Below are 55,349 nucleotides of genomic sequence, written 5' to 3'. Positions count from 1 at the left end.
CCTAATCACCTAATCACCTAATCACCTAATCACCTAATCACCTAATCACCTAATCACCTAATCACCTAATCACCTAATCACCTAATCACCTAATCCTACCAATCTGGTTTGTCTGAACGTTTGCGCTCTGTGGCTTTGCGCTTTTTCTGTTGAACGTATTGGGTCTCGTTGTTCTTCATTGCCTCAAGAATCATCTGAGCTTTTTCCAGAGGGATGTTCATTTCCTTGAGCTTTTCTTTGAGCTTTTCCAGAGGGTCTTCTTTTTGCTCTCCCTCTTTCTGCTCCTGATTTTCTTTACCCTCTTCTTGCTGTTGTTTCTGATCTTGGTTTTGCTGTTGCTCTTGTTGCTCCTGCTTTTCCTGATCTTGCTTTTCTTGGTTCTCGTTCTTCTGATCTTGCTTTTGTTGATCCTTCTGCTCTTGATCTTTCTTTTCCTGATCTTGTTTTTGATCTTCCTTTTGCTCCTGATCTTTTTGTTCTTGTTCCTGCTCTTGCTGCTGGCGGATCAACTTCTTAAGAAGCTCGTAGTTATATCTGGCCTGATCGTTTTTGGGGTTTTTAAGCAGTGCCTGCTTGAAATTACTTAGTGCTGATTGAGTAAAAGATTCTTTTTCATCTGGTGATTGCTCTCCCATCTTATAGGAAATGATCCCTAATTGATTGTGCGCCATGGATGCCAAAGACTTGTCAGCACCATCTTTCACTCTTTTGTAATTTGAATCAGCAATGTCGAAAAACCTGATGTCATCGCTAATAGCATTTAGAGCTGCGGTGTCTTCGACCATTGTTTCTCCTGAGCTAATTTCGCTCAGTAAACCCATGTTTTCGCCCCCATAAGACATGATGTAAGCCGCATTGGCGAGATTGAGCCTTGCCTTATCATCTTCGACTTCCATTGAGTCTAACAGCATTTGGTAGGATGATATGGCCTCTTGGAAATTTCCATCGGCATAAGCTGTGCTGGCTTCCTTTTTTAGCTTATTAGATTTAGCAATTTTGGTTACAGGGTCTGTAACACTAGTAAAAAGAAGAACTATGCTTAATAAATACTTCATATCCTTAATGTCTTTCTTCTAATCATGGCATCAAGTACCATGAGGGCAATTGCTCCCAGTAGGAAATAATAAAATTTGTTGGCCGAAGCATCAATCACGCGAGCGTCTCTGAGTTCGCCTTCTACTTCGTTAATGGCACGAATCAATCGATTAACATCGTTTTGATCTTCATTAATTTCGAAGTATTTGCCACCAGTGTCTGCTGCCAGTTTTCTCAACGACTTTGAATTCAGTTTTGTTACTACTTCCGCACCTTGTCTATCTCTCTTAAAGCCATTGCCTTGTCTGATTTTAGAACCAGTCTCTGTGCCAACGCCCAAGGCAAATAACTGAATACCGGACTTAACGACTTTTTCAACTGCGTCTTGGGTTTCGTCACCGAAGTCTTCGCCATCGCTGATCATCAATATGATTTGAGCTTTTTGTTGTGTGACTGAGGCTTCAGTGTCCTCGAGTTTTTCTAATGCGATATTGATCGGAGAGCCAAAGTCTGTTCCCGCATTCGGCACCAGGCCGGTGTTTAGTGTATTAACAAACAAGTTTAAAGCACTTTGATCATAGGTGAGGGGACATTGAACAAATGCCTCAGAGGAGAAAATGATTAAACCGATTCGGTCTGAGTTGAATGCCTCAATGATTTTCTTTAGCTCATACTTGACCTTCTCCAACCTTGTGGGTTGAACGTCAAAGGCATTCATTGATTGCGACAAGTCAACTGCTACGTAAATGTCTTTGCCCTCTGATTTAACTTCTTTGGTGGTCTCTCCAAAGGAAGGGCCGAGTAGTGCAATGATCAACAGTGATAATGCCAATGATCTTAGAAGGATCTTGAAAAGAAGTGGTCGAAAAGTGGTGTTCATACGCTTCGCCAAGCGAATAAGGCGAAATATATAGACGAGATATGCGACTATAAAGAGGCCAACAAAAATCCCCTCAATCATTCCAATACTCTTAAACCAAGTCATGCTTTAAATCTTCGAACGAGCAAATATAATCAAGCTCTGAACTTTATAAATACCATTCATAAATAGCTTACGGTATCTGGTAGTTAAAGATTGTTAATTAATGTGAAGGGCGGCTACACTTTAAAACCAGTTATTCTTTATTTTTATCTAAGTAACTTATTATTTGATGCTGGCCAATTGAAGACGACTTCTCAAAATACGGATGATCTGGTATTGGGTGTTGCGAACGCAACAAACGCACTCATTGCCGAAAGTCTCGATTTGGGTATCAATCTGGCAATCAAAGAATTATCACAGCCTTTAGGAGTCGATGCAGGCTTTGTTACTGTTAACCATCATGACGATCAAGGAGGTTTTCTAACTTCTATGAAGTATGCCTGGACGCCACATGCAAGAGCCGAGCGTTATGCGAGGAATCAAAATGTAAAGGGGGAGTTGCTGGGTGAGATTTTGTCGTCCTTAATAAAGGGTCATCACTATGAATTAGTTTACTCTCAGGCGAACGATGACTTGAAAACCCATATGGGATTTGATGGGAGCAAGTCCGTGATCATGTTTCCCATTAATGTCGAAGGTGACTTTTGGGGAATACTTGGTCTGGTGGACTTTCACCAGGAACGAGGTTGGTCCGATCCGGAAAAATCTTTACTCCATTCATTCGCAAATTCTATTGGTAATGCGGTATGCCGAAATAAGCTGGAAGAAAGCTTGGAGGCTTTAGTTGCCGAAAGAACGCTGGAGCTTCAGAATAGCAGAATGCGCTTTCAATTGGCTATTGAAGGCTCTCAAGATGGTATTTGGGATTGGCAGCCTAATCAAAATAAAGCCTATTGGTCGCCTCGCATGTTTGAGCAATTGGGTTATGGCCCAGATGAAATCCCTGTTCCCAAGGATAACTTCTTCGATATGCTGCATCCTGATGACGCTACAGAAGCACGTGAAAGATTTGAGCGACATATGCACGATCGAGTGCCTTACGAAGTCGAGTTCAGATTGAAAACAAAGAGCGGAGAATATCGATGGTTCAAGTCAACTGGACAGGCACTCTGGGCCGATGATGGAAGTGTGGTTAGGATAGTAGGAAGTCATGAAGACATTCATGATAAAAAGATGGCCGAACTCGATGTAAAGGAGAGTCACCGAAGAATGAATAACCTGGTGAACAACCTGCCAGGAATGGTCTATCGTTGTCTGAACGATCAAGAATGGACCATGCAATATTTGAATGGTGCCTGCGAAGCGATAACCGGCTATACTTCAGATGAATTCTACGGAGATCCGGGTGATGTCACCTTCGGAGAGCTTATTCATGTAGATGACAGAATTGATATGTGGGATCAGGTCCAAAGAGCACTAAAGGCGAATGAATCCTTCCGCGTGATCTACCGAATCATTGACAAGCGAGGCAAAGAAAAGTGGCTTTGGGAGCAAGGAAATGGTGTTTATGACGAAAACGGTGAGTTGAGCGCTTTGGAAGGTTGCATATTTGATATTAGCCCGGTGGTAAGAAACCAAGAGCTGCAACATCAAGCCATTTATAAGGCCGAGGACAATGAAAGAAGAAGGATAGCGGCAGACATTCATGATGGGCTTCAGCAGACACTTAGCGTGAGTGCATTAAACCTACAGTATCTCGAGGATGAGATTTCGGGGTTGACTGAAAGTAGTCAGGAAAGATATGCTAAGAGCAAGGAGTTCTTGGAGCAGGGTATTGCTGAAACCCGAAGTATTGCGCATCGACTGATGCCGAAATCAATTGGTGAATTAGGCCTTGTTCGTGCATTGCAGGATTTGATCGCGCAGGTAGAGTCATCCTCAGCAATAGAATGTAAATATTATAGCAATCTCAAAGGTAGGCTATCCACTGATATGGAGTTGGGCTTATATAGGACCGCTCAGGAGGCTTTAAACAATGTGATTAAGTCGTCCCATGCCACACATGTCAATGTTCAGTTAGTCAAAGTAAAGAATGATATTCAGTTGATGATTGAAGACGATGGGGTGGGCTTCGATAAGAACAAATTGGACCTGTATGAAACAGGATATGGCCTTACAGGCATGAAAAATAGAATTGCGGCTTTGTCAGGAAGTTTAACGATTGACTCAAGGCCCGACCACGGAACCAGCGTAATCGCATTAGTTCCCTTAAAAGAATGACGATGGACACACGAATTAGTATTTTTATCGTAGATGACCATCCCATGATTGTTGATGGGCTAAAGGGGTACTTTGAGAATTCTGATGATTATGAAATCAAAGGCTCTGCTTCAAATGGGCTTGAGGCATTGGAAAGGCTATTGTCCATGGAGGTCGATGTAATTCTAACCGATATTCAAATGCCTCACATGGATGGGATGGAGCTGGTTAAGAAGATAAAGCTTGATAGGCCAGAGCAGAAGATGATTGTACTCACCATGTTCAATGAAGCGCAGTACATTAAGAAAATGTTGCAATTAGGCGTTGTAGGCTATGTTTTGAAGAATGCCAGTAAAGCTGAGCTGATTCAGGCCATAAACTTCGTCCAAGAAGGAGGACAGTACTATTCGCCAGAAGTCACACAGGTGATTATGAATAAGCTACGTGGAAACCAACCCGCAATGAGCATGGTTACTGAGCTTACAGAAAGAGAAAAAGAGATTCTTTATTTAATCTTAAAGCAAAGATCTAATCAAGAGATTGGTGAAGAATTGTTTATCAGTACCAGGACGGTCGAAGCGCACAAACGCAACCTATTAGAGAAGACAGGTAGTAAAAACATCGCAGGTTTGGTGATTTATGCTATCGACAACCAGCTTTTCGAAGATTTCTAAGGGAATCACCTATTCTTTTATTTACGTATTCACCCGATTTCAGGAGAGATTGGTCTTCATACTTTTGTGGCGTAATCGAAGAAGGGTATGGAAGAGCAGTTGGAAGAACAGAATGTTGATGGGAGGATTGAGCCCAAACCAGTCTTGGTTACTAAGCTATCAAAGGAACTCCTTTTCACCTTAGGCAACCTGGAAAAACAAGCTAGAGAATTGCGTGACGAACCATTTGTGATGAAACGCCATAAGCCCATGCTGGACGATATGGTGGAAGAAGCACATAGGATGGACGGTTTGCTGCAAGCATTAAGAAGAGCATTGAGATCATATAAACCGGACATGGATTAGTTTTGGTTGATTGTGTGTGTAATTGATCGGTTTTAAGAATGTGATTGAGACTAAGCGAATGTTTAGAAAGTGCTCGATGAGGCCACTCGCAAGGGTGGCCTTTTTTATTTTTTAATTAAAGAGTGCTCTATATGGGGGAGCCTTTCGGCATGAAGGCATAAAAAAAGCCTCTCCAAAAATGGAGAGGCTACTGGTGTGATCCGTACTTTCGGAACCTTGAATCAATTTGTAAATGAGGTTAGCGTATTCCATAATGCCGTTAGTGTCTTAGTTATGCAGAAGTATCTAATTCACCCACTAAGTCAATTTTATCAAAAAAGTAGTTTAATGATAAATGACTTAAGCCAAAATTTTGCAGACTTCTCCAGGCAGATATATATGTTAGAGTTAAGTTGGTGTTAGAAACCGGTATTTGAATTTCATCTCTTTTAGTTTCCATGTTGTAGTCATAAAGAGCCAAACGTTCATTGTCTGATTTCAAATTATTATGAAATAGCAAAAGATAGGCCTCTATGTATACCCACTCGCTTGCTGTTATCTTAGCACTGTTATTCTTTATCAAGGATTGAATGCCTTCTGTTAATTGATCAACTGACATATTTTCTTGCCTAAGTTGAGTGTAGAAGCTTTCATGAAGAATCTTTAGATAAACCAAAAAAATGAGAGTTCTTGGGATAGTAAAAACATTATCTGTGAAGCCTCCCAATGCAATTCTGGTCAGAGCAAATATCTTCTCTTGATCCCTTAGTTTGACGTCACTATTCGAAAATAAGATCTGACAAGTCTGGAGGAATTGGTCCTTTTCCATGGGTAGATTTCTATGTTTTTTTCTTCCATCGGAAAGGAAGAAGCCATCAAAATCATAGTAGTCGTAGAGATATCGATGGTAAAGTCTTGAAGGGGGAGCAGGTAAGTTATATTCGAGATGTATAAACCTTTTTAAATAGTCTTCTGCATCTATTTTCTCACTCCCATAGGCTCCTCTCACTGCATGAGCGAGTTGGGTTTTGTCGATCGAAAGAATAAAGACTATGTTTTTAACACCAAAGAAGTGCTTTATCTGTTCCAGAATTGAGACAGCATAATTAGGTCTACATCGATCTAGTTCGTCTATGAAAAAAATGAGGGGCTTTCCCCCATTAGTTGAGTCTATAAACTTTGTTAGTTCCTCCCTGAATTCAATTAACGATTTTTTCTTATTGACATACTCATTGACGCTCTTGTCAAAATCGGAGAAGGCATTCTCAGAGATCTTTTCAATGCTCTTAATCAATGTTTCACTGTCTACAAATTTGTCAATTGCTGCTTTGATGAGAATGGGTGCCACATTTTTTGATAGCATTGCCGCTTTATTGAGCATTGATTTGAAAACGACTTCGTTTGTTTTTTGAGTCAGTTCTTGAAGTTCACCCATTAAAGCCGTGAGGGGGCTATCTTCAAAATCATTTTCCCAGGCGTTAAAGTATACAGTTTTGAACTCGTTGAGCTCTAGGTGTTTTTTCCACATTTTTATGAATGTGGTTTTGCCAGTCCCCCAAGAATTGTTTATTGCTAAAACAAAGCCCTGTGGGTAGGCCTTAATTATGTTTGTTAACGCCTTGGCGTGTTCTTCTCTTTCTAATTTACAGTTTATAAATGGGGTCTTATCTGGGATTTCGAGGTGCTTGTGGCTTATGTTCATGATGTGTGTTGTTTACCTTGTTAGTGTTTGGAAGCTGGGCTTCTAATTCCTCATTTATGTGATCAACTGTGATTTTTGAGAGTTTGGAATGGAAATCAATGAGTAATTCAGCTTGGGTCTGTGAATACAGCCTGCTAGATTTGTTTTTATTAAGAATTTCTAAGGTTTCTCTGATACTCATGGGCCGCTCAGGACTCGAATCTCATAATGTATTGATAATCAATATATAAAAATCAGATTCGTAAGCCTAACGAATAAAGGGTGGAAAAGACGAATCTTTTTGTCCTATTGTAATTCTCTGATTGTTAGACTTTTGAAATAAAAAAAAGACACCTCGGTAAGGAGGTGTCTTTCTGGGTGATCCGCTCAGGACTCGAACCTGAAACCTACTGCTTAGAAGGCAGTTGCTCTATCCAGTTGAGCTAGCAGACCAACGGGCTTTTTCAAAAGCGAGTGCAAATATAGTGAAATAGCTTTTTCATAGTCAATGAGATTTGAAAAATCTTTGATGTTTTTATGCCTTTATTTTCAACAGAGATTCATTACTTTCAGAACATCAATCTGCCTATGAAAACAGACTTCACCAGAGACAACCTTAGAAATGCATCCTATTGGGTGATAATCATCGCTGGAGTCTTTTTTGGCCTTATTTACTTTAGGGCATTTTTGGAGCCAATCGTTTTGGCACTTGTCGTTTGGTACCTAATTAGAACGGCTCGTAAGTATGTAGGCAAAATCAAAATAAGAGGAAAAGCACTGCCAGGCATTATTCAAAGGATACTGGCGTTCATTTTAACACTATCCTTACTCTACGGTCTATACCAGATTGTCTCAGTAAATGTAAAGCTGATTACCGCCAATGCGGATAGCTATGATGACAACCTTCAGGTCTTTATTGATCAAATAAAGGACTTCACAGAGTCGAATAGCGATTATATACCAGAGGTCAATGTTCAAGAGACTATTGATAAGATTGATTATCAGTCTGTCATTTCGAGTGTTTTTAACTCTGTAAGTGTGGTATTAGGAAACTTTGCACTCGTAATCGTTTATGTGATCTTCTTTTTGATTGAAGAGAACTACTTCGGACAAAAACTGGATAACCTCTTTAAAAAAGAGGCGAATCGGCAAAATGTAATGGGGATTCTGGGTCGGGTCGTTAAGGCGGTTAATAAATACTTTACTGTCAAAACTCAGGTCAGTCTCATCACAGCGGTAGTCTGTTATTTCATATTGCTGGCCTATGGGGTAGACTTTCCGGTGCTCTGGGCCTTTATCATCTTTATCTTGAACTATATACCCTATATCGGTTCTCTTGTGGCCAGTTTACTGCCGGCCATCTTTGCCATCTTCCAGTTCGCCTCCTTTTGGCCTTTCCTCTGGGTTTTCCTCACAGTAGAGGTTGTTCAGATTTTCGTAGGCAATTATGTGGAACCAAAGCTCATGGGAAGAACGTTGAACCTGAGTCCGCTTGTGGTAATAATTGCACTCTCTTTCTGGGGGTCTATTTGGGGAATATTGGGTATGATATTATCGGTGCCAATTATCTCTGTAGCAGTAATCATTTGTGCTCAATTTCCGTCCACTCGTGCCATCGCAATTATGATGACTGAGAACGGTTATATTGAGGAAGATGATCACAAAGAATAATCATGAATTATAGGAGGCTCGAACGAGCAAATTTGGACGTATCCGAGATCAGCTTTGGATGCATGTCACTTGGTGTAAATCATGCAGAAAATGAAACATTGATTCACACTGCTTTTGACGCTGGTGTCAACTACTTTGATACTGCTGATATCTACAAGAATGGCTTTAATGAAGAGACGGTAGGAAGGGCACTAAAGCCCATTCGGAAAGAAGTTGTTTTGGCTAGCAAAGTCGGCAATGTACCAAATGATGAGGAGCGGAATTGGGAATGGAATCCTTCAAAAAGTTACATACTTAGTGCTGTTGAAAAGAGTCTGAAAAGGTTGGGTACAGACTATATCGACATTTACCAATTGCATGGTGGAATGATCGAAGACAACTGGGAAGAAACCATCGAAGCGTTCGAACTATTGAAGGAGAGGGGACTGATCCGCCACTATGGAATTTCCTCTATTAGACCAAATGTAATTCGAAGGTTCGCACAACATTCTCAGGTTGTAAGCAATATGATTCAATATAGCTTACTAGATAGAAGGCCAGAGGAGGAGGCGCTAGAGGTTTTATCCAAAGCCGAGATTGGAGTGATGGTGAGAGGAGGTCTTGCAGGTGGATTATTGGCAGGAAAAGATTCAAGTGATTACTTAAATTACACTACAAAAGAGATTGAATTACTGGTAGATAAAATTAAATCATTCTCAATTGAGAAAATCTCATTGGCACAGGCTTCACTTCAGTGGGTATTGAGCAATAAAGCTGTGACAACAGCTGTCGTTGGGATGCGAAATATGGAGCAGTTGCAAGACGTTTTGGGTACGATCAAGTCAGCTCAGTTGACGGATGAAATGGTGACTGAGTTAAGCGCTCTGCTGGAGCCGAACGTTTATACAAAGCACAGATAAAGATGGACCATCAATCATTTTCAAGAGCGGGAAAGATTGCCTTAAGCCAATACCTGAATGGAGAGTCTCACGCACTTGATGCGCTCGAAGGCTTCCTTAAAAATGTGCAAACTTTTGATCTGTCATACCTTGAGAATGACAAGGACAAAAAAGCATTTTGGATCAATGTTTACAATGGATTGACTAATTATCAAATTGTTAAAAATCAATTGAGCGAGTCCGTTTGGGAGAAGGAAGATTTCTTCAGAGATGAGCTCCTTGTGATTGGAGATTTGTCCTTTTCTTTAGACGATATTGAGCATGGTATTTTGAGGAAGAATGGTCCTCGTAAAAACAACAAACCAAGGCAATTTTCAGATGGTGATTTGAGGTTGAAATTGATGATAGAAAAGATGGACTATCGCGTCCACTTTGCGCTCAATTGTGGGAGTGTTTCTTGTCCTCCGATTGCCTTCTATTCCAGTGAGAAAATTGACCAACAATTGAGTGATGCTGAGGCTAGTTTTTCGGCATCAGAATTCATTGTCAATCATGCGAAAAAGACAGTCGAATGTTCATCTATTTTTCTTTGGTATAGAACGGACTTTAGAAACCATTATCTTAATGATTCGGTTTTGTCCCAATACACTGTGATCGAACGTTCTTATATCTGGAAGATTCAATAATTAAACAACCTTAATCAATGGCACAAATCAATAAGTCCTCATTCGATTTTTTAAACCAGTTGACTGAAAACAATAACAGAGACTGGTTTAATGAGAACAAACCCTGGTACCAAGATGAGCATCTAAATGCTACTGACTTTGCGGAGGCAATGCTGCAGGGCCTGAAAGAACACGATGATATTACTACCGTCAGTGGTAAGAAAAGCATGATGCGGGTGTACAGAGATGTCCGCTTCTCAAAAGATAAATCTCCCTATAACCCGCGTTGGGCAGGTAGTTTCTCCAGACAGAAACCACATTTACGCGGGGGCTATTACTTTCACTTAAAACCTGGGCAAACCGTGATTGGGGGCGGATTCTATGGGCCTGTGCCTGAAGATCTAAAGCTCATACGAGATCAAATTGCTCAAGATGATCAGCCTTTAAGGTCAGTTTTGAATGATCCGGCTTTCAAGAAGGTGTTTGGTGCGCTGCAAGGTGAGCAGGTTAAGACAGCGCCTAAAGGTTTTGACAAGGAGCATCCCGCTATAGACTTATTGAGGCACAAGTCAATGTATGTCTTTCGAGACTTTAGTGACAAGGAGGTGCTGAGCCCTAACTTCTTAAAAGAGGCTTTGAGTACTTTCGTAGCACTGAGGCCATTCTTTGATGTTATGACAGAGTACCTGACAACGGATTTGAATGGCTTGTCTCGTATAGACTAGTATCCATTTTATGGCAAAACAGAATATTTTCAAGTTTCTAGAGGCGCTTTCAGCGAATAACTCCAAGGAGTGGATGGACAAGAACCGTTCTTGGTATCAAGACACGAAAGACGAGGTAGTAGCGCTTTTCGATCCTATTCTAGAGGAAATCACACGTGTAGATCCAAGAATTGTGCAGCCCAATGCACGAAGGGCCATCAGTAGGATTAATAACAACCTAATGTTTCATCCCGATCGTCCTACTTATAAGGATCACTTCGGGGTGGTTTTTGGTTATGGCAAGGGACTGGCAGACTTTTATGTTGGCCTAGGTGTCCGAGAGACAGAAATTGCTGGGGGCTTATGGCATCCGGATAGTGAGCGTTTGAAGAAGGTGCGAATGGAGATTGACTATGAGGGAGACAAACTCTCAGGTATATTAAACTCTGACGCCTTTGTGAATGCTTTCGAGCTCTATAAGCGGGATACTCTCAAAACTACTCCTAAGGGTTATCCAAAAGACCATGAGCATATTGAGCTATTGAGACTCAAGAGTCTCGCTGCCTTCAGGCAAATCACAAGAAAGGATGTTTATGCCTCGGGCTTCAGTGAAATGGTGGTGGAGTCTTACCTTGCCATTGTGCCATTACTGGATTTTATAAACACGGCAATTAGCGATAACTAGGTGGCGGATTTGGCTGACTTTCAAGCTGTATCATTATTGAATTTTGAAGGCATTAAAAAATCTGAAATTTTATCGTTCAGCCTCTATTGCAAAACAAAAAATCCCTCTATATTTGCACTCCGATTTGGGAGTTACATCTCAAATCATAGGGCTCGGGGTGTAGCGTAGCCCGGTCATCGCGCCTCGTTTGGGACGAGGAGGTCGCAGGTTCGAATCCTGCCACCCCGACACAAAAAAGCTGGTTTATGACTGGCTTTTTCTTTGTCAAATGACCCGAGTTTAAAAGGTTTTTTCTTTAAATTCACAGCGCATTTGGCAACAAAGCAAATTCAGTAAGAATCCACGGAGAGGTGGGTGAGTGGCTGAAACCACATGTTTGCTAAACATGCGTGCGGGAAACCGTACCGGGGGTTCGAATCCCCCTCTCTCCGCAAAATAAAAGAGCTCCAAATTTTTGGAGCTCTTTTATTTTGCCTGGGTGGTGAGAACCCTTGGGTTCGAAATCGTAGCGCAGCGAAGATTCACGAGGGGTTGAGCGCATGCCAGTGGGTATGAGTAATCCCCTGTAAGCTGACCTTGCTCAGCAGGGTTCATTGTAGGCCACCCACACGGGATCAACGTAGTTAATCCCTTCCTAAGCCGTATGCAGGCTAATCTTAGTTTCTGAAAATAGGTGGTAAGCGGCTACAACAATCGAGTGACCGTCTTGATAAGCTTCAATTTCACTTCTCTGTTCTAGATAAACCGGACAGTAGTCCTGTTCGCCTTCTTCCCAAAGCACAAGCATATACTCATAGTTGATCTTGCTTTCTCTACCATTGACCAACCATTGATCAAAAGTATCTTCATTTAGTGATTTGGAAAACCCCAGGCCATCGAACATTTCGTGAAAGTATAAAAATTGGGGTTGTTTCAAAAGTTAAAAAAAGAACGTCATTCCCATGAAAATGGGAATCTCCTTCAGGCTTGGTGCCATTGATTTTGAGATTTCCGCCCCTGTCTGCCGACAGGCAGGTTCGTGAGAATGACGATACTAAGTTTATTTTCTCTAATTTTTATTCGTAACGTAATGCTTTCACTGGATTTTGGTTTGCCGCTTTTAGCGAGTGGAAACTCACCGTTAGGAAGGCAATGACCAAGGCCATGATGCCCGCAATGGCCGCTGCACTCACAATTACAGTGGAGAGGTCCATTGTGTATTGGAAGACCTGCAGCCAATCTTCTATCAGTAGATACGCGATTGGCGCAGCTATTACAAAGCCCACAATCACCAAAATCATAATGTCTCTGAAGATCATAAATACCAGTTGGAATACTGAAGCACCCAATACTTTCCTTACACCAATCTCCTTGATACGAGTGGCAGTGGTATAGGATGATAGTCCTAGAAGTCCAAGACAGGAGATTAGAATACAGATATAAGATAGAATGGCTGTTAGCCTGCTTTGCTTCTTATCAGACTTGTAAAGCAAGTCTGCCTGATTATCCAATAGGCCATATTCGAACGGATGGCTTGGGTCAAGTTCGGCATAACGAGTTTCCAAATAGTTCAGCGTCTCTTGTAGCGTGCCTGCTTTAGCATGTATTACCACGGCAGGCTGTATCTGAGTGATAGTCGCAAATCTTTCGTATCTAAATATCAATGTTGGTTCGACTTTCACATGCAAAGAGAAGGCATGAAAATCTTTCACTACGCCAATCACGCGGAAGGTAGGAACATTGGGCCCAGCATTTTGAACCTTCTTACCAATTGGGTTATCCCACCCCATTCTTTCTACCATGGCTTCATTTACCAAAACGCCATTTGTGATATCGGTAGGGATGTTTTCATCGAAGTCTCTACCGTTAATGATTTCCATTTCCATGGCTCTGACGAAGTTTTTGCCAATATTCATCATGTTGTAGGTATCCGTCACCATTAAAGTGTCAGCGCCTTCAACCTGCATCACCTGACGGCCACCACCAATCAGTCGATTACCAACGGAATTGGAGGTACCTGTATTCATCCCCGTTGAAGTTGTTACATCAACGATATTAGGATTTTGACGCAGTTCATTTTGAATAAATTCGAGCCTTCTGCTAACGAGAGTATCTCTGGTAGGAATGATGATTACATTGTCCTTGTTAAAGCCAATGTCTTTCTGCCTCATAAAATTGATTTGGTTGCCCATCAGGAGTGTGGCGATAACCACACCAATCGACACGAAAAACTGAAAGGCTACTAATACTTTTCTTAAGAAGAGACTACCAGGCCCAGACTTAACCGAGCCCTTCATCGCCAATAACACTGAGATGGTAGAGAGGTAAAAAGCAGGGTAAAGCCCTGATAACAAACCAATCAACAAGGTAATGCCAAGAGATCCGAATAGTAACAGGTTATTGCTGAGGAAGTGAAGTTCGAGTTGCTTATCCAATAATTCGTTTAGCCCCGTACCATGAATCAGTAGGTTCACTAAGACAATGGCCACAATTAATGACACGAAAGTGATCACGATAGATTCACTCAAGAATTGACCAATCAATCGGCCTTTTGTAGAGCCTAATACCTTTTTAATGCCAACTTCTTTAGATCGTTTTGTAGCTCTGGCAGTAGCCAAATTCATATAGTTGATAGAGGCAAGTATCAGCACGAAAAGCCCAATGGCCATAAATGCATTGGTGTACGCTTTATTACCTGTCGGCAGGTCATACTGAACTTTAGAGTTGAAATGAACCTCATTAAGTGGAACAAGTCTTGGAGAGAAAGAGGCCTCTCTTAGCGATGGTGCAAGTTGAGCGATTGGTGCCATGTACTTGTCGAAGAACTCGGGGAACTTATTGTAAATGACATTTACATCATAACCCTTGGGTAGCTTCACATAAGAGTACAGCGCAATGTTCCAGAGTGCCCCAGATCGTTGTTGTGCATTCAATGGTGGCTGGCCAGAAGTGGCAGTTGAAAAGGAAATAAGACCATTAAAGCGCAGATGTACATTGTCAGGAACATCTTCTATGATTCCCTTTACAGTAAAGGTATTCTGGTCGGTTTTCACCAATTCATTTAATGGGTTGACATCTCCGAAGAGCCTTTTTGCTGTGCTTTCTGTAAGCACTAAACTGTTAGGTTCTACCAGTGCAGTTTTTGGGTCACCTTGAATGAATTTATGTGTGAAAATGTCGAAAGTGGTGGAGTCGGCTAAGTAGACATCATCAACGTAGAAGTTGTTGTCATCTATTCTAAATAGCACTTGGCCTGTGTTCTGAAACCGAGTGAAAGACAGGATTTCAGGAAACTCCATCTGCATTGTCTCTGCTAGAGCAGTGGAAGTGAGTGCAAACTCATCATTCTTAGGAGGGATGTAGAACTTGGATTCAACACGATAGACTTGATCCCAATTCTCGTGCGACTTGTCATAATTGTAATCACTCTGTACATAGAGCATGATGATTATACTGACCGCTAGGCCAATAGCAAGTCCGAAAATATTGAGGAAAGAGTAAAACTTGTTGCGAAGCAGTACACGAATTGCGTAAGCGATATTCTTCATATGAGAGGTTGCCTTTGTTAACGCATCAACAATAACATGAAGCATACCAAAAAATGATATATGGCTAATATGCTCGTTAACGCTGATTTTTGAATTATTGAGCGTTCTACAAGGGAGGTTTATGTGCGTATTCGAACTCGATTATGAACGATAACGTACATGAAAAAAGGCCGCTCCTAGTGAAAGGAAACGGCCTAAATAATTAGAGGTAAACTCTTATTCGTATCTCAATGCCCTCACAGGGTTTTGACTAGCCGCTCTTAGTGAGTGATAACTCACAGTGAGGAAGGCAACCACAACTGAAAGAACACCAGATAGGATAGCCGCAAAAGCGAGCATTTGTGCCAAAGGCATCTGATAGGCAAATTCTTGAAGCCACTGCTCTATAATGTAGTATGAGACTGGAATAGAGATCACAAAACCAATGATGATGAGCACCAAAACATCTTTGAAAATCATGTAAACCAATTGGAAAATAGAGGCGCCTAGCACCTTGCGAACCCCAATCTCCTTAATGCGCTGTGAAGTACTGAAGGATGCAAGTCCGAGTAGTCCAAGACATGAGATAAAGATGCAGATGTAGGAGAGAAGTCCAGTAAGTTTACTTTGTCTAGCATCCTCACGGTAAAGCTCTTCTGCACGGCCATCGAGGAATCTGTATTCAAAAGGGTGGCTTGGGTCAAGTTCAGTGAACTTTTGTTCTATGAAATCCATAGTCTGTCTCAAAGACTTGCCATCTACATGAATCATGAAAGAAGGTAGGGCGCCTTGGGCCTTCAAGAATGGATTGAAGTCGTAATGAAACATCACCATTGGCTCAACAGCGGTGTGTAGTGAAAACGCATTGAAGTCTTTTACCACTCCAATGACTTTGCTTGGTTGTACACCTGGTATAGGTAGTCCGAGCTCTCTTCCTATAGGATCAGCCCAGCCCATATTTTTTACCATGGATTCGTTGACTAAAACGCCTGTTGTTCTGTCTGATGGCTGATTCTTATCGAAATCTCGACCAGCCACTAATTCTAACTGCATGGTCTTGACATAGTCATCACCAACGAACATTACAGGGTAGGTATCATCGCGACTAATGGAATCTGCCGACTCTGCTCTAATAAGCGACTTAGAAGCTCCAAGCAAATTGTTACCTAAGTTCGTATCGCCCCCAACAACAATGGCGTCTGTGACATTGACAATGTTCGGGTTTTGTGTCAGCTCTGCTTTAACAAAGTCAACACGGTTGCTCATGGTCGTGTCCTGCATATTGATAATGACCACATTGTCTTTGTTGAAACCAAGGTCCTTGTCAGCCAAGAATTCAATTTGGTTTTTCATGAGCAAGGTGGATATAATGACTGCAATTGAAATGAAGAATTGAAAAGCCACTAGGCCTTTTCTCATATTCATACTGCCTGGTCCACTTTTAGCAATTCCTTTTAGGGCCTTAATTGTACTAACTGCTGATAGGTAAAATGCTGGATACAGACCTGACAAAAGACCGATGAGTAGAGTGACGCCAATGGCTCCTAAGGTCATTGGCGTATTGGATAATGGCTCGAAAAGGAGCGTTTTACCCATCACATCACCAATCCCGATGCCGTTAATGAGTAGTGCTACTATACCAAAAGCAAGGACCAATGAAACCAGCGCAATGATGATGGATTCACTTAGAAATTGGGTGATGAGCGCACCCTTGGTTGAGCCCATTACTTTACGAATACCCACCTCTTTTGAGCGACTCGTTGACCTAGCTGAGGCCAGGTTCATATAGTTGATCGAGGCAAGTAGTAAGATGAAAATACCGATGGCTGTGAAGGCGTAGGTATACGTTCTGTTTCCGGTAGGGAAGTCAAATTGTGGTGGCTGCGCATTGAAATGAGTGTCTGCAACATTGGTAAGATCAATGGTAAAGAGCCCTTGATAGTTGATCAGTTTGGCGATAGGTGCCATATACTTCTCATAGAACTCAGGAAATTTATCCTTCAAATCCTGCGGGTTGTAGTTTTTGGCAAATACCAAATATGCAAAGTCAGAAGGCGTCCAAAGTCCACCTTGCTGCTCTTGCTGCGCAAGCAATTCCTTGTTGGTTTGTAGTGTTTCATATGACATGAAGGCATCATATGTCATATGGACATTCTCAGGCATATCTTTCATAATGCCCGTTACTTTGAATTGATTGGTGGCAGTTTTTAAAGTCTGCCCCATAGCATCCTGCCCTTTGAAGTACTTGTCAGCAAGCGTTTCTGATAATACAATGGCATTGGGTTCATCTAGCAATGTCAGCGGGTCGCCTTGTACTAATGGGTACTTAAATACTGTGAAAGCGGAGGTGTCTGCATAGAAGATGTTGTTTTCATAGAACTTTCTTCCATCTAGATCGAAGAGAACTTTGCCGGCCGACCTGAAACGGACATAGTTCTCGATTTCAGGATAGTCTGCCTGAAGTCCTTTCGGTAAAAACTGAGAGACAAAGGCATACTTGTCTTCCTTTTCACCAACAATGAAATTTGATTCAACCCGATAGATTCTTTCATAATCTCCGAACTGTTTGTCAAAGCTCATGTCGCTTTGTACAAAGAGAAAAATAATGATCGCGACTGTGAGGCCAACCGCAAGCCCAAGAATGTTTAGTAAGGAGTAAAACTTGTTTTTGAGTAATACCCTAATGGCAAGTGTGAAATTCTTCATGATAATGATATTGAGTTTTTGGTAATCTAAAAGTCTGAAGAATCCGCCTTTAGGTTCAATGAAAGATGAAGAACGTTTTAATTCCACTGCTCTGTGGAAGAGATTTCCGCTGAGTGGGAAGGAGAAAGGATAGAAAAATGAGTTTAACTGTAACGAAGTCGAAAGAATAGAGTCTATTAAATATAGACTTGTCTAAAGGGAGCACTTGGGGCTTTACTGATTACGAGTCTATGGATTTGAAATAATTTGCTATCATTGTAGTTATATTATTTACATAATAATAAAATATGAAAGGCACTTACTTAGGCGAATTCGAAGAACTGGTTTTATTGACAGTCGCCATGCTAGAAGATGAGGGTTATGGTATTTCGGTAAAGCAAGAAGTCGAGCAAAGAACCAAGCGCACTATCAATCTGAGCGCTATTCATTCTACACTATACAGACTAGAGAAGAAAGGCTTTTTGAATTCACGACTAGGGGAGGCAACCAAAGTTCGGGGTGGCAAGCGTAAGCGGATTTTTTATATCACACCCTTTGGTGTGAAAGGATTGAAAGCAGCTAAGTCACTCAGAGAAGATATTTGGAATTCAATACCTACATATGTCTTACAAAAATGACATGCCATCGCCACCGCGTATTGCTCGGTGGTTTCTTCAGTTATTCTGCACAGAGCTGTGGTTAGAAGAAATTGAAGGCGATTTAGAGGAAGAATTTGCTCTGAATGTCAAGGAAAAAGGCATTAGAAAAGCAAGAATTAGTTATTTCTGGACGGTTTTACGATCGTTCAGGCCATATATACTCAAGGAGAAACTTTTATCAGGTCACAACTCAAACAAAAACGTTATGTTCTCAAATTATCTCAAGATTACCCTTAGGGCCCTACTCAAGAATAGGGTCTATTCCTTCATCAATATATCTGGACTTGCTATAGGCATAGCCGGAGCCTTATTGATTTTTCACTATGTGAGCTTTGAATCCAGTTATGAAAAGTTCATTCAAGATTCCGATGATATGTATCGGGTGAGTCTTGAATTATATGGCAATGGTGAATTCGTTTACCATAGTGCCGAAAACTATCCGCCTGTAGGAGAAACAATGGTCAACGATTTTCCTGAAGTAGTCGAATGGGCACACCTATATAATATGGGTGCAAAGAATAATGTGGTTATTACCTATGAAGAGAGTCCAGGGGAACCTGTGAAGCTTAAACACAAGAAATTCCTTTATGCGAGTCCTAGTACGCTTTCCATGTTCTCAGCCCAAATGGTGGAAGGCGATGCCGCAACAGCATTGAACGAGCCTTTTAGTATCGTAATCTCAGAGAGTACTGCTAAGAAATACTTTGGTGATGAAAGCGCTTTAGGCAAGCGTTTGCGTCTACGTGATGACGACTTCAATAATGAAAACTGTTTGGTAACGGGCGTGTTTAAAGATCTTCCCGCTAATACACATTTAAAGTATGATGTGCTGATCTCTACAGGAACCATCTATGGTCGATGGGATGGCGCCTTGACAAGGTATAAAACAGGTTGGGTAAGAAAGGATTTCTATACCTATGTGAAGGTAAGACCGGGAACTGATATCAAGGCATTGGAGTCAAAAATTCCGGAAATGATCGATCGAAATATGCCAGATTTGGCGGATCAAAATGCTCGACATGTAATGCATTTACAACCTTTAAACAGGATTCACTTTGACTCTCACCTGTCAGATGAATCAGAATTGAATGGCAGTGCTGAGCCGATAACTTTCCTTTCCATCATTGCCATCTTTATAGTGGTGATCGCTTGGGTTAATTATGTAAACCTTGCTACTTCGAGATCACTCGATCGTGCGCGAGAAGTTGGAATCCGAAAAGTTCTGGGTTCATTACGTGCCCAACTCATCAGGCAGTTTCTCTTTGAATCCGTGATTGTTAATCTTCTGGCAGTTGTACTAGCCTTGGGTATTGTGGCCTTGGCATTGCCGTCTTTCTATGTTATCAGCGGTATCCCTGACAGTGTTGTCATTTGGCAGAACCAATCCTTATGGTTGCTATTAGGAGCTGTCTTTTTATTCGGTTCAATTGTATCGGGCTTTTACCCTGCAATGGTACTGTCGTCTTTCAAGCCGGTGAGCACACTCAAAGGTAAGTTTAGAAACTCTAGTACAGGGGTATTGCTTAGAAAGGGATTGGTCATCTTTCAGTTCGCTACTTCAGCTGCATTGATTGTGGGTACGCTCACGGTTTCTAAGCAAATGAAATATATGCAGTCTGCTGACTTAGGTTTTGACTTAGAGCAGACGATCGTTGTCGAACGGGCTGCTATTGCTGATACAAGTAGGACAGTTAGAAACCGAAACCTGGAGACTTTCCAAGAGCAACTTCGAGCAAATGCAAATATTAAGTCAGTATCTAGTAGTGGAATGGTGCCAGGAAAGAAGATCAGATTTAAAGGTGCAGTTAGGGCTTACAATCAACAGGCAGGTCAAGTACATCCGATGGATGCAGTAGGGGGCGATTATGGCTTGATTGAGACCTTAGGAATGGAAATCATTGCAGGCCGTAATTTTTCAAGGGACTTTCCTAATGATAGAGATACTGCTGTTTTGGTGAGTCGCTCATCGGTGCCATTACTAGGCTATGATAATCCTGAAGACATCATTAATCAAGCCGTTGTTGTTGAGAATTTCGGTGCTACTGCAATTGTAATCGGTGTAGTGGAGGACTATAACCATGAGTCTTTAAGAGTAAAAGCAGCACCTTCTATCTTCTTACTAGATCCACAGTGGGCAGAGTACTTTCTATTTAGAGTTGATGGCTCAATCCCAGATGCATTGGCTGCTATTGAAAGGCAGTGGAGCATCACTTATTCGGCTAACCCATTTGACTTTTTCTTCCTTGATGAGTTCTTCAATAATCAGTATAAGTCGGAACAGCAGTTTCAGGCCATGTTTTCTGTCTTTTCCGTCCTGGCCATCCTGATTGGTTGTCTAGGGCTGTTTGGACTATCAGCGTTTACTGCAATGCAAAAGACCAAAGAGATAGGTATTCGAAAAGTTCTGGGTGCTTCGGTGCAAGGAGTATTCTACATGCTTTCGAAAGAGTTTATTGGCTTGATTCTTATTGCTAATGTAATCGCCTGGCCGATCATTTACTTCGCAATGGACAAGTGGTTGCAAGGCTTTGAATACAGAACGGCCATCGATATTTCCGTATTTGGCTTGGCACTCTTAGCTGTTATGGCAGTAGCACTATTGACCATAAGTTTCCAAACAATTAAGTCTGCAAGACTTAATCCAGTGGATTCTTTGAGATACGAATAGGGAATATTTAACTCAATTATTAACCAGCATTTTGCGTCTGATAAAGGTGTAAGGTGCTGGTTTTATTTTATGCTTTAATGTGATGATTACATAACTTAAGATCGGTCCGCACTTCAAGTGCGAACCAGATGGAGGGAATATTGACCACCCCTCTTTTTACCCTGAGGATACGAAGGGCCTATGTATTAAGATAAGTTCCTTCGCTTCGCTCAGGATGGGAAGGTTGGAGGAGATTATCCGATTTCAAGGGGGAGGCTCTGTTATGGTTTGTTGTTTCCCTCCGCTCTTCCAGCACCCTTCAGCCTAGCGCTCACCTGTCTGCCAACAGGCAGGCTTGTAGTGAGTGCTGATATTGTTTTAGCCTTGAAGTGTGATGATTGCATAATTTAAGACCGGTTCGCACTGCAAGTGCGAACCATACCTGAGCTTATCTTCTCTTTTTGAAGTGTTTCTTTTTGCCCCCGTAAGAATTGCGGCCTCGACCAGCAAACTTCTTTGGGTTATACTCTGGGCCTTCACCAAGAAAGTCAGGCATAGGCACTTTTCTCACTTCGGCCTCAATCAGTTGTTCAATCTTCTGGAAGTTCTCCTGATCGTCTTCATTGATAAAAGTGACGGCTTCACCCTCAGACTCTGCTCGTGCTGTTCTACCAATTCTATGAACATAGTCGGCTGCATCATTAGGTACATCATAGTTGATGATCATATCGATATTATCTACATCGATACCTCGTGAGATTACATCTGTGGCGACAATTATCGGTAACTGTTTATTCTTGAACTCTCTGAGTATGCTTTCTCTTTCGAGCTGCTCTAGGTCACTTGAAATTCCTTTTGCCTGAAAGCCTTCTTTCTGCAGTGCGCGAGTGATGTCTCTTACCTTTGATTTTCTCGAAGTAAAGACAATAAGGCTAGGAATGTCACCAAAGCGAAGCAGGTGCTTGACCAAGTCTATCTTTTGGGAATCGTAGGTTAAAAAAGCAGCCTGCGTGATTTTTTCAGATGGCTTCGCAATTGAGATGTTGATTTCTTCTGGATCGTTCAGTATCTCTTTGGCCATTTTCCTAATCTTCGGAGCCATGGTGGCAGAGAAAAGAAGGTTTTGGCGCTCTTTAGGCAGATGATTGATGATCTTCATGATATCCTCATGGAAACCCATATCGAGCATTCGATCGGCCTCATCTAGCACTAAATGCTTTAGTTGATCAACTTTCACATAGCCTAGGTTCAAGTGAGATATTAGCTTTCCGGGAGTACCTATGACAATGTGAGTCCCTTTTGCCAGGGCATTCTTTTCTCTGGTAAAGCCAGCACCATCTCCACCACCATAAACTGGCAAAGAAGTTATCCCGCTGAAATAGCTAAGCCCTTCCAACTGCTGATCGATTTGTACCGCCAATTCTCTGGTCGGACAGATGATCATGGTATTAATGTGTTCATCAGAGGCACCGCTTTCTGCTATTTTATGCATTAATGGCAGCAAGAATGCTGCTGTTTTACCGGTGCCTGTCTGAGCGCAGCCGATAAGGTCCTTGTTGGCTATGATGGTCGGGATGGCTGCTTCTTGGATCGGAGTTGGTTTTTCGAACCCCATTGCATCCAATCCGGCAAGCACATCTTCGTGTAAATTGAGTTCTGAAAAGGTCAAAGCTTGAACTATATTATGAATAGATTTGTATGGCCATTAGGAGGCCTTCTCGAAAGATACTAAGATCAATCGATGGAGCAATAAAACTGACTGAAAATGAAGAAAGCCATCTATAAGACCAATATTAACTGCGGTGGATGTATAGCGACTGTAACACCCTTTATGGAAAAGGCAAAAAGCGTTGAAGAATGGTCCGTGGATACAGACTCTAAAATCAAATTGCTGACTGTTTCGGGAACCAATCTGGACAAGATTGAAGTGGAAGCCTTAGTGAAATCAGCTGGTTTCGAGATCAAAGAAAAGAAAGGTCTCTTTTCCTTCTAGTTAGCGTTTTCTCCAGAAATGAGGGGAGAGCAGCATTAGAACAGTAAAGAGCTCTAGCCTGCCCAGCAACATTAAAGCAGAGAGTAACCATTTCCCCGCGGTCGGCATACCTGCAAAGTTGTTGAGAGGGCCTACATCACCAATTCCAGGACCTACATTACCCAAAGAGGTAGCTACCGCTCCGAAGGCCGTATCGAAATCGACATTCATTGATGAGAGTAATGTTACTCCAACCAGGAACACCAGAATGTAAATCATAATAAAGGCAAGCACATTATATACAATGCTTTGCTCTACCGCTTTACCACTAATTCTTACAGGCATTACGGCAGAGGGGTGAAGCTGTCTTTTCAACTCTAGGAAGGAGTTTTTGAATAATACGACATGACGTATCACTTTTACCCCACCTGCAGTCGATCCGGCAGAGCCTCCCACAAATAGAAGGATAAAGAATAATACTGATAAGAAGGGTGTCCATGAGGTATAGTCTGCTGACACAAAACCAGTGGTAGTAATCAACGAGACTACTTGAAATAGTGCATCCCTGAAAGAGTTTTCAAAAGGTTTGTCATTAACAACTAACAGCGTTACCGTTACAATTACGGTGATCACCGCTGTAAAAGTGAGGTAGACTAAAAACTCTTCATTCTTGAATACCTTCTTGAAATTCCTTTTTAACCCAAAGTAGGTGAGCGTGAAACTGGTTCCTGCTAGGAACATAAAAAAGATGACTATGTACTGAATCACCGGGTCCACGAATTGAAGGCTATCGTTTTTGGTTGAAAAGCCACCTGTAGCCATGGTAGTAAGGGAATGATTGATTGCATCAAAAGGACCCATACCAGCAACATATAGAGCAATTGCCTCGGCCAGAGTGAGTCCTACATAGAGGAACCACAAACGCTTGGCTGTTTCTTGAATTCGAGGTTGGAGTTTGTCAGGTGTTATGCCCGGTGCCTCGGCCACAAACAGCTGCATTCCTCCAATACCAAGAAATGGTAGAATGGCCAGGGCTAAAACTATAATTCCCATGCCGCCTATCCATTGGGTGAGGCTTCGCCAAAATAGAATGCCGTTAGGAACAGCCTCAATGTCTGTCAGAATAGAGGCTCCCGTGGTTGTATATCCTGAGATGGTTTCGAAGAAGGCATCTGTAAAATTTGGGATAGAACCACTGATAATATAGGGTAGGGCACCGAAAATGGACATGAAAATCCATCCGGCCGTAACGATGAGGTACCCGTCTTTTTTCTTAAGCTCTTTGCTCTTTTTATTTCTTGTGAGGTATCGTAAAAGAAAACCGGATCCAAGCGTAACCAAGCTGGAGGTCAATATGGCGATCCAGTCATGTTCGCCATAGTAAAGAGATATTGGCAGACAGAGTGCCATAAAGCCACCGTTGATCAGGAGGAGGATCCCCAAAATATCACCAATAACTTTTAAGTTGAATCTCATTGAAATGCGCTAGATGAAGTAATCTTCAACCTTTTTAATACATTCAAGCTTTGACAAAACGACCACTCGGTCTTTAGGTTGAAACTTGAAATCTCCAGGTGTAGTAAGCCCTTTGCCATCTCTAATCACACCACCGATGATAGCGGATTTAGGGAAGTCAAGATTGCGGAGCTCCTGTCTAGTGATTTTAGAAGTTTCTTGGACTTCAAACTCTAGAATCTCAGCATCAACCCCGTGAATACTTGCGATAGATACAATCTCACCTTGACGAATATGACGGAAGATAAAGTTAGCCGCGATCAGTTTTTTGTTGATCATGGTGTCCACACCAATACTCTGCGATAGATGGATGTAGTCCATGTTCTCGACCATAGCGATGGTTTTCTTTACACCCATCTTTTTCGCCACGAGACATGAAATGATATTGGTTTCAGAATCTCCTGTAACGGCAATGAAAGCGTCCATTTCATTGATGCTTTCTTCTTCCAAAAGGTCAACGTTACGTCCGTCCCCATTAATTACCATCGCGTCAGGAAGTTGATCAGCAAGCTCAAAGCACTTTTGCGAGTCACGTTCAATCAACTTGACATTATAACGGGCACTTAAAAGCTTAGCGGCATGAAAGCCAACACGTGACCCACCTAAAATCATTACGCTCTTTACACCCTCTTTTTTCTTACCAGTAAGAAAAAGTAGTTTTTCCACACCATCAGGTTGCGCTACAAAATAAGCATGGTCATTTTCTTCGAAACAAGTGTCGCCATAAGGAATAATGGTTTCATTGTCTCTCAGGATGGCAACAGTCATAAAAGACTGGTCTGGATTGATTTTGGCCACTTCAAGCATTGACTTGCCTTTTAGTGGACTTTTGGAATCAATGTTGACACCTATGAGTTGCAATAGCCCTTTCTCGAATTCAAAACTGTCTGTTACTGCTACTTCCTTGAGAAGTCTTTTGATCTCTCTAGCGGCAAGCGATTCGGGAGAAATTACATCATCAATACCTAAATGCTTGAGATTGAGCTTATCTTTTTGGTAGAGAAATTCTGTATTAGATATACGTGCAATGGTTCTTTTTGCACCTAAATGCTTGGCAATGATAGCCGTTGCAATATTCGCTTCTTCAGAGGAGGTAACTGCGATTAGCAGATCAGCATCTGCAACTCCCGCTTCTTCCAACACACCATAAGAGGTAGAAGTACCTTTTATGGTAGCCGCATCGATCGTATTACTGGCTTGTTTTAATTTATCAGCAGCTCTGTCAATTAAGACAATGTCTTGCCCTTCCTGACAGAGAAGTTTAGCCAAATGAAATCCCACATTTCCAACACCCGCAATAATAACTCTCATCCGAATTCCCTTATAAAGTGGGCAAATTTATGAAAAAATCATCTACTAGCGTTCAATTTGATTCTGATTCCTATAATCTACTTCTGGCCTTTGCCTGTATTTGTCCAACCAGACTTTAGATGTAAATCTCTCTGTGGGTAAGGAATTTCTATCTTATGCTCTTTAAACTTCTCGAATATTTCATAGTAAAGTTGACTCTTCAAGATGATTGGTTTGTCGATATAAGTGCTGGTCCAAATCAGTAAATCAAAATCTATGGAGCTATCTCCGTAACCCACAAACAATACATCAGGTGCCGGCCTTTTAAGTATGTCTTTATTGGCGTCTGCCACTTCGAGCAGCACCTTTTTGATAACTGCCGGGTCTTCTTTGTAGGATACACCTACAGGGACATGGTATCTGATTCTTCTGTCATTGTGGCTCCAGTTGATGACCTGCTTATTAATAAGGTCTGAGTTTGGAATAATAATGGAGATGTTGTCATTGGTGTTTACAGTACTGGCTCTCGAAGAGATTTTAACGACATCGCCTGAAACACTACCAACTTCTATACGATCACCAACCTTTATAGGTCTTTCAAATAGAATAATGAGGCCTGAGATAAAGTTGTTGGCTATGTTTTGTAGGCCAAAGCCAATACCAACACCAAGTGCACCAGCTAGTACATTTAAAGAGCCTAGATTGATTCCTGAGTTCTGAATAACAACAAAGGCTCCAACAATAATGAGAAAGTACTGTATGATTGTTCCTATAGACTGACTCACGCCTATGTCATCGGAATATTTCGATAGAATTTGCTTGACGAAAATGGTCTTCAACTTGCCTGAAAGGAAAACAAGGAGCGTCATAAAGAAGATCAAACGCGCTATATCGAATAAGGTCAGGTCTGGGAGGCCATCCTTATCTTTAGTAAAAGGGTAATTCAGGTCTGAATCTTCATTAAGTCCAATGGCAGTTAGAAGGAAAGCAACCCCGATAATTAGGAGTGTATACTTGGTTGTATTTCCGATCGAGAGTACCGTTTTCCGATCGTGGACGTATCTAGGAAGTATTTTGTTAATCAATGTCGCTCTAACCAGATTACCAATGAGGTTAACAAGGAATAGAAAAACTATAGGTATGATAATCTCCGTTGCTGTAAAGGAAGATCCTTCCCCAAGAATGTCAATAGGCTCTCCTAACAAAGGGATATTAGAATTGATATAATTTATTAGCCTGTCATAGAGCTGAGCCATACGCCAATATAGTTATCTTTTCAGATTAAGGAAGCAAAAGTGAAGAGTCTCCATAACTCAAAAAACGATAGCCGTTTTCTAGGCCATGGTTGTATACTTTTTGCCAGTCTTTACCAATAAATGCAGCTACCAATAACATCAAAGTACTACCTGGTTGGTGAAAATTAGTGAACAATCCATCACATACCCTAAACTGATAACCTGGCATGATGAAGATCTCAGTACTTCCTGAAAGTCTCTCAAGTCCTTTTGCCTTCATCCAATCATAAATATTGGAGAATGCTGCCCCACGATTAGGAAGTTCTCCGTCCTGATAGAGCTCCAGCTTTTCGATGCTAAACTCTTCATTACCCCTTGCCAAACGTACACCAAACCAGTAGAGACTCTCCAATGATCTCATAGACGTAGTGCCTACTGCTACAACTCGTTGAGCATTGACAAGGTCCTGAATAGTGTCAATAGTGACTTCTATTTGCTCAGAGTGCATTGGGTGTTCGCGAGCATCATCGACTTTAATGGGCTGAAACGTTCCGGCACTAACATGAAGGGTTAGGAATGATTCTCTAACCCCTTTTTTCTTTAGCTCTTCTAGTATCTCATCTGTAAAATGTAAACCTGCTGTAGGGGCAGCCACGGCTCCTTCTTCCTTGGAATAAACCGTTTGGTAACGCGGCTTATCTTCTGGTTCTGCATCTCTGTTAAGGTATGGTGGGAGAGGAACTTGTCCGGCCATCTCTACTACTTCTGCAAAAGAGAAGTTTTCATTGTCCCAACTCAAAGATACAGTGCGCTTTTCTCTACTTACTAAAGTTGCTGTGAGCATTATTTCTTGCTGATGGGCATTCAGAGCTCGACTGAGAACTGTCCCTTCTTTCCATCTTTTTAGGTTACCGACCATGCACTCCCAAATAACAGGACCTGATGATTCCATTATTGTGCTAATGATCGAAGTAGGAGATACTGGCTTCAGTAGGAAGATTTCTATGTGGGCACCCGTGTCCTTCTGAAAATGCAAGCGTGCAGGAATGACTTTCGTGTTATTAAAGAATAGAGTAGTCTGGTCATTTAGAAATTCCGTGGACTCTTTAAAGATTCTGTCCTGGATATCGCCCTTATGATAGTAAAGAAGTTTAGCATCATCCCGGTTGGCTAGTGGATGTTTGGCGATTTTTTCATCTGGAAGATGATAGTTGAAAACTGATAAATCAGGTGGTTTTGGTATGCTCATAGCGCTTAGGCAAAAGTAAAAGCAAAACTCCAATTTATCCGCCTTAGCGACCGTTAAACATTTTTTTTACTAGTCATGCAACTTTTTTCAAGGCCCTTTTCGAACAGGATTGTCCGCATTTATGAACGAAAATGGACAAATCCGTACACAGTGATTTTTTTCTTAATTTATAACTTACTGATAATCAAGTTGTTAATTTTTTTGGCATAGGGATTGGAAATAGAATGGCAGGTCAAAAACAACGGTCAATTTTTAGGTCAATCTTCCGTCTTAGGGCGGAACTCAAAATATCAGAACAACATGAAAACAGTAAGTAAAAGAAATATCTCAGCGCTCTTCGCGCTACTGCTGGCAGGAACTATTCTAACCTCTGCCAAGTCAGATTCAGTTGCAAGTTTATCGGAAGTTCCCACTATTGAAGAAGCTCACTACTTAGAATATGTAGAGGAGTATGTGGAGAGCTACTATGAAGAAATTGGAGACGAACTTTTCGAATCTAGCGAATACGTTAAAGTGTATGACGCTAATAATGAACTAGTAGTCGCTGGAGAAAGATCCGAACTAGATGAGGAGCAACTTCAGATTTTAAGACAAGCTGATTTGCTGACAGAGCAATCAGGCACAGAATATTATCAATTGAATAATTAGTTAGTAGTTTTAGTTTAAGGTTGATTAAGGCGATTTCGAACGGAGATCGCCTTTTCGCATTTTATAGGCCCTCCAGACTAATCAACATAAACTTCAGCTCATCCTTAGGTTTCATTTGAGCCACTATTTCTAAATCCTCAGTAACAACATTCGCAATTCTTGGGTATCCCCCTGTAGTTTGAGCATCAGCCATCAATATAATTGGGCTACCGGCATTATTTAGCTGAACGGTGCCAATGGTAATGCCCGAAGAGATCTCTTCACCGGAGGACTTATAATTAGATAAAACACCTTTTAAACGATATCCCATCCTGTTCGAATCAGCATCAACGATGAAAATCTGTTCAAAAAATGACTGAATAACATCAATATCAAACTGACTGAACTCTGGCCCTGTGACAACTCGAATTATATAGCACTCTGAATATATCGGTTGTTGATTGACTGGAATCCTTGAAGGGGCGATTCTCTCTCCAGTGTTTATGCGAAAAGTATAACCATCCTTTATTTTGGAGGGCAGCACTTTGCTTTCTATTAAACTGGGAAGTGCGCTATAACTTCCTAGCCATTGGGGAACAAGCCATTCACCTCCAATGGCCAGATATGTCCGACAACCAAAAACGGTGTCATGAAACTCTAGCCGGTCTCCTTTCTCAATGTCAATTGTTTTGTAGCTCTCAATAGAAACACCATTAAGTGTGGCTTTCATATTGGCTCCTGTGATGGCAATTTGCCCACTGTTCTCGAAGGAAAGTATGGGGCCAAACATTGTCATTTCGAGCACGGGGCTATTTAATGGGTTACCAACAAGTTGATTGGCAATATGCATAGAGCTTTTATCCAAAGCTCCACTGAAAGGGATACCCTGATCCTGAACACCCATTCGACCTTCGTCCTGAATGGAAGTATAGAGTCCAGCTTTTAGGCAAGTGACTTGCATTACATCAGGCATACGCCTCTTCCATTTCGAAAATTTCAGTTTCTATTTTCAGCTGGATGATTTTGAATTCTTCCAAACCAATAGCTCTAAACTTGACATAGTCTCCTGGTGCCAGCAAGCTGGTTTGCCCTCTATTCGGATCAAACATGTTTAGAGGTGTTTGCCCTATAATTTGCCAACCACCAGGGGCTTCCGTAGGATAGATACCTGTTTGCAGACCAGCAAGACCTACTGAGCCCTTAGGAACTCTTAGCCTTGGTGTCGCTTTACGTTTACAGGCTAGGTGTTCAGGTAGACTTCCCATATAGGCAAACCCTGCTACAAAGCCCAGCATATAGACACGGAACACTTGGCCAGTATGCATTTGGATCAATTCTTCTTTGGTGAGATCTATCTGCTCACAAACTTCCAGTGAATCCAAGTCGAAAGGTTTTTCATAACACACAGGTATAGAATAGACTTTTCTTTCACTTGTCGAACTCAACTTTGGGGTTCCATTGATGGTTACTTTAACTAAATCCGAAATGGTGACAAATTTCCAGTTTTCGATATCATACCCAATGGTTAAAGAATTGTAGGCAGGGATAAGGTAAGAGATGCCTTTCTGCACTTTCAAAGCTTCGTACAGAGAAATTACCTTTTGGTTTACTTCCTCTGAAATCACCTTTTCGAAGGTGACTATAATAGCACTGTCTCCAAAAGGCTGAATTTCCATATTAGAAATGCTTTTTCTCGATCTGTTGTTCTTGTAGTAACGCTTCGATGGCTTTCAGTATATCTACAGCGGCAGGATTATCTCCATGAATGCAAAAGCTCTTCGCATTTAGTGAAACTTCTATTCCATCTAAGGTCACCGTTTTTCCATGGTTTGTGATGGATACGACTTGTTCGGCTGCCACTGAAGGATCATCAATGACGGCCTGAGGTAATGATCTAGATCTAAGTTTACCATTCGCTTCATATCTTCTATCGGCAAAGGCCTCAGGAATGTAGGTCATATCTACAGTCTCAAGAACTTCTTCAACATGACTACCAGCCAAGCCCATGATTTTGAGCTTTGGATCAATGGACTTTATCGCTTTGTAAACCGTTTCAGCCACCTCTCGATTACTGGCAATTTCATTGTAAAGCGCACCATGTGGCTTTACATAGGCGAGGGCTCCCCCAGCACTGGCAACCATACCTTGTAGTGCGGCTACCTGATATTTTATGAAAGAAGAGAGTTCATCTTGAGAGATTGGAATTACCCTGCGACCAAATCCTTGAAGGTCGGGGTAGCCAGGGTGAGCACCAATTTGAACTTTATGAGACAGCGCAAGGTCAATAGTTCTTTCTATATGGTATGGATCACCGGCATGTACACCGCAGGCTATATTGCAGGAAGTAATGTGTGGAAAGATGGCTTCGTCATTGCCAATTTTGAAGTTGCCAAAGCTTTCGCCCATATCGCAGTTAATGTCTACGGATTTCATGTTTTTTTATTTGTCGTTGTCTATTTCAGGTTCAATAAAGTAGACCTCATAAATCTTGCCTTTCGCCACTTTATACATTGCAAACACTTGTTTGGGTGGGTCGTTTTTATCAAAGATCACATACTCTTGATCGATTACAGTATTTCCGAGAACCATTCTGTTGAGCAGTGTGCAATGCAGGTCTTTGAGTTGAGTAAACATACCAGAAAATGCAGCCCTCATTTGTTCTTTCCCTGACATGGTAAGCTGCTTGGGATGATTATAGATTTTCACAGAATCGCTGTAAGCAGAAAGGAAGTCCTCAATATTATGAGCATTATAAGCATCCAGTTGCTTTTGAACAGCAGTAGCAGCTGACTCTTGAGCGGAAAGCTGGAAAGAGAAGAATATTAGACTTAAGGCAAGTAATGCTTTGATTTTCATGTTCTGAGAATTCTATGAACATGAATCTATGAAAATTGTCTGAGTTAACGTTTAGGCCAGCTGACTTTGTAAAAAGCACCGGAGTTATTGACCCTCAAAGGGACCACTGAGAGGAACTACATGACAACAATCATGACCTACCACGAAATCTTGCTGTACGACAATTTGATTGCCCTGTATGCCGATAAATCGAATATTAGTACCGTTTTGATTGATCTCATCAAGCTGCTCATCGCTCACTACTACATAACTAGCGGTACTTAATACAGTGCCATTTGTGATGCTATAAGTTTGTCCGTTATCTAGGTTTTGAGAATAATAGCTATCTAGAAATATCGGGTTGTCATTGCCGTCCTTAGGACTGAATGTCAAGGATATTAATATTTCAGTGCAAACTATATTATCCGGACAGTCCTCGTTGTTGTTAAGAGGTTGATCATCATTCGAGCAGGCTGTGATGAAGATTAGGTTGATGATCAGAAGATAAATAAGCTTTCTCATTATTACTTGTTTGTACTCTTAGACCTTCGTTTGGTGAAAAGGGTTGGAATTCAAAATTTGATTGATCATTATTTCGCAATGTAACCTTCCTTTTTAAACCAATGATATGCACGATGCACTGCATCTTCTGCGCTCATTTCGGGGACATAGCCCAGCTCATTTTTTGCCTTAGATCCATCTAAATGTTGGCCTCCGGAGAGTACAGCTATCGCAGTCGAGGACAGTGTTGGAGGGGTGCCTCTCAATAACGCATATCTCGTTTCTTGTATCTTGGAGATGATCTTTGCGAATTTTAAAGAAAGAGTTTTTGCAAGAGGTTTAACGCCTGCTTTTTTGCAAATCAATGCGACTAGATCATCGGTATTGGTATTATCACCAGAAATTAGGTAGCGTTCGCCAAAAGATCCTTTTTCAAGCGCTAGTAAAAGTCCACGACCAGCATCACCAGCAAAAACCACATTCCTGTCTCCTTTGATATAGGCAGGTAAGGTTTGGTTAGATAGTTCTACAATCAATCGGCCAGTGGTAGGGCCATAGTCGTATTCCCCGAAAGTCATAGAAGGAATACCGATAACAATAGGGAGATCTGATTTTGCAGCATCTCTAGCCATTTCATCCATTAGGCATTTTACCTGTACATAGGGTGCGCTATTCTCGGGTATCTTGGTGTAGATCCCAGACTCGTTGGCAACTCCCGTGGATGATTTTGGTATGGCTATGGCGCCACCGACATACAGTGCCCTCTTTATTTTTGCCTCGCGTACTGCATCAATAAAAAACTGCATTTGCAGTCGTGCTGTCTTGAGTTCAGCGGACAATGGCCTGGGAATGGTCGGGTAATAGGCTGCGGCATTCACCACATAGTCAAGTCCATCGAAAGCTTTGATTAAGCTACCTCTATTATCAAGGTCCGCAGTCCTTGACTCGTACTTGAGATCGCTGATTTTGCTAAGGTGAGAACCTTCGCGATGGATGATAACAAGTTCATACTGTTTAAAAATGGCTGCTATGGCAATGTGATGACCCAACATGCCTGTGCCTCCAATGATTCCTAATCTCATGTAACGATTTTTCTAAGCGTGCATAAAAAAAGAAGACGTCTTAGTCTTCCTCTTCGTTATCATCATCTGCATAAGGATCGTGTTCTTCTCCTTCTTCCTCGTGCTTATCTTGATATTCTTCTTTAATATCATCCTTCAGGTTGCCGTCATCATCATAGTCATCATCGTCTTCTATGATCTGCTGTGCCTCTTCAATCGTCATTCTCACCAAGTAATGCTTTTCCTCTGTTTCGAAAGGCAAGGCAGAAACGCGTTTGCCTTCCATATTGGTGAAAGAAATCAGATGATCTTCGAATCCTTCAGGATATTCTAATTTGATCAATTCTTGAATGTTCAGGTCGAGTTTTTCAAAGTCTTTGATTACTCGAGGCTTGGCGTTAGGTGTTGACATGAGCTAAGGTTTGAATCATTCAGGCAATATCAAGCATTAATGACGATAAAGTCAATAGTCTAATGTTAAATTATTTGAATCTTTTTTTTGGAAAAAGAGCTACTTAACAGGCTGAGCAGTAATTTTTAATGCCGCATCTCTTTGATACCTCTCCATACCGAGCTCGATCAAAATATCAATGAGCTCCGGATAAGGTATGCCAGTGGCTTCCCACATTTTAGGATACATGCTTATACTCGTGAACCCAGGAATAGTATTTATTTCATTGATCAATACCTCTTCATCAGTAACAAAAAAATCTACTCTAGAAAGTCCTTCACACCCCATGGCTTGATAGGCTTTGATGGCTGTACTTCTTACAAGTTCAATTTGATCATCTGGGATGTCTGCTGGTACCTGGGTGGACGAGGCATCCTGATCTACATATTTTGATTCAAAGTCATAGAATTCGGTACTCATAATAACCTCACCAGGAAGAGAAGCTTTTGGCTTTTCGTTTCCTAAAACAGCGCATTCAATCTCTCTTCCAACAATGGTCTTTTCAATTAAGACTTTCCAGTCGTAGGTAAGAGCCTCATCTAGTTTTGAAAGGTATTCTGCTTCAGTTTCAATCTTAAAAACCCCAACCGAAGAGCCTAGATTGGCTGGTTTAATAAACAGTGGAGTGCCTAAGTCGCGTTCAAGCTTAGCGAAGTCTGGCTTGCTTTCAGGTGTTGCAATGGCGTAGGGGGCTATACCGATTCCAGCATCTCTCAATACCCTCTTGGTTAAGTCTTTATCCATGCATGCTGAGGAGGCCATGACATCACAACCTACAAAGGCCAGGTTCATCATACGGAAATAGCCTTGGATAGTGCCATCTTCTCCAAAGACGCCATGGAGTACTGGCAAAGCGATGTCTAATTGCTTCAGAATTTTACCATTATCAGTATCAAGTACCGCGGCACCTTTGTCCTGTGGCACGAGTGTAATAGGAGTGGACTCTTGTGCGTCAATACTGTCTACTAAAAACCAGTTTCCTTTGATGTCAATGCGCAAGAGTGAAATGTTGTATTTATCACTATCTATTTGCGCTAGAATACTTCTAGTTGATAAAATTGAGATCTCATGCTCGGTGGATTTACCCCCGAAAACTATGGCCAGTTTAAGCTTTGACATTGACAATAATTAATCTTTGTTTGAAGAACGCTAACTGTTGACAATTTTCATATAAGCAGACGATTTATTTGATATAAATGATCACATTTAGCCTAGCTATTTGACGTATTGATTGAAACTTTTTGACGAAGAGAATGCTATCGACTGGGTCGATCGCTTATCAGACCGTGATTATGTGATGATAGATGATGCCATTAGTGAGCAACTCTTTACATCGCTGAGAAAATTCTTTTTGGACAAATTAGACCAAGAAGACTTTAACCTTGCAGGCATTGGTCCTTTAACTAACAATCAGATTGTTCCGACCATCAGGAAGGATCATATTCATTGGATATCCAGAGGAGAAGCTGATTGCATAGATCAGGTGCTGTCAGTTTTCGATCAAATCATTAGTATTCTCAATAGATATTGCTTCCTCAGTATTAAAGACTCCGAATTCCATCTGGCACATTATCCAAGCGGGGCATATTATCAAAGGCACATCGACCAATTTAAAGACCGGGGGAATCGCCTCATTTCAGTAATTCTTTATCTAAATGAGGACTGGCAGCCTGGCAATGGTGGTGAACTGAAGATTTATGGAGAAGGTGATCCGCATGTCATATCGCCAATAGGAAAGAGGCTTGTTTTATTCAAAAGTGATAAGGTTGCTCATGAGGTTCTGACCACTCAAGTCAGCCGATACAGCCTTACGGGTTGGCTGCTTAACAAACCAAAGGGCGTTGGCTATCTGCTCAGCTAATTTCAGTTTGACCATAATTTGTATCTTCCACCATGAAATCAAAGTTCTGGAATTTCATTTTCTGGTTGGTTATTGCAGCAGCATTTATTGGTCCTGGAACCGTAACCACGGCAGCTTCGGCAGGGGCTAATCATCAATACCAACTTTTATGGGCACTGCTCTTCTCCACTTTTGCTTGTGTAATACTTCAAGAAGCTGCGGCTAGAGTATCTATTGTTACTAGTCAAAGCCTGGGAGGGGCCATTCAAGATCGTTTTCAGTCTTCTAAGCTCGTTTGGTTTATAGCCATTGCAGTATTCCTAGGCTGTGCCGCTTATGAAGCGGGGAATATCCTCGGGGCCATTTCAGGGTTGGCTTTAATTGTTACCGGAGTCCCTGCGTGGATTTTCACCATCATTATAGTCGTTGTTGCAGCGATAGTACTGTTTGCCGGAAATATCAATACTGTCGCTAACCTGTTAGGTATTATAGTAGCACTGATGGGCTTGGCATTTTTGTATGCGGCCTTAAGCCTAAAGATAGATGCAGGAGCATTCTTCGAAGGGTTGGTAGTGCCAAAGATTAATGAGAAAAGTGCCTTGTTGACTTTAGGCCTTGTAGGAACCACGATCGTTCCTTATAATATCTTTCTAGGTTCTGGTTTGGCGAAAGGGCAAACAGTAAAACAAATGAGATCCGGCATGATACCATCTATTGTGCTGGGAGGTATTATTTCAATGGCAGTTTTAGTAGTTGGAACATCGCTCATTGGCGAGTTTGGGTTTGGAAACCTACACCAACAATTGGTGAAAAATCACGGAGCATTTATGGGGATAGTCTTCGGTGTGGGACTCTTTGCGGCTGGCTTTACCTCAAGCATCACCGCTGCCCTTGCTGGAGCCATAACTATTAAGAGTGCAACAAAAAGCCAACCGGATGAGCAGTCGTGGAGGTTTAGATCAGTGTGGATTCTTGTTCTACTCACAGGACTCATTTTCGGGGTGAGCAATGTTAAACCTATTCCGGTCATTATTTTAGCACAAGCAGCCAACGGTTTTATACTCCCGCTCTTGGCATTTATTCTCTGGATTATGGTAAACCATGTTTCCAGTATGAAAGACCATAAAAACACCTTAATGCTGAATGTGTTTATGGGCATCACAGTCTTTGTGACAGCCATGCTGGGATTCATCAATGTATTTAAAGCTGTGATGTCTGTGATAGGAGAGACTTTTGCATTTAGTGGTGGTGTAAGGCTCGCTATCCTTCTCCTTGCAGGATTGACCTTGGTTTATGGAATCATCAGAGTTAGGAAAGAACAAAAAGCTTAATAAAATATTCATCCATTCTTTATTCCCCTTTCTTGGGGCTGCCTTAACTTTGTGATATGAAGAAGGGCATTTGGTTACTTATGATTTTGGCCGTCTTATTCTCTTGTGGAGGAGGAGACGATGGCTCAACTCCTGACGATGATGACGATATGGACGAACCAACTCCTTTGTCTTTGGAGAATTGTCCTGTCACAGTATCAAGCGAGTCTCTTGATATTATAACATGGAATATTGAGCAGTTTCCTAAATCTAGTTTTACCGCGAATATGGTGGAGCAGATCATCAAGATATATGACGTAGACGTAATTGCCCTACAAGAAATAACTTCAACTTCTGCTTTTGATGCCTTGGTGGTTGAGCTAGAAGGTTGGTCTGGGTCTGTGACCCAAGTTAATGGCAGCAACCTTATGGTTGGCTATTTATATAAAGAAAGTGAAATTGCTGTCGAAGGGACTCCAATGAATCTTTATGAAGAAGCTTCAAGCGAAAACAATAATGCCTTTACGGCCTTCAGAAGGCCGTATCTGATGAAGGTTAACCACACAAATGGGCTTAGTGTAAACCTGATCAACATTCATTTGAAATGCTGCGATGGCTCAGAAGATAGAAGAAGAGCAGCCTCTGATCTATTGAAAACCTATATAGATGATAACTTGAGTTCAGAAGAAGTGTTGATGTTAGGAGACTATAATGACGATATAGTCGATACTGATAATGTATTTCAGGTATTCTTGGATGATCCTCAAAACTATAAATTCACAACACTACCAATTGCCGAAGGCCCATCATCTGGTTGGTCATTCCCCTCATTCCCAAGTAACATTGATAATGTACTGATTACTGATGAGTTGTTTGACAATGAAATCTCTACTGAGGTGATTTCCATTGATAATTGCGTTTCAACATATTCTTCAACGGTTTCGGACCATAGGCCGGTTTTAGTTCGTCTAAGAGCAGATCAATAAGCGAGTAGAGCATTGTTTACTCTGGACTTTTGGCACAAAGATTGTCAAGAGTTGGTAAACCAATTAGAAAATGCAAAAACTCAAATTATTAATCTCACTATTTATTGTTGGTCTTAGCCCGGTCATGGCTCAAGACTTTGTTGAACCATTCACTGAGTTTATTAGTGATAGGGAATGTTATGTTGTTACCAATGATGGAGAAACCATCAATGGTTATCTCAGAGGCGCTACCCAATGGAGAGGCTTTATTACCAGACTCAGAATTAGAGATGAAAATGGTAAACTACACAAGTTCAAGGCGCATCAGGTTCAAAGATTCGCCATTCGTCCGGGTGCTTTTGCTAAGCTGGCAACCCTTACGGAAAAGTCTACTTCGCTCAGGCATATCATCAAAACAGACCAAAACGATATCTTAGATCGTGAGTGGATCTATTTCGATGCGCAGGCTATGCCTAGAAGAAAGAATAAAATTGCACTACTTCAATTGTTGAACCCTGGTTTTGATCAGCACATCAAAGTGTATGATCATAGAAACGGTTCTAAGTCCATGCCTATTGGGGTTCAAGGTATTGCACTGGTAGGCGGGGAAGAAAGAACCTATTGGGTGGTCAAAGGAGACGGAAAACCAATGATTGTTAGAAAGGCATCATTTAAAAAGTCTTTCGGCTATCTTTTCGCAGATGAACCAGACTTGATTTCTAGTCAGAGAAGGAGGCCTAAATTCAGAAATTTTGCAGGCCATATCCAAGCCTATAATGAATTGAAATATCGGTCAGTTGTAAGCCAAAACTAATTGAAACCGCCTTCGGGCGGTTTTTTAATGCTTGACTATTCGACATTGCTAACTAATTACTGTGTTTTTCCGTCTAGAAGTAAATGATGGATTTTCTATTTCTGAGAAAAAACAGAGTATGGATCATCACTGTTTTTTGGCTGATTGTAGGAGTTCTATTAACCACAAAGTCCGCTCTTGGACAACTTCACGCCAACGGCACCAATACTTGGTTTCAAAACTTTTTTTATCAAGGTTCTGGAGTTTTGATTTGGGGTCTTTTAACACCTCTTCTAATACGCTTCACAAAGAGATTTGATCTGCTTGCAAAAGAGTGGGAAAAGCCTCTTGTGGCTCACTTAACCCTGAGCATTCCACTGGCACTGATTCATAGGGGAGCCGCCATTCTGGTAGACTTCAGTGTGAGAGATTTGGTGGGTGAGGGGCTCTTCGAATCCTGGAATCCATTCGATGTTCTTTACAATTTCCGTTTAGTAATACTTGGAAGTGCTTTGAGCAATTTTGTGATCTATTGGATTATAGTGGTACTGATTTCGAGTATTCTCTTTTATCGTAAAAGGAACATTAATCGGGGATCGGAAGTATTGAGCGCTCGCAACGCAAAGATTAAACATTTGAAAGTGAAAGTTGAGGGTGCTTTTAGAATGATTGCCTTAGATGAAATTATAAGTTGTGAGGCTTCAGGTAACTATATTGATTTGATAACCAACGAAGAAAAATATAGGATTAGGGATACAATGAAGAGTTTAGAATCAAAGCTTGACTACCCCTTTGTTCGCGTACATAGATCGTCTATTGTAAACTTGGATCATTTGGCTTCATTCCAACACCTTTATCAGGGTGAATACCTGTTGAAGTTTAAGAATGGTAGGCAGCTTACATCAACCAAAAGATACCGAAGTAATCTACTGCCCATTGTCAAAGCTTAGGGTTGAACAGGTTTATCACTACTTAAGTAAGATTCATCCCAAAACCTTTCTTTCTAACTCCTGTTAGCGTTTCTATGCCTAAAAAGCAGATGAAACAACTTTACATTATCTTCTTCGCATTACTTTCTTTATCTCATCTTTCCTATGCTCAGGATACTTCGTTTTGGCCAGACCAAGTGAAGCATATTCCAGGACTTGATACAGAAATATTCTCTATTGATCAGTCCCACTCAAAACTAAATTTCTCAATTGGCTTTTTCGGATTTAGCGATGTTGAAGGCACCTTCGGAAGGTACTTTGGTACTATTCTATATAATGAGGATGATTTGCTCAAGACATCCATCACGCTGCTGGCATTCGCTAACACTATTGATACGGGTAATAACTTTAGAGATAAGGATTTGAAAAAGGAGAACTTCTTCGATACAGAAAACCATAAAACCTTAACATTTCAGAGCACTCGCATTGAAAAATTGAATGGACAATTGTTTGCTATAGGAGACCTGAAGATTAAAGGAATTACTAAAGAAGTGAAAGTGCCATTTGAAAGGACGAAAGGACGGTTCATTGATCCGTTTTGGAGTAATCTGAATATAGGTTTTAAGGGAGAGGTGGTAATCAATAGGTCTGATTTTGATATTGACGGTGGTCGCTGGGGCGAAAAGGTATTGTCAGAAGAAGTTAAAATCTCATTTTCAATAGTGGGTAAACAACCCAACACTTTTAAATGGGGTGATGCCGCTACGAGAAAGACAATCGATGAGTTGGTAAACGTATTTGTCAATGAAGGGAGTGAGGCTGGAAAAGTCAAATACCTGGAGGTATCGGATTCGCTAGATGCATTTATCACGAATGGAATTGCGAGCAGACTGATGCAAAAATATTACTTTAAAGAAGCCATTGAATTCCTTGAGCTAGGGATAGAAAAATTTCCTGGAAGAGTGAACATGAAGAAGGATATGGCCCGGGCTTACGCCTTCATTGGGAAGAGAGAAGAGTCCATAAAGTTCTACAATCTTGTATTGGAAAGTTCTCCTTCTGATACCGAAGCGCTACAAGTGATTAGAGCATTTAAATAGGTTGTTGGTCATGTCTTTGACCAATTCATCACACATTTTTACCTTTTCTATCAAATTCTAAAAATTCCATTTGCTTTAAAAAAATCCTTTTCTACATTTGGCGTAGTGAAAAGAACAAACAGATATAATGCATGGTGGTGGCACGTAACGGAACTCCGATAACGTGAACTAAGTGCTATATCTAAAAAGATAAATTGAAAGCCTGCAGTTCCTGCAGGCTTTTTTCGTTTCAGGACTTTCGTCATTGCGAGGGAGTCCACAAGACGACCGCGGCAATCTCATAAAAGTGGGAGATTGCTTCTCCCGATAAGTCGGGATCGCAATGACAAAGAGTAGAATGAGTAATGACAAAATTAAATACGACATATAAGAAACTACTTGCCGATACAGTCACACCAGTGAGTATCTACTTGAAGCTGCGCGATAAGTTCGAGAATCCAATCCTCTTGGAAAGTTCGGATTATCACGGTGCAGATGATAGTTTTTCATACATCTGCTGTGAGCCTATTGCCAGGTTCGAGGTAAAAGATAATCACTACAAGCAGTCGCTGCCGGAAGGAGTTACCGGAGGGGAGGTTTCTGGTAACGGAGCAATGCTCAAGCTTGATGAGTTTGTTGCCTCATTTCAAGCAGATGAGAACCCATTCAAGTTTATCAACAATGGATTGTTCGGGTATATAGGCTATGATGCTGTACAGCATTTCGAGAACATTCCTGTAGGAAATCATCAGGAGGATGAATATGGTATCCCAGATATTCTATATCATGTTTATCGCTATGTCATCGCAATAGACCATTTCAAAAATGAATTATACATTTTTGAGCATTCTCCAGAAGGTTCAGCACCTAAGGGGCTTGAGGCAATCGAGAATTTGGTCAATAATAAGAATTACCCTTCGTACGAGTTTGTACCAGCGCAGCAGGAGAGTTCAAACTATCAAGATGAAGAGTTCCTTGAGATCATAGACAAAGGAATTCAGCATTGCTTTAGAGGAGATGTATTTCAAATAGTGCTGTCCAGAAGGTTTCAGGATAATTTTTCAGGAGACGAGTTTAATGTCTATCGTGCGTTACGGTCAGTAAACCCATCGCCTTACTTATTCTACTTCGACTATGGTAGCTATAAGATCTTTGGCTCTTCTCCAGAAGCTCAATTAGTGATTAAGGATCGGAAGGCAACAATCCATCCGATTGCAGGTACTTTCCGAAGAACAGGTAACGATGAGGCAGATGCTGAATTAGCCAAGAAGCTTCATGCAGACCCTAAAGAAAATTCAGAGCATGTAATGCTTGTAGACCTTGCACGTAACGACCTAAGCCGTGCCGGATCGAATGTTGAGGTAGATACCTATAAAGAAGTGCAATACTTCTCTCACGTCATTCATTTAGTGTCCAAAGTAACTGGTAAGCTGAGCGAAAATATGACTGAGACGCAAATGGTATCTGGCACATTCCCAGCGGGAACGCTAAGTGGTGCGCCTAAGGTGAGGGCCATGCAGCTGATTAATGAGTATGAGTCAACAAGAAGAGGCTATTATGGTGGAGCCATTGGCTTTATGGGCTTCAATGGAGATTTCAATCATGCCATTATGATCAGGTCTTTTCTAAGTAAAGACAATACACTCTTCTATCAGGCAGGAGCAGGAGTTGTGGCCAAATCGAACCGCGAGTCGGAACTTCAAGAGGTCAATAATAAACTGGCAGCACTCAGAAAGGCCATTGAACTAGCAAAGGAGATACGATGAAGATACTAGTGCTAGACAATTACGACTCGTTCACCTTCAACCTGGTTCATTATCTAAGAGAGCTCGGTTATGAAAGGAATATGGATGTGCTGAGAAACGATCAGATCGACCTTCTTGAAGTTGGCGCATATGATAAAATATTACTCTCGCCTGGCCCTGGAATCCCAGAGGAGGCGGGTATTATGCCGGAGCTCATCAAAATGTATGGTAAGGAAAAAAGTATTCTAGGTGTCTGCTTAGGACATCAGGGTATAGCCGAAGCTTATGGTGCTAAACTTTATAATATGCCTGAGGTGCTGCATGGCGTGTCCAGCGAGGTCAAAGTGAAGAAACCTAATGATAGATTGTTCTCAGGCCTACCAGAGACCTATAAGATTTGCCATTACCATAGCTGGAATGTTGACAAAGAACAGCTTGGAGATCAGTTAGAAGTAACTGCAATAGACGAATATGGCGAAATCATGGCCATTAGTCATAAAGAGTACGATGTGAAGGGAGTACAATTTCACCCAGAGTCTATCATGACAGAACATGGGCATCAATTGTTGAAAAATTGGATTAAGAATTAACCGTCTTCGCGAGGAACGAAGCGATCTCCTTAAACGGTTAGAGAGATTGCCGCGCTGCACTCGCAATGACGAACTGAGAAATGAAGGAGATACTAAACCAACTATTCGAATACAAGTCGCTTGATAAAGCCACTGCCAAGGAGATTTTGAAAAACCTGGCCCAAGGTGAGTATAACCAAAGTCAGGTGGCGGCATTCCTTACGGTGTACCTGATGAGAAGTATTACTGTTGAAGAGTTAGAAGGATTCAGAGACGCTATGCTGGAACTTTGTGTTCCGGTAGAGATTCCTGAGTATGACGCAATCGACCTTTGCGGTACTGGTGGAGATGGTAAAAACACCTTTAACATCTCTACATTGTCCTCATTTATAGTAGCTGGAGCAGGTCAGAATGTGGCTAAGCATGGTAATAATGGTGTGTCATCCGTTTCGGGATCGTCTAATCTCATGGCACACTTTGGCTATGAGTTTACAAATGACATTAGCAAACTCAGACAGAGTCTTGACGAATGCGGACTGTGCTTTCTACATGCACCCCTCTTTCATCCAGCAATGAAGAATGTTGCTCCGATTAGAAGAGATCTCGGAGTTAAAACCTTCTTTAACATGTTAGGGCCCATGGTAAACCCATCATTCCCTAAGAAGCAGTTGGTAGGCGTGTTTAGTTTGGAGTTAGCAAGACTCTACGGATATCTGTACCAAAAAACCGATAAGCATTTTGTGATCCTTCATGCCCTAGATGGTTATGATGAAATTTCACTCACTGGTGGCTTTAAGAAGATATCTAATGGAAATGAATCCATTATTAATCCTGTGGATTTGGGTTTTGAAACCATAAAACAAGAGCAGATTCATGGAGGTGAAACCGTTGAGGAGTCGGCAAAAATCTTTGAGACCATTCTGAAGGGCAAAGGAACTACTGCACAGAACAATGTGGTTATCGCTAATGCGGCAATGGCCATCCAATGTGGAAAAGGTGTTTCAACTGACGATGCATTAGGCATGGCCAGAGAATCTTTAGAAAGTGGTAAAGCACTTCGAACATTTAAAAAAATATTAGGACTATAAACAGAACGTCTTTGCGAGGGAGGCACGACCGTGGCAATCCCCAAATAAATTGAGGAGACTGCTTCGTCCCTCGCAGTGACAAAAGAACAAATGGATATACTAGAAAAAATCATAGCGCATAAACTCACCGAGGTGGAGGATAGAAGAGCGCTTTTCCCTGAAAAGCTACTTGAACAGAGTGTGTATTTTGAAGGCAAAACTGTCTCTTTGAAGAAATACCTACTGAGAGAAGACAAGTCAGGTATCATTGCTGAGTTCAAGCGCAAGTCGCCTTCTAAAGGAATGATTAACTCACATGCCAAGGTTGAAAGGACAACAATAGGCTATATGCAAGCAGGAGCCTCGGCACTTTCGGTATTAACGGATGCTGAATTCTTCGGTGGTAAGAACGAGGACCTGAGTGAGGCTAGAAAGTACAATTTCTGTCCAGTGCTTAGGAAGGACTTTATAATTGATGAATATCAAATCATTGAGGCCAAGTCGATCGGTGCCGATGCCATTTTGCTTATAGCTGCCGCACTTGCTCCTGAAAAGCTGCAATCATTGGCCTCTTTTGCCAAGAGTTTGGGGCTTGAAGTTCTAATGGAAGTTCACAATAAGGAGGAACTAGAAAACAACTTGATTGAACAGCTCGATATTGTTGGAGTAAACAACCGAAACTTAAAAACCTTCGAGACTACCATTGAAACCTCGAAGGCCTTGGCTTCGGCAATCCCTGATGATTTTGTTAAAATATCTGAGAGCGGAATCAGCGACCCTGAGTCTATAGCCGACTTGAGAGGTTACGGCTACAAAGGGTTCCTTATAGGAGAGACCTTTATGAAGACTGCCAGGCCGGAGGAAACAGCTAAGGAATTTATTAAACAGTTGAAAAGAGAAAATCGGTAGATCAGAAAACAGTGGAAAAAGAATCCATCGATTCCTGATTTCTAATCCCTGATTACTATGAAGTTAAAGGTATGTGGCATGCGAGAGAGTGAGAATATAGCGCATTTACTTGCGCTGAAGCCTGACTATATAGGTTTTATCTTCTACGATAAATCACCCCGCGATGCCCAAGAATTACTGGATACTGAGTTGCTAAATAGCTTTCCTAAGGAAACTGAAAAGATTGGAGTATTCGTGAATGCCGATCTGGAAGCAGTAAAGAACAAGGTGCAGGCCTATGGTTTGGATTATGTTCAATTGCATGGCGATGAGCCTGTCGAATATACTGCTGAGCTTTTTGCTGTAGGAATAAAGGTGATCAAAGTCTTTTCAATTGGTGAAGCCTTTGACTTCAGTGGTTTAGACCTTTATAATCCCTTTGTCGATTTCTTTTTGTTCGATACGAAAGGAAAGGCCAGAGGAGGTAATGGGGAAGCCTTTGACTGGGAGATATTAAAGGGCTATAACCAAAAAGTTCCCTTTTTCCTTAGTGGGGGTATTGATTTGGATAATGTAGATGCCCTAGAAGAGCTTGGCAAAATGAACATTCATGCCATAGATGTAAACTCTAAGTTTGAGTTAGCTCCAGGGCTAAAGGACATAGAAAGAATAGAACAACTAACATCGTCACTGCGAGGGACGAAGCAGTCTCCTAATTAATAAGGGGATTGCTTCATCGCTTTGCTCTTCGCAATGACGAAAATGAAGGAAGATGAAAGTAAAAGTTGACGAGAGAGGGTATTACGGAAATTTTGGGGGAGCCTATATCCCTGAAATGCTATATCCTAATGTGGAAGAGTTGAGAGACAACTACGAGCGAATTATGCAGGCTGAAGACTTTCAAGAGGAGTTTCAGTCATTGCTGAAAGACTTTGTTGGAAGACCCACTCCATTGTATTTCGCTAAGCGGCTCTCACAAAAGTATGGTGCCAAAGTGTACCTAAAAAGAGAAGATCTCTGCCATACTGGAGCTCATAAGGTAAACAATACGATAGGTCAGATTCTAATGGCTCAGCGTTTGGGTAAAAAGAAGATCATTGCAGAAACTGGAGCAGGTCAGCATGGAGTAGCCACCGCTACCGTTTGTGCACTGATGGGTGTAGAATGCATCGTGTACATGGGAGCTGTAGACATGGAACGTCAAAAGCCAAATGTCGAACGCATGCGTATCCTTGGTGCGGAAGTTCGGGCAGCGGAGAGTGGCAGTAAGACCCTCAAGGATGCTACGAACGAGGCCATGCGCCACTGGATCAACAATCCAACAGATACACACTATATCATTGGATCTGTGGTTGGACCTCACCCATATCCAGAAATGGTGGCTCGCTTCCAATCGGTAATCAGCGAAGAAATTAGAAAGCAATTGCTTTCACATGAGGGCACTGAAAAGCCTGATTATGTAGTGGCTTGTGTAGGTGGCGGTAGTAATGCCGCTGGTGCCTTTTATCATTACTATGACGATGAGGACGTGCAGTTGGTAGCCGTTGAAGCTGCCGGTCTAGGAAATGATTCTGGGGAATCTGCTGCAACGACTGTATTGGGTAAGCCAGGTGTGCTTCATGGAAGTAAAACACTCCTTATGCAAACCGCAGATGGGCAAGTGGTAGAGCCTTACTCAATCTCAGCAGGCTTGGATTATCCGGGTATTGGCCCAGTGCATGCACATCTGTTTGAAACAGGTAGGGCGCAATTCTATAGCGCCACCGATGAAGAAGCGATGCAAGCAGGTATTGAGTTAAGCAGACTTGAAGGCATAATCCCAGCCATAGAAACAGCTCATGCTTTAGCCGCATTAAATCAAATGACTTTTAAAGCAGAAGACGTAGTTGTGCTGAATTTATCTGGCAGAGGAGACAAAGATTTAGAGACCTACATCAAATGGGGGAAGTATTAAAATTATAAGCGTCACTGCGAGAGAAGCGAAGCAGTCTCCCAATCGATAGGGAGATTGCTTCTCCTGATAAATCAGGATCGCAATGACGAAACGAGATATGAACAGAATAGAAGAACTTTTTAATAGAAAATCCCAAAGAGTACTCAATGTGTACTTCACGGCTGGTTACCCAACCTTAAACGATACGGTCGGTATAATGGAGAGCTTGGAAGCCACGGGTGCTGATTTGATCGAAATAGGTATTCCGTTTTCCGACCCAATCGCTGATGGTCCGACCATCCAAGAAAGCAACGGTATTGCGCTTGACAATGGCATGACTCTGAAACTTCTTTTAGAGCAGTTGGAGGGGGTTAGGCACAAATTTGGTCTTCCAATTATCCTTATGGGCTATATCAACCCAATAGTTCAGTATGGCATCGAGGCATTCTGCCAAAAGTGCCAAGAGGTTGGAGTAGATGGATTGATTCTTCCAGACCTACCCATGTTCGAATACCTTGAAGTCTACAAGCCTTTATTCGAGAAGCATGGCCTCTTGAATATCTTCCTAATTACGCCACAAACCTCTGAATCTCGAATTAGAGAGATTGATCAGAACTCAAATGGGTTCATCTATATGGTTTCTTCCGCAAGTACCACTGGGGCCAAAACAGGAATAAGCCAGGATCAGGAGGCCTATTTCTCCAGAATTAAGGAAATGAACTTGAAGAACCCAACCCTGATCGGTTTCGGAATATCCAATAAAGAAACATTCGATAAAGCCTGTGAAAATGCCAATGGCGCTATCATTGGAAGTGCCTTTATTAAAGCAATCTCCCAAGAAGGAGTTATAGCGAATAACATTAATGAATTTATTCAATCTATAAAGGGTTGAACAGACTGAGCTTGAAGCTTTAGCTCATCGCTCGAAACTTATAAAAAATGATCATACAATTCGAACAAGAAATAGAAGAGGGCCAAAAAGAGGCAATCATCAATAGAGTCAAAGGACTCAAATACAAGCCGACTGAAGTGAAGACCCAAAAAGGAGATTACTTGGTGGGTACAGGAAGCAAGGAATTCGATATCAGGTCTATCGGGTCAATGGATGGTATTAAAGACATCCATATTGTATCGGATGGTTTTAAACTTGTTTCGCGTAAGTGGAAAGTGAATCCTACGGTAATAGATCTTGGTGATGGCGTTGTAATCGAAGAAGGTGGTTTCCAAATCATGGCAGGCCCTTGTTCTATCGAAGGAGAGGAACAAATCAGAAAGACCATTGCACATCTAAAGTCTCAAGGTATCACCATCATGCGGGGAGGAGTGTACAAGCCAAGAAGTTCTCCATATGCCTTTAGAGGTTTGGGAATAGATGGACTGAAAGTGTGGTACGAATTGGCCAAAGAGGCAGGTATGAAAATCATTACTGAGGTAATGCAGGTTTCTCAGATTGCGGAAATGGATCCTTATGTAGATATCTATCAAGTAGGCGCTAGAAATACTCAGAATTTCAATCTGCTGGACGAATTGGGGAAGGGTACCGACAAGCCGGTAATGATTAAGCGTGGTATTTCTGGAACGATTGACGAGCTACTTTCATCAGCTGAATATGTCTTTAGTGGAGGCAATGAAAGACTTTTGCTTTGCGAAAGAGGCATTAGAACCTATGAGAAAGCCACTAGAAACACCATGGACTTAAATGCTGTGGCGGTGCTGAAAGAGAAAACACACTTACCAGTGATTGCAGATCCTTCTCATGGTATCGGCATTCGGGCGCACGTTGAACCGATCGCTTTGGCAAGTATTATGGCCGGTGCTGATGGGGTGATCTTTGAGTCACACGAGATTCCTGAAGAAGCGTATTCAGATGGGCAACAGACATTGAACTACAATGAGTCAAACCGTTTGATTGATCGCATGAGAAAGACCTTCGAATTGAGAAAGAGCTTTTAGCCTTCGTCATTGCGAGGGAGGAATGACCGTGGCAATCCCCTGAATTACTATGGAGATTGCTTCGCTGCACTCGCAATGACACTAAGGCCTAAACCTTACTCTGATCTTAACAGTGGAACTGACGGGGCGTTTGTCGACCCCTTCGGTTCTTGGATTCCACTTTGGTCCCTCTTTCACCAAGCGGATGGCTTCTTTATCGCAGCCAAAGCCTAGACCCTTTATAATCTTAAAGTTGGATAGATCACCGGTAGCACTCACGTCAAATTCCAGTGTCACTCTGCCCCGTACTTTCTGTTCTTTGGCTGTTTCAGGGTATTTAAGGTTTCTTCGGAGGTAACGGTTAAAATTAGGATATCCACCTTCTGGCTTAGCAATGGCAAAGGTGCTTACGTCTTCCTCTTCTTCGTCATTAAGACCTATTCCAGTAACCACAACTTCTCCAAGTGAAGTAGCATCGGGCACTAATTGAATGTTCAACACCGCACTTGTGTCTAATTTCACCTCTTGGGTAATATAGCCTAGGTATCTGAATACAATTGTCGAACCAGGTCGAATGCTGTCCAAGCCATATGTTCCTTCTTGCGTAGTTCCAATTCCATGTAATATCGTGCCTTTAACAAAAACAGAAACCTGAGGTAAGGGGAGTCCATCGTCTGAGCCTGTAACCTTACCACTTATCGTTAGGTTTTCAAGAGCTTCAGGAGTGTTTTGAGGTGCAAAGGAATTTCTCAAAGCTGAATCATCAAGTTTCCTCTTGGAGGCATTCTCACTCAATGACAAGACTTCTTGTTTAATACTCCTCTGATCTTTCCATGTCAAGTTAACCTCAACGACACTATCCAGTGACTTGTCAAATGTTCTCATTGGTAAAGTAATTTCCCGAGGTGCGGCTGCTTGAATTTCGACTTCCTTAGGTGCTTCAGAAGAGAAGGGCTTAAGACCTTCGGGCTCATTTTCTGCAATTGGATCCCTCGTCACCCGCTTAGTAGTTTGAATCTGGTCTTTAACCGATTCAATTTCCGTTTCTTGCACAATTTCCGCTTCTGGAGTGCTTTTGGTTTCAACGGAAGGCTCTATTTTGTTATTAGCACTACTATCCTTGGGTGTTTCAGTGGTAGGTTTCTTTGCATCACTTAATTCTTGTGTTGGAAGAGGAGACTGGTCATTCAACAAATAGAATAAACCTAAAGAGGTGATCAGTAGGAGTGCGATTGCAGCTACCCTTCTGTATAACGTCCAGAACGGAGAAACTTTTGAGTCCGTAGCTTGATCCAATCTTGCAGTCAATTCATCAAGGTCTGTGGAAAGGTCAGCCAAGCCAATCGATTCAACCCCTTCCATGCCCTCGGCATACAAAGGATTTTCAAGCATCAAAACTTCTACCTGATGCTTTTGCTCAGCTGTAAGCTCACCAGAACGGTAAGCTTTTATGATCTCAGGTGTTAACTGATCAATATGTTTGTTCTTCTTGTCCACGGAGTTTCTCAATACATAATTTCAAATTCCTTCGTCCATTCTGAAGATAGCTTTTCACCTTCTTCATTTCGTAACCAGTCAGGTCACACACCTCTTGATAACATTTCTTGTCGAGGTAAAACAGCTTAATGCACTCCTGCTGCTCTTCATTTAATCCATCTATACATGTACCTAGCTTTTCAACGTCTTCCTCAAGCCCCTCATCCTCATGATGCGCAGCAATGGACAATTCCATAAAATCAGTTCCATTAACAATTTGAGCTCTCTCACTTTGGCTGGATTGTTTTCTGAGAAGCATTAGACATTCATTTTTTGTAAGCACATGAAGCCAACTTTTAAAATTGACTATGTCTTGGTCTTCCAGGCGCAGCAATAGCTTTTCGAATACCTGCATGGTCATATCCTTAGAGGACTCTCTTTCTTTCAAATATTTCAGGCATACACCATAAACCAAAGGCGTATAGCGCTTGAATAGCAAACCCACTAACTCCTTGTCCTTACTTCGCTTGTAAGCCGAAATAAGCTCTAGGTCAGTGATTTGGTCAATATTTAGTGTCCTTCTTTTCAATAGCCTTCGTCATTGCGAGAAAGGAGGTACGACTTGCGAAGCAATCCCCCTTTTGGTTAGGAGATTACTTCTCCCGATGAATCGGGATCGCAATGACGTAATTTTTTTCTCAACTATTTATGGAATCAACTTCCATGCCGCATCATGTGAGTAAAGAATTGAAAATCTAAATCATATAATCATGAAGCAGGTATTAATCATAATGATGACACTTTTCATCGGATTCCATAATCCAATGGAAGAAAAATTTCAAAGAGTAATAACAGGTAAAATTACAGGAGCTGATGATGGCTTGCCATTACCACAGGTAACGGTTTTGTTAAAGGGCACAACATTAGGGACGACTACAAATAAAGATGGGAAGTTCAGTATAAGGGTACCTGATACCGGGAGTGTTTTGGTTTTCAGATTTCTCGGATACATCACACAAGAAATAAAAGTGGGGCAATCTAACACCTTGAATGTAATGTTGGCTCCAGATGCGGTTTCTCTCGCAGAAGTTGTTGTCACCGGAGTGCAGAGCAACTCTCGCAGAAGTCGGAGAAGATCAAATAGCCTGGCGCAGGCTAATGTAGAGTATGAGGTGGATATGGCCTCAATGCCTTCTCCGGCATATAAAAAATCGGTGTATTTCGACAGTTATCGTCCATCCAATGAGTCATACAAAAAGATCGATGAAAACGGTTTCAAATCCCCTTGGAAGAATCCTTATAGCACACTTTCAATTGATGTAGATGCTGCCTCATACAGTAATGTGAGAAGGTTTATTAATGCCGGACAATTGCCTCCAAAAGATGCTGTTAAGATTGAAGAAATGATCAATTATTTCAATTATGACTACGAATCACCAAAAGGGAAACATCCATTTGGTGTAGAACATGAAGTGTCTTTAGCACCATGGAATGAGGACCATAAGCTAGTTCATGTAGGTATTCAAGGAGAGAAAATAGAAATGGATAATCTTCCTGCCTCTAATATTGTCTTCTTGATAGATGTATCAGGGTCAATGGGTAATCACAACAAGTTGCCTCTTTTGAAGAAATCATTCAAGCTGTTGATTAATGAGCTTAGACGAAAAGACCGTGTAGCAATGGTGGTGTATGCCGGGGCAGCTGGAGAAGTACTGGAGTCTACTCCAGGTAACGAGAAGAAGAAAATCCTTAAGGCGTTGGATAAGCTTAATGCTGGTGGTTCCACAGCCGGAGGAGCAGGAATACAGCTTGCCTATAAGATTGCAAAAGAGAACTTCATAGAAGGAGGTAACAACCGTGTAATCTTGGCTACCGATGGAGATTTTAATGTAGGTGCCTCTAGCGATGATGACATGGAGAGCCTTATCGAAAATCAGAGAAAGAGTGGGGTGTTCTTGACAGTACTTGGATATGGGATGGGTAACTACAAAGACTCTAAAATGGAAGTACTAGCCGATAAGGGTAATGGTAACCATGCTTATATCGATAATATCCTTGAGGCGAAAAAGGTGCTTGTAAAAGAGTTTGGAGGTACGCTTTTTACTATCGCTAAGGATGTTAAAATTCAAGTAGAGTTTAACCCAGCTACTGTTCAGGCCTATCGACTTATCGGTTATGAGAATAGAAGATTAAATGACGAAGACTTCAATAACGATAAGAAGGATGCTGGCGAACTGGGGTCAGGACACAGTGTGGCGGCTCTTTATGAGGTGATCCCGGTGGGAGTTGAAAGTAACTTTAAACCTCTGGATGACCTGAAGTATCGTCAGAAAAAGAAGATCGAGCTGAGTGGAAATGAATCTGACTTGATGACAGTAAAACTACGATATAAGAAGCCAGATGAAGATAAGTCGATCTATTTGGATACAGTGGTCAAAAATGATGTCATGAAGATCGGAAAGACTTCCAACAACTTTAGATGGTCAGCAGCAGTTGCAGGTTTTGGAATGTTACTCAGAGATTCTGATTATTCGAATGGTCTTAAGTTTGACGCGGTAATCCGTTTGGCAAAGGCTGCAAAAGGCGAAGATGAAGAAGGCTACAGAGCTGAATTGATCAAGCTAGTTGAGATGGCCGAGTTACTTGGTGAGGGTGAGTGACAAAAAAGCCCCTCCTTATTAAGGAGGGGCTTTTGAATTTTATCAGACTAGTTCTAGTCAATAACCGTTCTTTTTAGTTGAATTTTTACTTCATGAGGGGCTGGTTGGTCTCCACCGAAATAAGGCCATAACCAATAGTTCTCTCCTGTCTCACAATTGCTACTTCTTTGCATAGTCACAGATTGCAGTCCTGTGCCCGAGTATTGGTAAGTGTCTCCGACAATTCTGACAGATAAATCTACTTCCGTGTTGAGAGGGATAGCCCCCATAAGTTCAAAGGATAGGTTGCCTTCTAAATAGGTGTAGGCGAGAATCTGCAATTCGTCATTAAACCATCTCCAGCCAATGCGACCACTTTCACTTTGATGGTGTTGTGTACAATCAGAAAAACCAATGAGTTTGTTAATGTCAGCTTGATCTGATGCTACCTCCAAGGTGTATTGAGCACTATTATCAAAGATTGCTTTAATATTAACCCCTGAGCCTGTGAAAGCCTCATTCCTAATGATGGAATTGTGTCCCCCAGCAGGAATTGTAAAAATCTCAAACCCAGTATCCGGATCCACATCAATCGAATTACTACAAGCACAAAGTGTTAAAACCAGTGCACAAAGAGAGAGTTTAGCTGCTTTTATCATATTCAGTCTAAAGATAGTGTCACCTCAAATGTAAGAATTTATGGATTAAATATGCTCGAGGAGCAGCTAGACAATGTGTAGACGTAATGAATCGATCGACACTTCGTCTGTGATAATATCCGGTTCAGTGCAACGAATTACTGATTGGGTGCATCACTGTATAAATAGATATTTATTTTTATTAGTTTTACTAATGGGTAAGATATTAAACCAATGGAAAGAAGACACTTTTTAGGAGAGTTTGAAGAAACAGTACTGCTTGTAGTGGCTACGCAACAGGGGCAGGCCTATGGCCTATCAATTACCAATGTGATAGAGGAGGAGTTGGGTAGATCGGTAAATATGAGTTCGGTACATACTGCACTTTATCGCCTAGAGGAGAAAGGCTATGTAAAGTCTGACTTAGGTGGTGCCTCTGAAAAAAGAGGAGGAAGACGCAAACGAATCTTTGAAGTTACTTCAGCCGGCAAGTCGGCATTGCTTGAAGCAAAAGAACATCGGCAGTACCTCTGGTCGAAAATTCCAGGTTATGTATTTGGAGGGAGCGAATCATGAATTCATTCCAAATTCGAAAGCCGCCTAGGTTGGCCGAAAGAATCTTTCATTGGTATTGTGACGATCCACTCCAAGAGGAGATAGCTGGAGATCTAGAAGAACGCTATTTGGATCATTATGATAAGTATGGACCTGCTAAGGCTAGGAAGAAGTACTGGCTTAATGTATTCAAGTTCATGCGTTGGCATACCCTCAAACGAAGAAACTCAAAAAGATATACTCAAAACAATTTAGTTATGGTCAAAAACAATTTCAAGGTCGCTTTTAGAAGCGCCAAAAAGCACAAAGCCTATTCTATCATTAATCTATCAGGACTTGCGGTTGGTCTCACTAGTTTCATTCTGATAGTACTCTACGTACAACATCAGTTGAGCTTCGATCAATTTCACGAACAAAAGGACAAAATTTTCAGGGTAACTAATGGTGAGGACGCCATCACCCCAAATATTGTGGGCCCCTTCCTCAAGCGAAACTTTGAAGAGGAGGTTAGGCACAGTGTTAGAGTGATTGAACTAGGTGGTCAAATCATGAAAATTGACAACCAGTCATTTACAACGAATGTCTATTTCGCTGATACTGCTTTCTTCGATGTCTTTACTTTTCCCTTGTTACAAGGAAATGAAGAGGGGATTCTTTCCAAGCCGAAGACGCTTGTTATCACGCAAAAAGCTGCCATGAAATACTATGGCACTCAGGATGTTGTTGGAAAAACAATGATAAGGGAGGGAGAGCAGTATGCTATTGCCGGAGTTGTTCTTGACCCACCGGCAAATTCAATGATGCAGTTTGATTTCTTAATCCCCTTTAAAGAAATAAGGTGGGCACAAAGAGAAACCTGGTCTAATTGGAGCTTTCAAACCTTTCTAAGATTAGAAGATAATGTTGATCCCATTGTCTTTGAGCAAAAGGTAGGGGAGAAAGTAAATGTTGAGCTGGATATGCCCACAGAAAGTGAAGATAGTGGTACATACCTGCAGTCTTTGAATGATATCTATCTTCAGAAAAGATTTAAACTCAATTATGAGCTAGGGAGAGTAGGTGATATCCAATATGTCTACATCTTTTCTGTCGTGGCTTTCCTCATCTTATTGATAGCCTGCATTAACTATGTGAACCTGGCAACCTCAAGGTCTTTAGAAAGAGCCAAAGAAGTAGGAATCCGTAAAGTAGTTGGCGCGCACAGAAGGCAACTTATTGGTCAGTTTTTAGGAGAGTCATTCTTGTTCGTATTTCTATCGCTCGCAATTTCTATCGCTTTTAGCTATTGGCTGCTACCTTATTTTAATGATCTGGCAGGAG

Annotated in this window: 52 protein-coding genes and 3 tRNA genes (1 of these 55 only partly in view); 31 read left to right on the top strand and 24 right to left on the bottom strand. The window is 41.6% G+C overall.

Annotation, left to right across the window (positions count from 1 at the left end; translation table 11 throughout):
* Positions 1 to 95: 95 nt before the first annotated feature.
* Together J4E76_RS19145 and J4E76_RS19140 are read right to left on the bottom strand one after the other, a co-directional pair.
* Positions 96 to 1,055 carry a hypothetical protein gene (locus tag J4E76_RS19145; RefSeq protein WP_208506400.1) on the bottom strand — a complete coding sequence of 320 codons (960 nt, stop codon included), beginning with the start codon at positions 1,053 to 1,055 and terminating at the stop codon, positions 96 to 98.
* Positions 1,052 to 2,020 (bottom strand): VWA domain-containing protein, encoded by a 969-nt coding sequence (locus J4E76_RS19140; RefSeq protein WP_208506399.1) that lies wholly within the window; start codon positions 2,018 to 2,020, stop codon positions 1,052 to 1,054. Before J4E76_RS19140 ends, J4E76_RS19145 begins: the two co-directional genes overlap by 4 nt.
* A 102-nt stretch (positions 2,021 to 2,122) precedes the next feature.
* Between J4E76_RS19140 and J4E76_RS19135 the strand changes: the two genes are divergently transcribed.
* From J4E76_RS19135 to J4E76_RS19125, 3 genes are all read left to right on the top strand, one after another.
* Positions 2,123 to 4,177, top strand: coding sequence for a PAS domain-containing protein (locus J4E76_RS19135; RefSeq protein WP_208506398.1), 2,055 nt, complete (start codon positions 2,123 to 2,125; stop codon positions 4,175 to 4,177).
* Positions 4,178 to 4,179: 2 nt separating this feature from the next.
* Complete coding sequence (locus J4E76_RS19130; protein WP_208506397.1) at positions 4,180 to 4,830, top strand: response regulator transcription factor; 651 nt, start codon at positions 4,180 to 4,182, stop codon at positions 4,828 to 4,830.
* A gap of 87 nt (positions 4,831 to 4,917) precedes the next feature.
* The gene (locus tag J4E76_RS19125; RefSeq protein ID WP_208506396.1) at positions 4,918 to 5,175 is read left to right on the top strand and encodes a hypothetical protein; all 258 of its coding nucleotides are present in this window, start codon (positions 4,918 to 4,920) and stop codon (positions 5,173 to 5,175) included.
* A 271-nt stretch (positions 5,176 to 5,446) separates the two neighbouring features.
* Here the strand turns inward: J4E76_RS19125 and J4E76_RS19120 are convergent, their stop codons facing one another.
* Positions 5,447 to 6,856: a P-loop NTPase fold protein gene (locus J4E76_RS19120; protein ID WP_208506395.1), complete on the bottom strand. Its 1,410-nt coding sequence runs from the start codon at positions 6,854 to 6,856 to the stop codon at positions 5,447 to 5,449.
* Between the two features lie 354 nt (positions 6,857 to 7,210).
* A tRNA-Arg gene (locus J4E76_RS19115) sits at positions 7,211 to 7,289 on the bottom strand.
* A 134-nt stretch (positions 7,290 to 7,423) separates the two neighbouring features.
* On the opposite strand from J4E76_RS19115, the gene J4E76_RS19110 reads away from it, so the two are divergent.
* From J4E76_RS19110 to J4E76_RS19080, 7 genes are all read left to right on the top strand, one after another.
* Complete coding sequence (locus J4E76_RS19110; protein ID WP_208506394.1) at positions 7,424 to 8,506, top strand: AI-2E family transporter; 1,083 nt, start codon at positions 7,424 to 7,426, stop codon at positions 8,504 to 8,506.
* A 2-nt stretch (positions 8,507 to 8,508) separates the two neighbouring features.
* Positions 8,509 to 9,405: an aldo/keto reductase gene (locus J4E76_RS19105; protein WP_208506393.1), complete on the top strand. Its 897-nt coding sequence runs from the start codon at positions 8,509 to 8,511 to the stop codon at positions 9,403 to 9,405.
* A 2-nt stretch (positions 9,406 to 9,407) separates the two neighbouring features.
* Positions 9,408 to 10,070, top strand: coding sequence for a DUF547 domain-containing protein (locus tag J4E76_RS19100; protein ID WP_208506392.1), 663 nt, complete (start codon positions 9,408 to 9,410; stop codon positions 10,068 to 10,070).
* Between the two features lie 17 nt (positions 10,071 to 10,087).
* Positions 10,088 to 10,774, top strand: a complete 687-nt coding sequence (locus tag J4E76_RS19095; RefSeq protein ID WP_208506391.1) for a DUF2461 domain-containing protein — start codon at positions 10,088 to 10,090, stop codon at positions 10,772 to 10,774.
* 10 nt (positions 10,775 to 10,784) lie between these two features.
* Positions 10,785 to 11,438 carry a DUF2461 domain-containing protein gene (locus J4E76_RS19090; RefSeq protein ID WP_208506390.1) on the top strand — a complete coding sequence of 218 codons (654 nt, stop codon included), beginning with the start codon at positions 10,785 to 10,787 and terminating at the stop codon, positions 11,436 to 11,438.
* A 153-nt stretch (positions 11,439 to 11,591) separates the two neighbouring features.
* Positions 11,592 to 11,666: transfer RNA gene (locus J4E76_RS19085), tRNA-Pro, on the top strand.
* A gap of 116 nt (positions 11,667 to 11,782) precedes the next feature.
* A tRNA-Ser gene (locus J4E76_RS19080) sits at positions 11,783 to 11,869 on the top strand.
* 203 nt (positions 11,870 to 12,072) lie between these two features.
* On the opposite strand, the gene J4E76_RS19075 is transcribed toward J4E76_RS19080, so the two are convergent.
* The 3 genes from J4E76_RS19075 to J4E76_RS19065 form a co-directional block, all read right to left on the bottom strand.
* Entirely contained in the window at positions 12,073 to 12,321 is a 249-nt protein-coding gene (locus J4E76_RS19075) for a hypothetical protein (protein WP_208506389.1), read from the bottom strand.
* 172 nt (positions 12,322 to 12,493) lie between these two features.
* Positions 12,494 to 14,965 carry an ABC transporter permease gene (locus tag J4E76_RS19070; protein ID WP_208506388.1) on the bottom strand — a complete coding sequence of 824 codons (2,472 nt, stop codon included), beginning with the start codon at positions 14,963 to 14,965 and terminating at the stop codon, positions 12,494 to 12,496.
* A gap of 216 nt (positions 14,966 to 15,181) precedes the next feature.
* Complete coding sequence (locus J4E76_RS19065; RefSeq protein WP_208506387.1) at positions 15,182 to 17,650, bottom strand: ABC transporter permease; 2,469 nt, start codon at positions 17,648 to 17,650, stop codon at positions 15,182 to 15,184.
* A 287-nt stretch (positions 17,651 to 17,937) separates the two neighbouring features.
* Between J4E76_RS19065 and J4E76_RS19060 the strand changes: the two genes are divergently transcribed.
* Both J4E76_RS19060 and J4E76_RS19055 read left to right on the top strand, forming a co-directional pair.
* Positions 17,938 to 18,267, top strand: a complete 330-nt coding sequence (locus tag J4E76_RS19060; RefSeq protein WP_208506386.1) for a PadR family transcriptional regulator — start codon at positions 17,938 to 17,940, stop codon at positions 18,265 to 18,267.
* Positions 18,251 to 20,956 carry an ABC transporter permease gene (locus J4E76_RS19055; protein ID WP_208506385.1) on the top strand — a complete coding sequence of 902 codons (2,706 nt, stop codon included), beginning with the start codon at positions 18,251 to 18,253 and terminating at the stop codon, positions 20,954 to 20,956. Before J4E76_RS19060 ends, J4E76_RS19055 begins: the two co-directional genes overlap by 17 nt.
* A gap of 260 nt (positions 20,957 to 21,216) precedes the next feature.
* Here the strand turns inward: J4E76_RS19055 and J4E76_RS21060 are convergent, their stop codons facing one another.
* Both J4E76_RS21060 and J4E76_RS19050 read right to left on the bottom strand, forming a co-directional pair.
* Entirely contained in the window at positions 21,217 to 21,339 is a 123-nt protein-coding gene (locus tag J4E76_RS21060) for a hypothetical protein (protein ID WP_255552127.1), read from the bottom strand.
* 44 nt (positions 21,340 to 21,383) lie between these two features.
* Positions 21,384 to 22,604 (bottom strand): DEAD/DEAH box helicase, encoded by a 1,221-nt coding sequence (locus tag J4E76_RS19050; RefSeq protein WP_208506384.1) that lies wholly within the window; start codon positions 22,602 to 22,604, stop codon positions 21,384 to 21,386.
* Positions 22,605 to 22,700: 96 nt separating this feature from the next.
* Here J4E76_RS19050 and J4E76_RS19045 point away from each other — a divergent pair, with 96 nt between their 5' ends.
* A complete protein-coding gene (locus tag J4E76_RS19045) occupies positions 22,701 to 22,928 on the top strand; it encodes a heavy-metal-associated domain-containing protein (RefSeq protein ID WP_208506383.1) in 228 nt (75 codons plus the stop codon).
* Here the strand turns inward: J4E76_RS19045 and J4E76_RS19040 are convergent, their stop codons facing one another.
* The 4 genes from J4E76_RS19040 to J4E76_RS19025 all read right to left on the bottom strand — a co-directional run bounded on the left by J4E76_RS19040 (position 22,929) and on the right by J4E76_RS19025 (position 28,196).
* Positions 22,929 to 24,383 (bottom strand): TrkH family potassium uptake protein, encoded by a 1,455-nt coding sequence (locus J4E76_RS19040; RefSeq protein WP_208506382.1) that lies wholly within the window; start codon positions 24,381 to 24,383, stop codon positions 22,929 to 22,931. It lies immediately after the preceding gene.
* A gap of 9 nt (positions 24,384 to 24,392) precedes the next feature.
* On the bottom strand, positions 24,393 to 25,733 hold the full coding sequence (gene trkA / locus J4E76_RS19035) for a Trk system potassium transporter TrkA (protein WP_208506381.1): 1,341 nt from the start codon (positions 25,731 to 25,733) through the stop codon (positions 24,393 to 24,395).
* A 77-nt stretch (positions 25,734 to 25,810) separates the two neighbouring features.
* A complete protein-coding gene (locus J4E76_RS19030) occupies positions 25,811 to 26,968 on the bottom strand; it encodes a mechanosensitive ion channel family protein (protein ID WP_208506380.1) in 1,158 nt (385 codons plus the stop codon).
* 25 nt (positions 26,969 to 26,993) lie between these two features.
* A complete protein-coding gene (locus J4E76_RS19025) occupies positions 26,994 to 28,196 on the bottom strand; it encodes an S-adenosylmethionine:tRNA ribosyltransferase-isomerase (RefSeq protein ID WP_208506379.1) in 1,203 nt (400 codons plus the stop codon).
* 300 nt (positions 28,197 to 28,496) lie between these two features.
* On the opposite strand from J4E76_RS19025, the gene J4E76_RS19020 reads away from it, so the two are divergent.
* On the top strand, positions 28,497 to 28,844 hold the full coding sequence (locus tag J4E76_RS19020) for a hypothetical protein (RefSeq protein ID WP_208506378.1): 348 nt from the start codon (positions 28,497 to 28,499) through the stop codon (positions 28,842 to 28,844).
* Between the two features lie 61 nt (positions 28,845 to 28,905).
* Here J4E76_RS19020 and J4E76_RS19015 read toward each other — a convergent pair whose 3' ends face one another.
* The 8 genes from J4E76_RS19015 to J4E76_RS18980 all read right to left on the bottom strand — a co-directional run bounded on the left by J4E76_RS19015 (position 28,906) and on the right by J4E76_RS18980 (position 34,790).
* The gene (locus J4E76_RS19015; protein WP_208506377.1) at positions 28,906 to 29,796 is read right to left on the bottom strand and encodes a biotin-dependent carboxyltransferase family protein; all 891 of its coding nucleotides are present in this window, start codon (positions 29,794 to 29,796) and stop codon (positions 28,906 to 28,908) included.
* A complete protein-coding gene (pxpB, locus tag J4E76_RS19010) occupies positions 29,789 to 30,499 on the bottom strand; it encodes a 5-oxoprolinase subunit PxpB (RefSeq protein ID WP_208506376.1) in 711 nt (236 codons plus the stop codon). The genes J4E76_RS19015 and pxpB overlap by 8 nt, the downstream gene beginning before the upstream one ends.
* 1 nt (position 30,500) lies before the next feature.
* Complete coding sequence (locus J4E76_RS19005; protein WP_208506375.1) at positions 30,501 to 31,256, bottom strand: 5-oxoprolinase subunit PxpA; 756 nt, start codon at positions 31,254 to 31,256, stop codon at positions 30,501 to 30,503.
* A gap of 6 nt (positions 31,257 to 31,262) precedes the next feature.
* Complete coding sequence (locus J4E76_RS19000; protein ID WP_208506374.1) at positions 31,263 to 31,679, bottom strand: nuclear transport factor 2 family protein; 417 nt, start codon at positions 31,677 to 31,679, stop codon at positions 31,263 to 31,265.
* A gap of 84 nt (positions 31,680 to 31,763) precedes the next feature.
* Positions 31,764 to 32,180 carry a hypothetical protein gene (locus J4E76_RS18995; RefSeq protein WP_208506373.1) on the bottom strand — a complete coding sequence of 139 codons (417 nt, stop codon included), beginning with the start codon at positions 32,178 to 32,180 and terminating at the stop codon, positions 31,764 to 31,766.
* Positions 32,181 to 32,248: 68 nt separating this feature from the next.
* The gene (locus J4E76_RS18990) at positions 32,249 to 33,241 is read right to left on the bottom strand and encodes an NAD-dependent epimerase/dehydratase family protein (protein WP_208506372.1); all 993 of its coding nucleotides are present in this window, start codon (positions 33,239 to 33,241) and stop codon (positions 32,249 to 32,251) included.
* Between the two features lie 40 nt (positions 33,242 to 33,281).
* Positions 33,282 to 33,632, bottom strand: a complete 351-nt coding sequence (locus tag J4E76_RS18985; protein ID WP_208506371.1) for a hypothetical protein — start codon at positions 33,630 to 33,632, stop codon at positions 33,282 to 33,284.
* 99 nt (positions 33,633 to 33,731) lie between these two features.
* A complete protein-coding gene (locus J4E76_RS18980) occupies positions 33,732 to 34,790 on the bottom strand; it encodes a D-alanine--D-alanine ligase family protein (protein WP_208506370.1) in 1,059 nt (352 codons plus the stop codon).
* A gap of 112 nt (positions 34,791 to 34,902) precedes the next feature.
* On the opposite strand from J4E76_RS18980, the gene J4E76_RS18975 reads away from it, so the two are divergent.
* The 14 genes from J4E76_RS18975 to aroF all read left to right on the top strand — a co-directional run bounded on the left by J4E76_RS18975 (position 34,903) and on the right by aroF (position 48,742).
* Positions 34,903 to 35,532, top strand: a complete 630-nt coding sequence (locus tag J4E76_RS18975) for a 2OG-Fe(II) oxygenase (protein ID WP_236017552.1) — start codon at positions 34,903 to 34,905, stop codon at positions 35,530 to 35,532.
* Between the two features lie 32 nt (positions 35,533 to 35,564).
* On the top strand, positions 35,565 to 36,842 hold the full coding sequence (locus J4E76_RS18970) for an NRAMP family divalent metal transporter (protein ID WP_208506369.1): 1,278 nt from the start codon (positions 35,565 to 35,567) through the stop codon (positions 36,840 to 36,842).
* A gap of 56 nt (positions 36,843 to 36,898) precedes the next feature.
* The gene (locus J4E76_RS18965) at positions 36,899 to 37,807 is read left to right on the top strand and encodes an endonuclease/exonuclease/phosphatase family protein (protein WP_208506368.1); all 909 of its coding nucleotides are present in this window, start codon (positions 36,899 to 36,901) and stop codon (positions 37,805 to 37,807) included.
* Positions 37,808 to 37,877: 70 nt separating this feature from the next.
* On the top strand, positions 37,878 to 38,600 hold the full coding sequence (locus J4E76_RS18960) for a hypothetical protein (RefSeq protein WP_208506367.1): 723 nt from the start codon (positions 37,878 to 37,880) through the stop codon (positions 38,598 to 38,600).
* An 86-nt stretch (positions 38,601 to 38,686) separates the two neighbouring features.
* Complete coding sequence (locus tag J4E76_RS18955) at positions 38,687 to 39,529, top strand: LytTR family DNA-binding domain-containing protein (protein ID WP_208506366.1); 843 nt, start codon at positions 38,687 to 38,689, stop codon at positions 39,527 to 39,529.
* An 89-nt stretch (positions 39,530 to 39,618) separates the two neighbouring features.
* Complete coding sequence (locus tag J4E76_RS18950) at positions 39,619 to 40,608, top strand: YceI family protein (protein WP_208506365.1); 990 nt, start codon at positions 39,619 to 39,621, stop codon at positions 40,606 to 40,608.
* A 344-nt stretch (positions 40,609 to 40,952) separates the two neighbouring features.
* Positions 40,953 to 42,353, top strand: a complete 1,401-nt coding sequence (locus J4E76_RS18945) for an anthranilate synthase component I family protein (RefSeq protein ID WP_208506364.1) — start codon at positions 40,953 to 40,955, stop codon at positions 42,351 to 42,353.
* Positions 42,350 to 42,922, top strand: coding sequence for an aminodeoxychorismate/anthranilate synthase component II (locus J4E76_RS18940; protein ID WP_208506363.1), 573 nt, complete (start codon positions 42,350 to 42,352; stop codon positions 42,920 to 42,922). The genes J4E76_RS18945 and J4E76_RS18940 overlap by 4 nt, the downstream gene beginning before the upstream one ends.
* A gap of 80 nt (positions 42,923 to 43,002) precedes the next feature.
* Positions 43,003 to 43,989 carry an anthranilate phosphoribosyltransferase gene (trpD, locus tag J4E76_RS18935; protein WP_208506362.1) on the top strand — a complete coding sequence of 329 codons (987 nt, stop codon included), beginning with the start codon at positions 43,003 to 43,005 and terminating at the stop codon, positions 43,987 to 43,989.
* Between the two features lie 90 nt (positions 43,990 to 44,079).
* Complete coding sequence (trpC, locus tag J4E76_RS18930; RefSeq protein WP_208506361.1) at positions 44,080 to 44,877, top strand: indole-3-glycerol phosphate synthase TrpC; 798 nt, start codon at positions 44,080 to 44,082, stop codon at positions 44,875 to 44,877.
* A 57-nt stretch (positions 44,878 to 44,934) separates the two neighbouring features.
* Positions 44,935 to 45,576 (top strand): phosphoribosylanthranilate isomerase, encoded by a 642-nt coding sequence (locus tag J4E76_RS18925; protein WP_208506360.1) that lies wholly within the window; start codon positions 44,935 to 44,937, stop codon positions 45,574 to 45,576.
* A 52-nt stretch (positions 45,577 to 45,628) separates the two neighbouring features.
* Complete coding sequence (gene trpB / locus J4E76_RS18920) at positions 45,629 to 46,810, top strand: tryptophan synthase subunit beta (RefSeq protein ID WP_208506359.1); 1,182 nt, start codon at positions 45,629 to 45,631, stop codon at positions 46,808 to 46,810.
* Between the two features lie 97 nt (positions 46,811 to 46,907).
* Complete coding sequence (gene trpA / locus J4E76_RS18915) at positions 46,908 to 47,681, top strand: tryptophan synthase subunit alpha (protein ID WP_208506409.1); 774 nt, start codon at positions 46,908 to 46,910, stop codon at positions 47,679 to 47,681.
* A 47-nt stretch (positions 47,682 to 47,728) separates the two neighbouring features.
* Positions 47,729 to 48,742, top strand: coding sequence for a 3-deoxy-7-phosphoheptulonate synthase (aroF, locus tag J4E76_RS18910; RefSeq protein ID WP_208506358.1), 1,014 nt, complete (start codon positions 47,729 to 47,731; stop codon positions 48,740 to 48,742).
* 81 nt (positions 48,743 to 48,823) lie between these two features.
* Here the strand turns inward: aroF and J4E76_RS21240 are convergent, their stop codons facing one another.
* Entirely contained in the window at positions 48,824 to 50,218 is a 1,395-nt protein-coding gene (locus J4E76_RS21240; protein WP_208506357.1) for an energy transducer TonB, read from the bottom strand.
* Entirely contained in the window at positions 50,193 to 50,786 is a 594-nt protein-coding gene (locus tag J4E76_RS18900; protein ID WP_208506356.1) for an RNA polymerase sigma factor, read from the bottom strand. The genes J4E76_RS21240 and J4E76_RS18900 overlap by 26 nt, the downstream gene beginning before the upstream one ends.
* 181 nt (positions 50,787 to 50,967) lie before the next feature.
* On the opposite strand from J4E76_RS18900, the gene J4E76_RS18895 reads away from it, so the two are divergent.
* The gene (locus tag J4E76_RS18895) at positions 50,968 to 52,857 is read left to right on the top strand and encodes a VWA domain-containing protein (RefSeq protein ID WP_208506355.1); all 1,890 of its coding nucleotides are present in this window, start codon (positions 50,968 to 50,970) and stop codon (positions 52,855 to 52,857) included.
* Positions 52,858 to 52,910: 53 nt separating this feature from the next.
* On the opposite strand, the gene J4E76_RS18890 is transcribed toward J4E76_RS18895, so the two are convergent.
* Positions 52,911 to 53,495 carry a hypothetical protein gene (locus J4E76_RS18890; protein ID WP_208506354.1) on the bottom strand — a complete coding sequence of 195 codons (585 nt, stop codon included), beginning with the start codon at positions 53,493 to 53,495 and terminating at the stop codon, positions 52,911 to 52,913.
* 213 nt (positions 53,496 to 53,708) lie between these two features.
* On the opposite strand from J4E76_RS18890, the gene J4E76_RS18885 reads away from it, so the two are divergent.
* Together J4E76_RS18885 and J4E76_RS18880 are read left to right on the top strand one after the other, a co-directional pair.
* Complete coding sequence (locus tag J4E76_RS18885; protein WP_208506353.1) at positions 53,709 to 54,050, top strand: PadR family transcriptional regulator; 342 nt, start codon at positions 53,709 to 53,711, stop codon at positions 54,048 to 54,050.
* Positions 54,047 to 55,349, top strand: the beginning of a protein-coding gene (locus J4E76_RS18880; protein ID WP_208506352.1) for an ABC transporter permease. Its footprint extends 1,304 nt past the window's final position; the window shows 1,303 of its 2,607 coding nt (coding positions 1-1,303); its start codon is at positions 54,047 to 54,049; its stop codon lies off the right edge, out of view. The genes J4E76_RS18885 and J4E76_RS18880 overlap by 4 nt, the downstream gene beginning before the upstream one ends.

This window comes from Roseivirga sp. E12 (genome assembly GCF_017592825.1).
Lineage (GTDB): Bacteria > Bacteroidota > Bacteroidia > Cytophagales > Cyclobacteriaceae > Roseivirga.
Note: the sequence above shows the minus strand (reverse complement) of the source record. Positions and strands in the feature narration are given on the sequence as shown.

Coding starts and splice junctions, on each gene's coding strand:
- J4E76_RS19145 (WP_208506400.1), bottom strand. CDS start 1,055: ATGAAGTATTTATTAAGCATAGTTCTTCTTTTTACTAGTGTTACAGAC.
- J4E76_RS19140 (WP_208506399.1), bottom strand. CDS start 2,020: ATGACTTGGTTTAAGAGTATTGGAATGATTGAGGGGATTTTTGTTGGC.
- J4E76_RS19130 (WP_208506397.1), top strand. CDS start 4,180: ATGGACACACGAATTAGTATTTTTATCGTAGATGACCATCCCATGATT.
- J4E76_RS19125 (WP_208506396.1), top strand. CDS start 4,918: ATGGAAGAGCAGTTGGAAGAACAGAATGTTGATGGGAGGATTGAGCCC.
- J4E76_RS19120 (WP_208506395.1), bottom strand. CDS start 6,856: ATGAACATAAGCCACAAGCACCTCGAAATCCCAGATAAGACCCCATTT.
- J4E76_RS19110 (WP_208506394.1), top strand. CDS start 7,424: ATGAAAACAGACTTCACCAGAGACAACCTTAGAAATGCATCCTATTGG.
- J4E76_RS19105 (WP_208506393.1), top strand. CDS start 8,509: ATGAATTATAGGAGGCTCGAACGAGCAAATTTGGACGTATCCGAGATC.
- J4E76_RS19100 (WP_208506392.1), top strand. CDS start 9,408: ATGGACCATCAATCATTTTCAAGAGCGGGAAAGATTGCCTTAAGCCAA.
- J4E76_RS19095 (WP_208506391.1), top strand. CDS start 10,088: ATGGCACAAATCAATAAGTCCTCATTCGATTTTTTAAACCAGTTGACT.
- J4E76_RS19090 (WP_208506390.1), top strand. CDS start 10,785: ATGGCAAAACAGAATATTTTCAAGTTTCTAGAGGCGCTTTCAGCGAAT.
- J4E76_RS19075 (WP_208506389.1), bottom strand. CDS start 12,321: ATGTTCGATGGCCTGGGGTTTTCCAAATCACTAAATGAAGATACTTTT.
- J4E76_RS19070 (WP_208506388.1), bottom strand. CDS start 14,965: ATGAAGAATATCGCTTACGCAATTCGTGTACTGCTTCGCAACAAGTTT.
- J4E76_RS19065 (WP_208506387.1), bottom strand. CDS start 17,650: ATGAAGAATTTCACACTTGCCATTAGGGTATTACTCAAAAACAAGTTT.
- J4E76_RS19060 (WP_208506386.1), top strand. CDS start 17,938: ATGAAAGGCACTTACTTAGGCGAATTCGAAGAACTGGTTTTATTGACA.
- J4E76_RS19055 (WP_208506385.1), top strand. CDS start 18,251: ATGTCTTACAAAAATGACATGCCATCGCCACCGCGTATTGCTCGGTGG.
- J4E76_RS21060 (WP_255552127.1), bottom strand. CDS start 21,339: ATGCAATCATCACACTTCAAGGCTAAAACAATATCAGCACTCACTACA.
- J4E76_RS19045 (WP_208506383.1), top strand. CDS start 22,701: ATGAAGAAAGCCATCTATAAGACCAATATTAACTGCGGTGGATGTATA.
- J4E76_RS19040 (WP_208506382.1), bottom strand. CDS start 24,383: ATGAGATTCAACTTAAAAGTTATTGGTGATATTTTGGGGATCCTCCTC.
- trkA (WP_208506381.1), bottom strand. CDS start 25,733: ATGAGAGTTATTATTGCGGGTGTTGGAAATGTGGGATTTCATTTGGCT.
- J4E76_RS19030 (WP_208506380.1), bottom strand. CDS start 26,968: ATGGCTCAGCTCTATGACAGGCTAATAAATTATATCAATTCTAATATC.
- J4E76_RS19025 (WP_208506379.1), bottom strand. CDS start 28,196: ATGAGCATACCAAAACCACCTGATTTATCAGTTTTCAACTATCATCTT.
- J4E76_RS19020 (WP_208506378.1), top strand. CDS start 28,497: ATGAAAACAGTAAGTAAAAGAAATATCTCAGCGCTCTTCGCGCTACTG.
- J4E76_RS19015 (WP_208506377.1), bottom strand. CDS start 29,796: ATGCCTGATGTAATGCAAGTCACTTGCCTAAAAGCTGGACTCTATACT.
- pxpB (WP_208506376.1), bottom strand. CDS start 30,499: ATGGAAATTCAGCCTTTTGGAGACAGTGCTATTATAGTCACCTTCGAA.
- J4E76_RS19005 (WP_208506375.1), bottom strand. CDS start 31,256: ATGAAATCCGTAGACATTAACTGCGATATGGGCGAAAGCTTTGGCAAC.
- J4E76_RS19000 (WP_208506374.1), bottom strand. CDS start 31,679: ATGAAAATCAAAGCATTACTTGCCTTAAGTCTAATATTCTTCTCTTTC.
- J4E76_RS18995 (WP_208506373.1), bottom strand. CDS start 32,180: ATGAGAAAGCTTATTTATCTTCTGATCATCAACCTAATCTTCATCACA.
- J4E76_RS18990 (WP_208506372.1), bottom strand. CDS start 33,241: ATGAGATTAGGAATCATTGGAGGCACAGGCATGTTGGGTCATCACATT.
- J4E76_RS18985 (WP_208506371.1), bottom strand. CDS start 33,632: ATGTCAACACCTAACGCCAAGCCTCGAGTAATCAAAGACTTTGAAAAA.
- J4E76_RS18980 (WP_208506370.1), bottom strand. CDS start 34,790: ATGTCAAAGCTTAAACTGGCCATAGTTTTCGGGGGTAAATCCACCGAG.
- J4E76_RS18970 (WP_208506369.1), top strand. CDS start 35,565: ATGAAATCAAAGTTCTGGAATTTCATTTTCTGGTTGGTTATTGCAGCA.
- J4E76_RS18965 (WP_208506368.1), top strand. CDS start 36,899: ATGAAGAAGGGCATTTGGTTACTTATGATTTTGGCCGTCTTATTCTCT.
- J4E76_RS18960 (WP_208506367.1), top strand. CDS start 37,878: ATGCAAAAACTCAAATTATTAATCTCACTATTTATTGTTGGTCTTAGC.
- J4E76_RS18955 (WP_208506366.1), top strand. CDS start 38,687: ATGGATTTTCTATTTCTGAGAAAAAACAGAGTATGGATCATCACTGTT.
- J4E76_RS18950 (WP_208506365.1), top strand. CDS start 39,619: ATGAAACAACTTTACATTATCTTCTTCGCATTACTTTCTTTATCTCAT.
- J4E76_RS18945 (WP_208506364.1), top strand. CDS start 40,953: ATGACAAAATTAAATACGACATATAAGAAACTACTTGCCGATACAGTC.
- J4E76_RS18940 (WP_208506363.1), top strand. CDS start 42,350: ATGAAGATACTAGTGCTAGACAATTACGACTCGTTCACCTTCAACCTG.
- trpD (WP_208506362.1), top strand. CDS start 43,003: ATGAAGGAGATACTAAACCAACTATTCGAATACAAGTCGCTTGATAAA.
- trpC (WP_208506361.1), top strand. CDS start 44,080: ATGGATATACTAGAAAAAATCATAGCGCATAAACTCACCGAGGTGGAG.
- J4E76_RS18925 (WP_208506360.1), top strand. CDS start 44,935: ATGAAGTTAAAGGTATGTGGCATGCGAGAGAGTGAGAATATAGCGCAT.
- trpB (WP_208506359.1), top strand. CDS start 45,629: ATGAAAGTAAAAGTTGACGAGAGAGGGTATTACGGAAATTTTGGGGGA.
- trpA (WP_208506409.1), top strand. CDS start 46,908: ATGAACAGAATAGAAGAACTTTTTAATAGAAAATCCCAAAGAGTACTC.
- aroF (WP_208506358.1), top strand. CDS start 47,729: ATGATCATACAATTCGAACAAGAAATAGAAGAGGGCCAAAAAGAGGCA.
- J4E76_RS18895 (WP_208506355.1), top strand. CDS start 50,968: ATGAAGCAGGTATTAATCATAATGATGACACTTTTCATCGGATTCCAT.
- J4E76_RS18890 (WP_208506354.1), bottom strand. CDS start 53,495: ATGATAAAAGCAGCTAAACTCTCTCTTTGTGCACTGGTTTTAACACTT.
- J4E76_RS18885 (WP_208506353.1), top strand. CDS start 53,709: ATGGAAAGAAGACACTTTTTAGGAGAGTTTGAAGAAACAGTACTGCTT.